This window comes from Maribacter sp. HTCC2170 (assembly GCF_000153165.2).
Classification (GTDB): domain Bacteria; phylum Bacteroidota; class Bacteroidia; order Flavobacteriales; family Flavobacteriaceae; genus Maribacter_A.
This window is the reverse complement of sequence record NC_014472.1, coordinates 422,843-480,513: the sequence shown is the minus strand read 5'-3', so window position 1 is coordinate 480,513 and position 57,671 is coordinate 422,843. Positions and strand designations below refer to the sequence as shown.

The following is a 57,671-nucleotide window of genomic DNA, read 5'->3' as shown; positions in this document are numbered from 1 at the left end:
GAAGTAGGGATATAAGCTTCCGGTTGGTAATAATCGTAGTAAGAAACAAAGTATTCGACGGCATTATTAGGAAAAAATTGCTTGAACTCGGAATACAATTGAGCGGCAAGAGTTTTGTTATGGGCAAGAACCAATGTTGGGCGCTGAACTTTCTCAATAACATTGGCAACACTGAACGTTTTTCCAGAACCTGTAACACCAAGCAGGGTTTGATAAGGTTCTTGGGAGTTTATTCCCTCTTCCAATTGTCTTATGGCTTCAGGTTGATCACCTGTAGGTTTAAATTCTGATACTACCTTGAATTTCATGCTTTAAAAATACGAAAGCAACAGCATTTTGTTAATATCTAGCGTACAAAATAACTCTAGCGTTTGAGAGTAAAATGACCTTTATGTTGACTTCCGTTTTCTAACTTGGCCTTAAACCAATAGTCTGAGGATGGTAGGAGTTTGCCATTCAAACTCCCGTCCCATTCAGGTTTTTCCCGATCTAAATACTTTATAAAAGTACCATAACGATCATAAATTTCAATGAAATCCACCTGGATGCCATGGTTTTCTGGATATGGTTCATACTTCCATAAATCATTAACATTATCTCCATTTGGTGTAAAGAACTTTGGGAAAACGGCATTTGTATCCACTGTACCTTCTTGACAAATGGCAGGGTCAATGATAATATCAAAATTACTTTCATCTGTACAATCTGCCTGAACAGCATAAATATAAATAGTCAGTGACACTGTTACTATTTCACCCTCTTTAAGCCTGCGACCAGTTCCATTAGTTCCAGTGTAGTAATTACTATGGAAATCAATAGGTGGCAAGGTGTAACTTTCACATTCGAAAATGTCTATTAAGGACTTTGCAACAGGGGGCGAAAGTAATGTTAGTTTAAAGGACGTTTCTTTATAACATCCATCAATATTCGTTACTCTTGCTATTATGGTTCTTTGATTTACGACAAATTGTGTTCCTGTAGAAAAATCTATTAAATCACCACCTGCATTATGATATGTTACTACCAAATCTGTTTGATTTCTAATCAGGTTTGATTTAAGTTCACTTAAATTTATATTAAACTCCTCAAAATGATCATTATCTCTATCACATTTATAGAAATCAGAAATCGGATAGACGTTGTGATTACAGTCCTGCAGATTTCCACTTCTTAAATAGGTTACCTGAAGAAAATTAAAGAACCCCAGAATTATAAACAAGTTAAGTTTAGAATAAACCCGGCCTTGTTTTCTTAACTCCGTTGGGAACATAATAGATTTACTATTTATATAGAATTAGTTAAAAAAGTAACTTACAAAAATATTTTGGGGATCATCGCTTTAAAGCAAAATGACCATTGAATATTCTTCCATCTCCTAGTTCAGCTTTAAACCAATAATCACCTGATGGTACAGGTTTTGTATTGAAATCTCCATTCCATCCTTCATTAGTGGCATACAAGACGGTTAGCAATCGTCCGTATCTGTCAAAAATACTAACGACTGAATTTGACTCAATTTCGGAGCTTAAGCCGATTAAATTCCATTTATCATTGATTGTGTCCCCGTTTGGGGTGAAAAATTTTGGATAGCCCATTACCGAAACTGTTTTCTCAACAATACCACATCCTTTCTTGTCCCTGATACTTACCGTTATAACCCCTGGGATAACATTTTGAAAAAAGTTGGAATCACTATACTCAACTCCATTTGTCGAGAATTCATAGTCTCCATCACCAGAGGCCTCCACAAGTAGTGAGTTATTATTTGAAAAGTCTTTTACAAAAATGTTTTCAATAACTGCGCGATTTGATGGAATCACTTCAAAATCATATGAATTAGTGCAGTTCTGTACTTGTCCGTTATTTTGATATGTATAGCCCACCTCTAGAGTGTAACCACCAACTTCGGTTATAGCAATCTCTTGTGTATTGGAAAGGATTTGTGGGCTAGCCCCATCAATTTTCATCCAATTGTAATAATCATATGATAAAGGAGCATATATGTTTAGAAAAGGGTCATCAGTACATAGTTCATATGTTTTATTCAAATCAACCAACGGCGTTGGGTTAACCACAAGCTCAATTTCAAGAACATCCTCACATTGGTTAGAGTTTTCAATTCTTGCATAAACCACTCTAGATTCAGACACTATATTACTTGGAAGCGGTTCTTGTTCCAAGGCAAGGTTTTCCAAAGAATCATAAAAACTAACAAGACTATTTGGATAAATTGGAGTTGTGACGCTTTCAAGGCTGAATGTAGCAGATAAAACTTGATCATTTAAATTTTCATCACATGCGAACAATGTATTTCGGTTTTCATCATCTAGATTCACAGTCCTGACCTGTAGTTCCAATTCACCAAAATTCTCACAACCGGCTGTATTCATCACCCTGTAATATATTATCTGGTTGAAAGGATTCGAGTTTCTATAATTTTGAATATTTTCTATTTGAATATCATTATCCCTATTAGCGATGTTCTCATAAAATGAATAGATAAACGCAGGGTTCTCATCTATCTGGTCAAGATTAAAACCGGTAAACCCATCTTCAGTATTGTCAATATCAACATCGCACTGTACTAATGTTAAATCTGTATTTTGGGGGAGTTCCAAAACTTCTATCAACGATTCTCCTAGAATATTACAATCTACTTGGCTTGGAAGAATAATCTCTAGACTATAGCGACCGGCATCAATGTTTTCTGCTTCGTCGATATGTAAAAGATGGTTATCGGGATTAATAATTGGATTTCCATCTTTTTCCCAATTGTAAACGGCACCTGGTATTTCTTCTGCCTGCAATGTAAATGGCTCGCCAATGCAAATGGTCGTCGAACCACTAGATGTTCCATCTGCATTGAAAATCAAGTCGGTTTTGTTAAAGAAAGATTGAATAAAAGGGGGTAATCCTTGCGTGCTATTATTGCCCAGGGCAATTGCATTATGTTGGTAATTAGCATTGTCACCTTTCTCATTGGGATTATTGATTACACCTAAAAAAGGGGTTCCATCATCATAACTATCGGCAATTGTACGATATATTTTTCCGTTGGCGCCCAATTGCAAGGCACCTCGGTAAATTCGCTTATAATCAATTGCAACTTGGGAATCTGTTATATTTGGAGCATCTAAATCAAACTGAATCAAGGATGAAGCATGCTTCGCTTCTCCTTCAACAAAATTTGAGGAATGGGTATACAAAAAACGACTATTGGGAGAAAATTCAACGCCATAAGGGTTATTGTTTGCACTGTTTATTACTAGCTCCTGAAAGTTGGAAACAACCCCGGTCAATGGGTCAAAATCAAACAGATGTAGCCCAAAACGCATATTGGCACTAGCCATTTTTTTTCCATCATTGGAAAATTTTAAATAACCTCTTGGGTCTTCAATGCTTAATTTGGAAAACGTACTTTTAACCACATTAGTTGATACCCCGGAGGCGCTTATTTCAAAAGCATGGTACGTATCAAAACCCCCACTGCCGAATTGGGAGCTAAGGGTTACAATCCAAATGGTCTTATCTGAACAATCCTTTAATACTGCGGCAATTTTTTCTGAGCAATCATTTAATAGACGAGTATTTTTTTGGGTTATAGCGCCATTACCGCTGTTCAATGTAATATCTACGATAGAATAGTTAAGCCCAAAATCAGGATCGTTGGTGGAAGTGGAGGTGTCCACGGTAAAAATGTAATATATATTAGGGTCCTCTGGTTTGGGAACGATTAATGCAGATTGTGTACTGGATGGGTCTCCAAAAAGACCGGTACCGTTCTGCATCACGTTATGATTACGGTCATATACGATGATGCCATCTGTATAAAAAAGCAAGTCACCTAAGTCATTTGAAATAGTAGTACAACCTTCGAAAGTTTCTAACCTACCATCATTTAGTGCGGTCACGGTACCATTGTTATTGAAATGAATACCAGCATTGTTTCCGAAATACCAATTGGAAGTCTCCCCTTGACCAAATACTAGGGCAGGAAAAACAATGCTAAAAATTAGCAATATGGCATTTTTCTTAATCATAGTGTTTACGTAAACACTACAATATACTATAAATCCCTCTTTTTCAACAAGGCATAGGATAAATAGATGAAAACAAACGTCCAGCCGGCAACGATCAAGATTTCATACCAATGTACGCCATAGTCCATTTCAAATTTTTCACCTATCTGGTCAGCAACCGATTGAACCGCCCCAAGTCTTGAAAATGGCTCATCAATTAATTTCCACATTGCATTCAGGGGAAAAAAGCCCATTACAACATCTGTGGTGTCACCATCAAAGAGTTTCCACCTGATCATACCTCGCACAAAACCTTCGAATACCTGCCACAAAATCAAAAAACCAAGGGCAAATGCAGATCTTTTAACCAGTATGCCAAGGAATAAGCAAAAAGAGAAGAAACCCATTAGTTTAATGAAGAAAGCCAAAAGGAATTCCAGGTCAGAAAAAATGATTGAAACTTCATTATAATCCGAATAGATAAGCCCTAAAATCATTGAAACAACAAATACAAATACGGTTGAGATCAATGAAAATGAAGTGACCGTGAGAAACTTTGAAAGGATAAACTCTTTCTTGGAAAGGCCGTCTATCAAGTTTTGCTTTATGGTCTTATTACTATATTCATTGGCCATCATGGAAACAATGACAATAGCAAGGAATAATTTAAAGAATGCGGTTATAAAAGTGTTGAAATGCCAAATGTATGGGAAATTGAAAATTCCTTGTTCTGCCAAATGAAACTTAATTGGCCCAATATCAAATTTAATTGCGGCCACTAGGGCTATAGAAGTGAGTAATACGAAATATGAAATAATCAATATTTTACTTACTCGGTTATTCCAAAGTTTAATAAATTCTATTTGTAGTAATCGTAGCATGTTTGTTTTTTTGGTTTAGTTGGCTTCGTTTTTGGTCAGCGCCAAGAATTGCTCTTCTAGGCTTTCTTTTCTTTTTACCAAATGGGAAAGAACTATGCCTTGATCCATAAGATTTCTGTTTAGAACTTCGGAGTTCATTTCTTCTGTAAGAAAGGCGGTAATTAATCCTCCATCGTCCTTTATTTTGCCAAAACTCTCATTGCTTGCCAAGAATGTCTTGAGTTTTGGATTATCGTTGGATTTTAATTCAAAAAATCCATGACTTGCCATCATATCATCAACCCTTCCAGAATACAATTTTTGCCCTTTTCTAAGGATAACGACATGACTACATACTTTTTCTACTTCGTCCAATAAATGAGATGCCAAAAGAATCGTAGTGCCTTGGGAGGCAACTTTCTTGATAATTTCTCTAATTTTGTGTATGCCTTGTGGGTCCAGACCGTTCGTAGGTTCATCAAGAATTAAAATCTCTGGATCATTCAATAAGGCCGAAGCGATGGCCAAACGTTGTTTCATACCCAGCGAATATGTTCTGAACTTACTGTTCTTGCGCTCCAGTAAACCTACCAATTCTAATTTTTCTTCAATCTTGGCGTTTGATACTTCTTTGATTTTACAAACAAGTTTTAGGTTTTGGGTGGCGGTCATGTACGGGTAAAAGTTAGGACGCTCAATTATTGCCCCCACTTTTTTCAACGCTTCATGGGTTGAGGTGTTGCCATCGAACCAAGAAAATTCACCATTGGTCCTATTTACTACATTTAGAACAACTCCGAGTGTTGTTGATTTACCACTTCCATTTGGCCCTAAAATGCCATAAACATTGCCTTTTTCTATAGTAAAAGACAAATCATCGACTGCAGTTAGGTACCCAAATTTCTTGGTGAGATTGTTTACGGTAAGTATCTTTTCCAAAATAGGAGATGTTTTTAGGTGGTTTATAGTAACTTGACGAAGAAACCCTAAATTTGTTACAGGCTTAGCCCTTAAATTTAATTCACTTAGCATGCAGGAAGAAAAATTAATGTCAAAGAAGAAACCTGCTTATCCCGTTTCGCAGGAGCTCGATGCTTATTTAGAACAGTATAATCGTAAAATAGAAATTCCAATTTTTTATGAAGATTTATTACGGTTTACTGGCTCCGTCGTGGTTTATGATGACAATGATGAGGATACACTTTGGATAAGAGTTTATTATAATGAATTTGATAGGGAGGAAATAGATACGAGTCTAAAAAAGATTTATTCTATTCTTCATTCTGATGGTAGTGATCATATTGACCAATATTTAAATGTTGATGCAGTAGATTACTGCACCTTTGGGAACTCCAAACCTTTTCGAATAAAGATTAGGAATATTCTGAATGACAACTTCACATATTTCTATGTAAAAAAGACTGATGCTTCACGAGTGTATGGCCTTGAACTGGAGCACATGCTTTCACCATATAACCTGAATTTTCTTGTTTACAAAGACACCTTGATAGAGGAGCATATCGCAGGTATTCCTGGTGACTTTTTCATCAAGGAAATGTTGCCTAAATGTACTGAATCTGAAAAAGCCCAGCTGGCAAAGGAATTTGTTAAGTTCAATGAACGTTGCATGATTCGCTTGTTGGGAGATATGCGATCATATAATTATGTCATTGTGATGACCCATGATTTTGACCATGTGGTATATAAAATACGAGCAATCGATTTTGACCAACAAAGTTTTGAAGGGAAATTAAAAGTTTATCGCCCGCAGTTTTTCAAGGAGAATTTTCTAATGGTTGAACTGGTTAGAAGTAAGTTGCTTAATCATTCGGTGGATCAATATAAATTAGAAGAGCGTTCAATTAGTGCGAAACGAATACTTAGTTCAGGTGATCGTATAAAATGGCTTGTCGAAATTTGTAAAAAAGACGATATATCTATAAACGAGAATATAGAAATGCTAAGAACCCAGATTTATGAACTAACAAATGATTCTAAATTTAAAAAGTGTAAGACTATGGGTGAGATTTTAGATTTAGCCCTAGACTTTGTAAAACGCAATTACCAAGGCGTTAGCATGAAACAGATCATTGAACATAAAATAAAAATTTAGTAGACCTACTAACTCTTCTGTTCTTTATTAAAATATACTAGGTAATAGTACATTTGTTTTTCTTCATCCCAGCCTTTTTCAACGAATTTTTCAGCTGATTCTGGATTTATGAAATCCATTTTTATCTGAATATTGGTGTCAAGACTAATTACGTTTTTAATCTTTTTTCGTGCGTCAGAAACGGCTTTATTTGCAATATCAAAATTAGAAACATCCTCAATACTATATTTTGGGCCTTTCTCCACTTTATAATGCTTAAACTCAGGAATAAGTTCAGGGTTCTCCATAACCTCGTTAAGGAAATTACTTTCTTCAAAGGCATCATTCTTTGCAAAATGGTTAACTGCCTTGTTCATAAACAGAACTTCTTGTTGCTTATCTTCAGCTGGTAGAACCACATCCTTGGCAAAATTTTGACAAAATTTAAGATAGTTCTTCGTATAAAAATTTTCATCGGCCAAAGCATCAACACCTAAGAAATTCTCTAACCAATACTTTGCATCATAGCGGTTGCTATCAACTGAAAGTACTTTATAACCTTCTTCTTTGTTTTTATTGAAAATTAGACAGCCTTTGTCCAGTTTATTAATGTTAATACCATGTTGCACAACTATATCGAGGTTATTTCCATTTTCTTCAAACTGAAGAAAATCATGTTTTAATTCGCTCTTGAAAATACCAAGTGCATCAACCTTTTCATTATCAAGCAATAACCCTGTTAAATAGGTAACATATACCTCACCACTCTTAATATGTGGGTGATTTGATTGCTCAAAGAGATGTTTTGCTATTTTTATTGAATTCTCATGTGCAGAAGAGGGGTTAGCAAAAACCTCAGAGGCTATTTTATATATTTCATTAAACTCAACATCAACCTCATTGGAAAGTTTAAAGTAGTTTTCTTCTTTTTCTCTAAACGGCCTAAAAAAATATTCCTTTAGTAACCCGGTTGTTTCATCATTTAGGTTAACAGGTTCTTCGGATAAAAAAACACCTTCGTTTTTGTTCTTGTTTCCAACGCGATGAAGCGAAATACTGTCTATATGGGTAGGGTAGAGGTTAATCATTGTCTTATTAAGGTTAAGGAGTTAGAGTGTTTGCTTGGTACAGGGTTGATTTAGAGAGGACTTAATATAAAATCAATTCCAGTTTTCATCAAAATCCAAATCATCATAATTATCAAAAGTGTCGTCGAAGTCCATTGTTGGTTCATCGGCTTCAAACTTTTTCTCAGGAGGAGCCTCAGGGAGTTCGCCAAAACTAAAAAGTATATTTGGATAAGATTTTCCTGGTTCTTCATCATCAATATCGGCCAACTCAACAAAGAATGTCCACATATTCAAAAAATCATAGACATAAATCATTTTCGGAGATTTCTCAGTAATAACATCTTCTAGAAATGTTTCATTCATCAATCGAACATCAGAACCATTCTCACTCATGTCAAAAAGTGCAATTTCCTCATCCTGCTTCCAATTCTCATCACAGGTGTAAAATGAGGCCATTTCATTTCCAAGAAAACCAAAAGACTGTGCAATGGCGTTATGAAACTCTTCCATTGAGTAGCTTGCTTCAATCTCCATATCCCTAAAGATATCCTCCTTGGCATCCAATATTATGCGGATTTTATAGATCATTCTAAAATTTTTGTGGGGCGGTAAAGTTACAATAATTAGTTTTATTTTGAGGATCTGTGTAAAGTGAAAGTAGTTGCTCCCAAAAGTAGAAAAGCAGTAACCTGGTGTGCTATTCCCAACCACAATGGCACCCTCAATAATAAGGTGAATACACCAAGGGTAAATTGTAATAATACCAATAATAGTAATGATTGAATACCAAGAGTTTGATGCTTGGTTGTATTAATATTTTTGCTCTTATACCATAAGTAGACTATTAGGGCAACCACGACATAGCCCAAATATCTGTGTACGAACTGAACACCACTTTTGCCTTCCACAAAGTTTTTTAACATGGGTTGTTGTTCTATATAAACGGTCTCATGAATAAATTTACCTTCACTCATAAAAGGCCAGTAATTATGTATTAAACCTGCATCCAACCCTGCAACAAAAGCCCCCCAGGTTATTTGTACTATCAAAGAAAACATAATTATCCAAAGTATTCTTCGTAACTCTGGTATTGACTGCTTTCTTTTTGGGTAGATAAGGTCAAGGGTAACCCAGAAACCGTACGCAAAAGTTAAGAATGCCGTAATTAGGTGGGCGGCTAGTCGATAGTGAGAAACATCAGGTCTATTAATCAAACCACTTTTTACCATATACCATCCTAAAAAGCCTTGAAAAGCACCTAAGGTAAGTAAAACAAGACATTTCTTTATTGTTGCCTTAGTGAGTTTTCCACGAACTAAAAAGTATATAAATGGTAGAATGAAAACGATGCCGATAAACCTTCCGATAAATCTATGGAGCCATTCCCAAAAAAAGATAGATTTAAAGTCAGATAGGGTAAAATGAGAATTTAATTTTTGGTATTCTGGGAATTGTTTGTATAAATCAAAGGCTTCTTGCCATTCTTCATGGTTTAAAGGAGGTATGGTTCCAGAAACAAGATTGTAATTGGAAATGGAAAGGCCAGAATGTGTTAATCTAGTTATACCACCAACTAAGACCATAATGAAAATCAACAAACATCCTGTCAAAATCCAATAGACTACTTTTTTACCATCTTTCACCATCTATCTTTTTTTTTCATTTATTATACTCAATCCCATATTTTTACCTAATTCGAGCATATATTCATAGGCTGATTGATACTCATTAGGGATTTCACCTTCTAAAATAGCTTCTTTAATCGCCGCTTTGATAATTCCAATTTCTTTTGAAGGTTTGAGGTTAAATGTTTTTATGATTTCTTCGCCTGAGACCGGTGGTTGAAAGTTACGTATATGATCACGTTCTTCGACTTCCACGATTTTCGCGCGAACAAGTTTGAAGTTGTTTTTGTATTTTTTTTGTTTTCGAGGGTTTTTTGTAGTGATATCCGCTTCACATAAAGTAATTAGGTCTTCGACATAATCTCCTGCATCGAACACCAATCTGCGCACCGCGGAATCAGTGGCAAAGTCTTCTGCAAGTACAATTGGTCGTGAACTCATCAAGACCATTTTTTGTACGAATTTCATTTTATCGTTCAAGGGCATACGTAGTCTTTTGAATAACTTGTAAACCATTTTTGAACCAACAAATTCGTGCCCATGGAAAGTCCACCCTACTTTTTTGCTGAACTTTTTGGTGGGAGCTTTGCCAATATCATGTAGTAGTGCTGCCCAACGTAGCCAAAGATCATCTGTAGTTTGGGCAATATTATCGACCACCTCTAAGGTATGCCAAAAATTGTCTTTATGGCGTTGACCTTCAACTTCTTCAATACCCTCCAACGCTGTCAACTCAGGGAGAATATAATCAAGAAGTCCGGTGTTGTGCAGCAATGAGAAACCAATAGACGGCTTTTCACAGGCCATTATTTTATGCAATTCATCAACGGTTCGCTCAGCAGAAATTATTTTTATACGTTCTTTGTTTTCAGTAATCGCCTGAAGCGATCTAAGCTCTATCTCAAAATTCAATTGTGTGGCAAAACGTATAGCGCGCATCATACGTAAGGGGTCGTCTGAGTAGGTAACACATGGTTCAAGTGGAGTTCTGATGATTTTTTTATCAAGATCTAAGACCCCTTCAAAAGGGTCCAATAAATCCCCGAAATTTTCTTTGTTCAGTGATAATGCCAGTGCATTAATAGTAAAGTCTCGGCGTTCTTGGTCTTCTTTTAAAGTACCATCCTCTACAATTGGTTTTCTGCTATCACGTTGATAACTTTCTTTACGCGCACCAACAAATTCCAACTCCATATCATGATGCCTGAGCATGGCCGTCCCGAAGTTTTTGAAAATTGATATTTTGGGGTTTCCTGGTAGCATTGAAGCCACTTTTTCTGCCAATGCAATACCGCTACCAATAGAAACGATATCTATGTCTTTATGTGTTCCCCTATCTAAAATGTAATCACGAACAAAACCACCAATTACGTAACTTTCGAGTGCCAGCCCGGAGGCTGCATCAGAAAGAATTTTGAATATAGGGTCTTGGAGTGCTTTTTTGTGGTTTTGTTGCATCGTTATTGACGAATCACTTTGACCGTACCATCATTACTTAATTTAATAATGGAAGAGGCTGATTCATTTTTTTTATCATGCTCCAAATTTACAATATAGTCAACACCTTTTAAAATAGGTTCGCTTATTTCAGAAAAGCTTTTAGGAGTTGATTGACCAGTAACATTTGCCGAGGTGGAAATAATGGGTTTTCTAAACTTGTTGATTAAATATTGACAGAATTTATCAGATGCCACTCTAATTGCCATGGTGTTATCTTGGGCAATTACATTTGGCGCCAAACCTTTGGGATTATCGTAGATGATGGTTGTTGGTTTGGTTGCAAGATCCAATATCTCGTAAGCTACTTCTGGTACTTGCTCAACATGCCTTTCAAGCATGGCATCATTCGCCACTAAACTTATTAGTGCTTTTGAATCTTCACGTTGTTTTAGGGCATATACCTTTTGTACTGCTTCTTCTTTCGTCGCATCGCAACCAATGCCCCAAACCGTATCGGTAGGGTAGAGGATGAGTCCACCCTCTGACAATACCTTAATACAACTATTTATTTCTGCAGTAAAATCACTCATCAACTCGATAACTTTCCTTGTTTTCTTAATCTCTTTAATTCTTTATATCTAGAATAAACCCCCAAAGCGTTCAGATAGCAAATTATGATGCCTTTTTTTCCATCAAGAATACCTAATCTAATAATATAGTGGTTTAAAAATTTATATACCGGTCTAAGCACAAAATGATGAGGATAACTATTTTTATTCTTTTTAAATTCCTCGGCGGCCTTCATTTGCCCATATTTGATCATTTTCGCTTTGTAATCCTCATAATCACTATATGAATAATGAATTAGCTTATTTTTCATTACTCCCGATTCACCATTCACAATCAAGGATTCATGAACTATAAGGTCATTATCAAATTTGACCTTGGTTTTACGGAACAAGCGGTAATTCTTATCGCTCTGCCATCCGCTAAAGCGCAATATTTTATTCTTGAACATGAATGTTCTTGAAAACATAAACGCTACAATAGTATTTGATTTTGAGTTAATGGTTTTTAGGATTTCATTTTTAAGACCGTCAGTCAAACGTTCATCGGCATCCATGAACAAGACCCAATCATTAGAGGCCTGCTCCATAGCGAAAGATTTTTGGTCTGTATAGTTCTTAAATGCCCTTTGAATCAATTTCACTTTTGGGTATTCCTTGATTTTATCCACGGTGCCATCAGAACTGAAAGAGTCCACAACAATGATTTCATTGGCAAAGCTTACGTTTTCCAGTACTTCTTCAATGTTATTGATCTCATTGAAAGTAATCAATAGTGCCGTTATTTTTTCTGTTTTTTCACCCGTCCAAGGTTCTAAGACTGGTTGTCCAAAAATCTTATGAATCTTAAGTTGACGGGCAAAAGATAGATTTCTTTTTTCCGGTACTCCGTTCTTGGAAATATACTTTTCAACAGCCGAAATCATACGCTCTGCCGATTGACCGTCATTGTAAGGATGGTATGCTGCATAGATTGATTGTCGTTCTTTTTTAAACGGGTCATTGTTCAGGTTGTTCTCAACCCTTTGAGTCAGATTAGAATAGGATTGGGAGTCGTCCCATTGAATATTCCCAGATATATTTTTGAACGATACTACTGGTTTGTCCAATAAAAGAAACTCGTAGATAACGGATGAAGTATCGCTAATCAATATATCTGCCTGAAGTAAGAACTTGATGATATTTTTTTCTTTTTGAAAAATGATATTGGGTATTCGGTGGCTTAATTCTGCGTAGGCAGTAATCCACTCAGCACTCATCAGATCATGGAACTTGATATAAATAAGATAACCGGTGTTTACCGCTAATTCCTCCATTTCGTTCAATAGAAAAGGAGCAGATGTTAGACTTGGTGAAAAAGTGGGGGCATAAAGTACCATTGTAGTTGTATTGTACCGATCCAATACTACCTTCTTTTCCGAATCAAATGAGTTTTTATGTTTGCCGTAAACGTCCAACTTTGGCCAACCAGTCTCAATAACATCAAAATCTTGATGTTTTTCCTTTAGTTCATTGAATTTGGAAGTAAAAAATGGTCCTTGGGTCAAATACAGATCAAAGTAATGCCTTATTCTAAAGTGTCCTTTCTTTTCTCCTGCCAAGCCATGAAAAACTTGGACTTTCAACCCTTTTAAATAATATGGCACCTCATTACCAGGAATAAAAATCGCATCACTATCAAAAAATTGTAAGTCTAAAATGCTTGAAGTGTAATTCTCGGTTTTGAATGGAAAAGCCTGAAGTATTTTTTTAGATACAAACCAAATATAATCATGGGAAGAAGACGTTAATAAGTCGCGAATGGGCGCCAAAATCCCAAATGCATAAGCATTCTGACAAAACAATATAACCTTCATCAACGAAAGAGGTTATTGGCATTTTCCAAATCTTCTTTAAAATCAACCTCCATACAATCAAAAGCAGAGATGTCAACAGCAGTGATTTGAATATTGTCTTTTTCAATAGCGAGTTCTAGGCCACGTTCAAAATAGTCATTATCATCGCACTCTTCTAAGCAATCAATGAAGCTCTGTATGTCTTTTGATGCAATGAAATTTATCCCCACGGCCTCACCCAAGCCGTTCTTGACTGTCTTGGAAAGTTCATGGATATAGTTATCTTTTAAGGTGTATTTTACCTCTTCTTCAGCCACCTTACTGGTGTTTACCGCCACAAACGATTGGTCATTATTTAAGTAAGGTTTTAGTTCATCCAATAATTTGGAATCAAAAACAACATCTCCATTCAACCATAGAACAGATTTGTCCTTGTTCTTTTTTAAGGCCTGCAGTAGACTTTTTGAAGTATTTGTACGATCAAAGAAAGGATTGTAAATATAAGTAACTTCGGGAAAGCGCTCCATGATTAAATCTTTCTTGAAACCAACTACTATACTAATATCATCTACATTAAAATGTGTAGTGAGATTACTTATTTGCATCCCCATTATACTCTTGCCATTGTTCAAAGGGGTAAGTGGTTTTGGAAAAGGATTGCCCAGTCTAGAACCTATTCCTGCAGCAAGGATAACTATTTTCATAAGTTGTGATTAATACTAGGTTGTCTTTGTGAAGAAGAACCTTGGTAGCAGCAAAGTTACTTGTTTTATTTAAATTCTTAATTCATAAAAACCGCCCTAACAGTATTGGAGGGATTCAAATAAATTCAAGTTGTTTTTGATTTTGTAGTTTTGCCAACAATTTACGAAATGGTATATGGTAGATTTAGATTTGAATAAATTAAATAGCAAGTACAAAAACTGGAGAATTGCTGAGCATTCAGTCAAAGGTATAGTGCTAGTATCCAAAACATTGAATAATGAGAATGAGATTCCACAAATCATTGACTATTTATATACAAATGTTTCTGGTAAGAAATGGGAAATAGCGATTGATGGGTTTAAAATTGTTGCAAAGCCAAATCATAGATCAAAGTATAATAGAATGTACACTTCAGGTGCATTTGATATTTTTCATTTTGGTCATTTGAATATATTGATCAAATCCAAAGAGCTTTGTGATTATTTGATTGTGGGAGTTTCTACCGATGAATTAATTGAAAGGGAAAAAGGTAAAAAGCCTGTCATCCCATTTCATGAAAGAATAAAAGTAGTACAGTCAATTGGACTGGTTGATGAGGTAATTCCACAAGAAGATAAGAACAAGCAAAAAATAGTTGATTCCTATAAAATAGATGCAATTTCTGTCGGTGATGATTGGAGAGGGAGGTACCCAAAAGTAAGTTGTGCGATGGAGTATTTTACGTATACCGCAAATGTGAGTAGTACTATTTTAAAAGAGGCTTTAAAATTAAATATTAAAAAGGATTAGTTCAAGGCCTTATCATCCTTTGATGTATCCCAGTCTTTTACTGGAGTTTGCCAAACACCATAACGATAGGTTAGATAGTCATCAGTCAATTCTGGAATGATGTAAAACTTTCCTTTGAACTTAATTGTTTTGAAAGAAGTATAAAACTTTGAGGGAACATTTTTGGTTTTATTGTCTATTTCCCAGTACGTTTTTTGATCATGGGTGTATTTGATAAAAACATCTAGGCAAACATTGCCTTTTAACAATCCGAAAAAACGCTTTGTACGAATCTTGATCATTCTAAGGTCACCTTTTTTAAAAACATCTGAGTCTTGTTGAAATACTCGTGTGCGTACTCTAAACCCTTTTTCTTTTAATGTTTTTAAAAGGGGAGCTAACTTATTACCTTCTTTTTCATGAATTGAAATATCAAGGTCATTGTCCCATGGTAAAAGTCTCTCCTCCCGTCTAATTCCCAACAAAGTGCCGCCCTCTAACCAATATTCAATTTTGCAGGTTTCAAAAATCGAAATAACATCAATCAAGAGTTTTTCTGCCTGAACCAGGTTTTTCCCTTCAAGGGTAATATCATAGGCCATAATGAGAATTTGCTTTATATGGGGTCGTTAACCCGCTTTGCAAACCTACCATTTTATAGCACTAAAAAAAATTTGAAGTTTAAGTACTGAAGTTTTGTTAAGAAAAATGATGCTATGGCATGGTTTTGAACACCGTAGACCATTGTTCTTCTCTCTCTAACCGCTGAAGTTCACGATACCTTTCAAGATCGCATAATGCATCTAAATGGCAAATCGTAATTCCTTTGATGCCATCAAGAAAGCCAAGTCTAATTACATAACCATTGAAGAATTTCCACATAGGTTTAATTAATAAAAGCGCATAACTGAAGCGATTATCTTTGTTATGTGCTTCCTTTGCCTTTAACCTACCGTACATCAACATTTTGTTTTTGTACGTTTCATAATTCTTGTAACAGAAATGTGTAAGCTTATTTTTGAATTTTCCCGTTGTTCCGTCAATGTCCAAAGTTTCATGGACAATTCTTTTATCTGAAAAGTTCACCTTACTTTTTCTGAACAACCTGTAATTCTTATCGGTCTGCCAGCCACTAAAACGTAACCTTTCATTCTGGAACATGAATTTTCTATAAAACCAATATGCTACATGTTTAGGGCTGCTTTTGATTGTATTGCTTATTTCATTCTGAAGATTAGCGGGAACAATTTCATCAGCATCCAAAAATAAGACCCAGTCGTTATTTGCTTGTTTTAAAGTAAAGGATTTTTGAGCCGTAAAGTTTTTGAACGGATTTTGAATGACCCTAACCTTCGGGTGATTCAATAGGTACTCATATGTACCATCCGTACTATATGAATCAACCACTATTATTTCATCTGCAAATGAAACAGATTCAATACATTTTTCAATGTAACCCATTTCATTGTAGGTTATGATAAGCGCTGATAATTTTTCTTTTCCTTGGGGCATACGTATAAATTAATTGGCAGGTTAAACCAATTGTGTTTGTTATTAACAGAAAAAAAAGCAAAAAAGTATATAATTGATGTAAAATTCTTACAATGTTCTTTTTTTAATATATCTTGTAATAGCCATTCTATTAACTAACAAGATGATAAGCAAAAACCCTACTGTTAAATAGGGTTTTCATTTCTTATGGATAATATGTTTTGAAGTCTTATACAGCTACGTCATATTCACGCAGAGCGTCGTTCAATGAAGTTTTTTTATTCGTACTTTCTTTTCTTGTTCCTATTATCAACGCACAAGGAACTTGGTAGTCACCAGCAGGGAAACTTTTGGTATAACTACCAGGAATAACCACTGATCTAGATGGTACCAAACCTTTTCTTTCAACAGGAGTGTCTCCTGTAACATCTATGATCTTTGTTGATGCTGTAAGAACTACATTCGCTCCTAGTACCGCTTCTTTTTCAACCCTAACCCCTTCAACAACAATGCATCTTGAACCAACAAATACATTGTCTTCAATGATTACCGGGGCAGCTTGTAAAGGTTCTAACACTCCGCCAATACCAACACCACCGCTTAGGTGTACGTTTTTTCCAATTTGCGCGCAGCTACCAACGGTTGCCCAAGTATCGACCATAGTACCTTCATCAACATATGCTCCAATGTTTACATAACTGGGCATAAGGATAGTCCCTGAAGATATATATGCTCCATGTCTAGCCACGGCATGTGGAACAACCCTAATACCCTTTTCTTTATAACCTTTCTTAAGCGGAATTTTATCATGGTACTCAAAAATGCCTGCTTCCAAAGTTTCCATTTTTTGAATAGGAAAGTAGAGTACCACTCCTTTTTTAACCCATTCGTTTATTTGCCAACCTTTTTCACTAGGTTCAGCACAACGAAGTTCACCTGCGTCCAGTAAATCAATAACTTTTCGAATCGCATCTTGGGTTGTGGCATCTTTCAATAGTTCTCTATTATCCCATGCTTTTTCAATGGTCTGTCTAAGTTCAGTCATTTTATTTCTTAAAATTTTGACAAATATAGGGGCTTAAGACCTAATTGATCTTGTGTTTTTATAGTTATAACAATTTATGGTTTATTTTTGCCAAAAAATTAAAATTGGGTCGAATTGTCGCTTTAGACTATGGAAAAGTACGTACGGGGATTGCTGTAACAGATGAATTGCAGTTAATTGCCTCAGGACTTACCACTGTAAAGACAGTTGAACTCATAAGTTTTTTGAAAAAGTATGTTTCTGAGGAAAATGTAGAGAAATTTGTTGTAGGTGAACCCAGACAAATGGACTATACACCTTCCCAAGCGGAAGAATTGATAAAGCCTTTCTTAAAGCATTTAGGAAGAACATTCATTGAAATTCCCATTGAAAGGCAAGATGAGCGTTTTACCTCTAAAATGGCATTTCAATCAATGATTGATGGCGGTATCAAAAAAAAGCAACGCAAGAATAAAGCGCTTGTAGATGAAATAAGTGCAACCCTGATTTTACAGGCGTATTTAAATAAAAAATAGATGGTTTTACCAATTGTCGCTTATGGCGATCCAGTACTGCGAAAGGTAGGAAAGGAAATTGAAAAGAATTTACCTAAACTTGACGAGCTCATAGAGAATATGTGGGAGACCATGTATAATGCGAGTGGCGTTGGTTTGGCTGCACCACAAATTGGCCTACCTGTTAGATTGTTTTTGGTAGATGCCACTCCTTTTGCCGAAGATGATGAGCTGTCTGAGAAAGAAAGAAAGGATCTTGATGGATTTAAAAAAGTGTTCATTAATGCGAAAATGCAAGAAGAAACCGGTGAGGATTGGGTTTTTAATGAAGGGTGTTTAAGCATCCCTGAGATTCGTGAGGATGTTACGCGTAAAGATACAATCACGATTACGTATTTTGATGAAAATTTCAAAAAACAAACTGAGAATTTCGATGGTATTTTAGCTCGAATTATTCAGCACGAATATGATCATATTGAAGGTATTCTATTTACGGATAAGCTATCATCGCTTAAGAAACGATTATTAAAAGGAAGATTGGCCAATATATCCAAAGGCAAAATAAATGCTGATTATCGCATGCGCTTTCCCAATATGAAAAAAGCCCGGTAAATAAGCCCGATTATTTAGGCAAATGTAGCATCTTTGCGGTTGAAAATTTTATAGTATGAGTTTAGAGAAAATTATGTCGATTGGTGGTAAGCCCGGCCTTTATCAATTGCTGACCCAAACCCGTTCAGGTTTTGTGGCGGAGTCTTTGTTAGATAAGAAAAGAATCACCATTAGTGCACAAAGTAATGTGAGCGTTCTTTCTGAAATAGCAATATATACTTTGGAAGAGGAAATTCCTTTAGGAGAGGTTTTTCAAAAAATCCAAGTAAAAGAAAAGGGAGGTAAAACTTCAATTGGACATAAAGATGATAAGCTTAAATTGGAAGAATACTTTTTTGAGGTATTACCTAATTATGATGAGGATCGTGTTTATGCGAGTGATATAAAGAAGGTTATCCAATGGTACAACCTCTTACATGATCAGGGAATTACTGAATTTGTTAAAGATTCTGAAGATTCCCAAGAAGAAGAATAAGCCTATAGTTGAAAAAAGCAAAACCCATAACGAAAGTTATGGGTTTTTTGATTTATAGGTAGTGAATCATTTAGAAGTGGTCTTAATAAAATCAGCTACATCTTTCTTGAATTTAACCAATGAGGGTTGATGTGTATACATCATATGCCCAGCTTCATAATATTCCATAATGATATTATCTTTTATTTCTTTGGTCAAGCCCATATGGTTGATGCTATGTTCAACACCATAAAATACCGTGGCAATGTCATAAATACCATTAAGAATCAATACTTTCATATTTGGATCTCTTGACATGGCTTGGGCCATATCAATACTGGTATTTATGGCCGCTTGGGTTCCCCATCGATTATTTCCTTCATGCGACCAATCCCATTTAAAACCTTTTCTGCGACCTGCTGTAATTGAATAAGTTAGCTTTTTACTTACTTTGAGGTTTCTGTGCAAATAGTCCAAAAAGCCAGTGATGTACGCCGGTGAAATTGCCGAGCTTTGAGGATCATGGCTACCTTCTTGAGATATGAGGTCTTGGTTTATTCCAGTAAACCTTGAATCCAAGCGACCTACGATTTCACCTTTATCCCTTAAGAATTCCGCAAAAAATTCGCTTGCGGTCACTCTTAAATCTGCCTTTAGCCAATACGATGAGGATGTTCCGGTGTAAGCTGCTAGTTTCGATGCTATTTCATTTTTTTCTGTTTCCGAGATTTGATCACCTTTGAATAAAGCAGGTGTATATTCATTTTGGGTAAATGCCCTTATCTCGTCCAAAAAAGTATAAACATCTTCTGGTTTATTTTCAACCATATTATGGTACCAGGCAGTAGCAGCGTAGGTTGGGAAATGCACAATGTAAGGCAAGTCATCATTTGGAGGAAACAACAAAGTTCTTAAATCAAAAACTGCTGAAACCATAATTACCCCATTCATCGCAATACCTTGATTCAGAAGTTTGTTCATTACCCCTGCATTCCTAAAAGTACCATAACTCTCCCCTAAAAGATATTTAGGGCTATTCATTCTGTTATGTTCAATTAAAAATTGGGTAATGAATAATGAAAGACTTCTTATGTCTTGGTCAACGCCCCAAAAATCCTTGAATTTGGATTTACCTACGGGTACACTTAATCCGGTCCCAACAGGATCGATCATAACCAAGTCGGCAACATCCAAAATCGAATAATTGTTATTGCTTATTTTATAAGGTGCAGCTGGTGTCGTTATAGGATCGTTGACAACAATGCGTTTTGGCCCCAAAACTCCCATATGTAACCAGAATGAAGAAGAACCAGGCCCTCCATTATAGGCAAATACTATAGGTCTTGACCTATTACTTGATCCCTTTTTATCACTTCCTTTTGAATAGTACGTATGGCCCATTAGAGCAATAGGCTTGTTATTCTCATCACGAACTTCGAATGTACCCGCTTGTGCAGTTAGATAAATGGTTCTGCCATTAATATTCACACTTTGCATGGTGGTTGATATTTCTGCCTTGGGAATGGTATCCTGAGCATAGAAAACCGTTCCGAACAATAGCAGAAATACTAAAACTATATTTTTCATTTTCATGGTTTTATAATCCCAATTATGGTGTTCAGTCATAAGAGCGATTGGTTATTTAATCCTTTATAATTTCTTTATAAGTGTATTTACTTTTTTTCCAATCAATAAGAGGGGAAGCATAATACTTTACGTTCATATAATCTAAAAATGGCGCTTGATCGGCTAATTTTTCTCTATACTTTTCCCAATCTCTATTTTCTTTTATTGACCAGCTTAATTCTGAATACCCAATGACCCGTGGGAAAGCCAGCTGCTCAAGCTCATCAATATTACTTATGGTTTCGGACCAAAGAGGTGCTTCAACTCCTAAAATGTTTTCCATGGGAATTCCTTCATATTCCTCAGGTGTCCAAACATATGCTGAGTCAACCGGAATGTAAGCTGCCCATGTTAGACCGAGTTTGGTAAGAGAATCATATTTCATGTCCAAATAGGCTTTTTTGGCTGGTGATAAGATTACTTTCATGCCTCTGTCAACTGCCTTTTGTGCATTTTTTCCATTGGACCAATATTGTGAAATAGACGAGGAATCTATATTTGCGGAAGCAACTTCATCCCATCCAATCATTTGTTTTCCATGTTTCTGCACTATTTTTTCAACTTTTTCAACAAAATGAATGTAATCGCTCTTTTTGGTCACATGACTTTCGTCTCCTCCAATATGAAAATAAGGTCCAGGCGTAATTTCAGATATTTCACGTACAACATCGTCAATAAAGGCATAGACCGTATCTTTTCGAGCATCGAAAGTGCTAAACCCAACATGGGTTCCTTCGTATAACTTAGGCGTTTTCCCATTACCGTTTAAAAATGGATATGAGACCGATGCGGCGTTGGTATGGCCTGGCATATCTACTTCAGGAATTATGGTCATATAATGTTTGGCCGCGTATGAAACGATTTCCTTATAATCTTCCTGGGTGAAGAATCCGCCGGCCTCACCACCGACTTCTGTGCTACCACCAACTTCGGTCAATTTTGGCCAAGATTTAATTTCTATACGCCAGCCTTGGTCATCTGTCAAATGTAAATGCAGTACATTTATTTTGTAATAGGACAATAGGTCAATATATTTTTTAACATCGTCCACACTAAAGAAGTGCCGAGCAACATCAAGCATAGATCCCCTAAACCCAAAAGTTGGATTATCAGTTATTTTACCCGTTGGTATAGGCCAAATGCGCTGTTCGGCCAAGGTGTCATTACTCTCAAAAGGAATAATCTGCCGCAACGTTTGAACGCCTCTAAAAGCGCCTTCCGCAGTATTGGAATTCAATATTACCGAATCTTGAGTAATGTAAAGTTGATACGCTTCGGGGGAATCCAATTCAAGACTATCGGATTGATTGATGTAGATAATGCGTTCTACTGGTTCATCACTATTTGAGTTAACGGGAAGATCCAAATCTAATCTTGCCTTAATTTTTTCAGCTAAAAATGCTCCTACTTCAGAAAATCCTTGTTCATCTTTTGAAGTATATATTGCCGTGTAACGATCTAGTCCAAATGCATTATTCGTAGGGATTACTTTTAAGGGTTGTGGAATTAGACTTTGCTTTGCTAAATCGGTAGGAGGAAAGTTGATTCTTTTCTTTTTCTCTTCTTGACAAGCAAAAACAATAGCGGCAATAAATAAAAAGGCAAAGATTCTGGTACTGATTGTTTTGATCATATTGTAATTCAATTTTTATAGATTAATTTAAAACAAATGGCTTAATCAATGGATACCAGATTTCATATCCTCTGGCATTCATATGTAAACCGTCTTCAAGAAATAATTCTTGATTTATTTTTTTGCCCTCCAACATGGGACTCCAAACATCAACAAATTGTATCAGTTCTTCTTTTTTTGCCAACCTTTTGAATTTACGGTTTAGCCGTTTGTATTTTCTTTTTAATGACCACCTTGTAATACTTGGTTTGGCAGAAATCAATATAATTTGCGTCTTGTTATTGTTCATCCAGATATTGGAGACAATTTCTTTGGTTGTTGTCAATATTTCTTTTGGTTTTCTTTTTGATGCCAAATCATTGTCGCCTTCATATATAAAGACTCTATACGGATTGAAGTTTATGACCAATTCTTTACAATAGTGCAGTAAGTCTGTGCTCAATGATGCTCCAAAACCTGTATTCACTATTTGATGATCTGGGAATAGATCATTCAATTCTTTCCATAACCTAATACTTGAACTACCCGTAAATACGATAGTTTCTTTAGAGGGGTTCCAAAGTGTATCATACTTTTTTTGAATTGCTTCAACTTCACCTTGAAACCGATTTTGCTTTTGTGCCTGTCCATAGAAACAAGTTATAAAAAGAAAAAGTATGGAGTAATATGCACCTGTTAACTTCATGACTTACTCTGCAGTTGTAAAACCTTCTACTAGTGCCCACTCATAGAATCGGGAAATCCAATTGTCCGAAGGGAGATTTTGGGTCCGCATTCCAAAACCATGTCCTCCTTGTGAATACATATGCAATCCGGTTTTCTTTTTGTTTTTAAGCCAATCGGAATAAAGATTTATACTGCCCTCGGCCAAATCTAAGGGGTCATTAGTGGCACAAATAACCAACATTGGTGGAGCATCTGTAGGAACTTCATTTTTTTTCATAACTGTTGTCCAAGGATAAACAGGAACTATAAAATCAGGTCTATTCTTTTCAGAATAATTATAAGTAACTCCCATCGTTACTGCTCCGCCTGCAGAAAAACCCATAAAACCTATTTTACCGCTTTCTACATTATATTTATTTGCATTTTTTATGACATGTTCAAGGGCAGCGAGTCCGTCATTTACTGAATGAGGCATAATTTTATCTACCTTCTTATAAACATCTTCTCTATCATCATTAAAATCCTTAATTCCATCTTCACCTGTCGGTACCAATCTATATTTTAAAACAAAAGCCGTAATTCCTTTTGTGTTCAACCACTTGGCTACATCATTACCCTCACTATTTATACTATGGGCGTATAACGCTCCACCAGGTGCTATAATCACTGCCGTTCCGTTTGGATTTTGTGGTCTAAAAACTTCCATTGAAGGGACGGAAACATTTGTCACTACCTGGGTTTGCCACAATTCTGAAAAATATTCTTTTTCACCACCTTCCCAGGTGACACCATCGCAGGGAGAAAAAGGTAATTCTATAATTTCTTGACCACAGGACACCATGCTTGTAAAGATCATTAAAATCAATGTTGCATATTTCCTCATAAACTAGAAGTTTAAATCCCTATTAAACAATATACAAACGCAGCCAAGGCACCACCAGTCAACGGGCCAAGAATGGGCACCCATGCATATCCCCAATCATTGGTTCCTTTATTCTTTATGGGTAGCAATGCGTGCATTAATCGAGGTCCAAAATCACGCGCTGGGTTAATGGCATAACCCGTAGCTCCACCTAGTCCAAATCCTATCCCTATTACCAATAATGCTACTGGCAAGGCATCTAAAGAGCCTAATGAGATAGCTTCTTCACCTACACTACCGCTTGCTATAAAAAAGATGCCAAATACTAACGTAAAAGTGCCGATTACCTCCGACATAAAATTCCAAAAAGGATTTCTGATTGCAGGAGAGGTAGAGAAGGTGGCTAAAATAGACCCTTGGTCTTCAGTAGAATCGTATTGTTTTTTATACGTAAGCCAAATCAAGAAGTTACCCATCATTGCACCCAATACCTGTGAAAGAATATAACCGGGAACCAATTCCCAACCGAATTTTCCGGCCGTGGCAAGGCCAACTGTGACAGCGGGGTTCAAATGGGCGCCAGACGCATCTGCACTAACAAATACGCCGCAAAAAACAGCTATTCCCCATGCAATTGAAATACCCACCCATCCTAAGTCGGATCCCTTGGTATTTTTTAATACTAGATTGGCCACGACCCCATTGCCAATGAGTATTAACATGGCTGTGCCAATAAATTCAAATAAAAATGCATTCATAATATTGGTTGTTTAGTTGGCAAAAGATAATGAAATTCAAATATTATTGGTAAAAACTTTGCTAATCAACTATTGTTTGGTACACGAACTGCCTCATTTTCTCACTATAGTAGTTACTATAAGGCTGTAATTGTGTCATTAAAATAGAGATCAATTTTTCATTTGGATCAATAAAGAAATAAGTAGAATAAGCACCACCCCAATAATATTGACCAACGGAACCAAGACTTTTGGAATCCGCAAGGTCTACTGTTACTCCAAATCCGAAACCAAAACCTTGGCCAGGGGCATGTTGCAAATCACCGGTTTGATTTAGGGTCATAATGTCTACCGTTTTAGAGCTGAGAAATTGCTGACCATTATAATTCCCCTTATTGAGCATCATCTGACAAAATCTAAGATAATCTGAAGCTGTAGAAAACAAGCCGTGTGTGCCACCAAAAACTGCATTCCCTTCTATGGGCAGTTGCTGTTCAGAGTTAACCAGTGTACCTTCTTTATTAATATTGTGTACTGGCACCCAACGTGCATGATTCTTTTTGGAGATATTATAACCTGTATCATTCATTCCAAGAGGTTTAAAGATACGTTCGTCAAGAAATTTGTCCAATGACTGCCCCGAAATTTTCTCTATCATCAAAGCTAGAACGTCTGGTGAAGCACTATAATACCATTGTTCTCCAGGATGACCTACTAAAGGAAGACTGGCAAGGGTATTGACTCTACTTTCAATATTTTCCTGAGGTTCATAGTAAAGGGCTTTTGCGATATCATTATCCAATTCCGTACCACCAAGACCATGCGAGAACCCTGCCGTATGTGACAACAAATGAGCAATCGTTATTTCTTTATGGGCAGATTCTGTGGGGCCATCTTTTCCTTTTGAAGAATCAGAGCTAACTTCCATGTCTTTAAACTGCGGTAAATATTTTGATACTGGATCAGTCAGAAAAAAATGACCCTCCTCATATAGCATCATAAAAGCTGCTGTTACAATAGGTTTCGTCATCGACATAAGATGGAAGATACCGTCATCATTCATTTGCGAACCAGCGGTTTTGCTTTGCAGCCCAAAACTCTCTTTATGCACAATTTTTCCATTTCTGGAAATGAGGGAAACTGCGCCGGCAATTCTACCTTCATCAATCTCATTTTTTAAAAAAGAATCATAACGGGCAATTCTTTCTTTGGATAAGCCTTCAATTGTTTTATTACCTCCCGAATTTTGAGCATTGGAGGAAAATGGGATAAACAAATACAAAAGAACTAAAGTGGTTAGTGTTTTAAGATGGTTTTTGGTCATTTTTATCAGGTTTTATAGTAAAATATAATGTTGTAAGAATCAACTCATAAGGTCGTGTGTAAAAAATGGTCAATCCCTCTCGAATATACTGTTTTTCAGGAACACCACGTATTTAAATTTAAATATTTGCAATAAATTGTTCTCAATTTGCAACTTTTTTATTGCAGAAATCTTTAACTTACTTAGATTATCAAAATTCAAATCATTTTTTAACCTTAAAAAACAATTATCATGAGTGATTTAGCGGAAAAATTGGCTAAACTAAAAGAAACGGCAGAGGGTCAATTAAAGGAGTGTGGAGTATCCAATGTAGATCAAGAGCTCTTGGAGTCTTTGGTGAACAGATTGCGTACAATGGTTGACAATAAAGACGCGACCTTGGTTTCGGGCAAGGATGCCTCTGAGTTAGAGACAGTGCGTCGTAATTTTGCTGAAAAAAAATTGGGTGTTACTGACAAAGACAAGGCGATGGCTGCGATAAATAAGGTTGCAGAAAAAATGTCTGGTATCCGAATGAAAAGTAGACCCGCATTCTATTACTTGGTACAACAAGAATTAAGCTAATTATATAGTTATTGCAATCAAATATTCTTAAATTTAAGGGTAACATTTATGTTACCCTTTTTTATTAGTGACCAACCCAACCAGAATGAAAATACCAAGTTTAATGATTATGGGTTGCCTTTTGGCAATACCTTATTTCGCAATTTCACAAAGTACCACAACCAATCTTAAAGAACGACCAAATGCCCAAGCGGTTTCGATTATTGCTGAACCAAATATAGATGGGGATGTTTTAGGTGATGATGTTTGGAAAACGATTCAACCTTTTGGTGCATTTAGCCAAATGCAACCTAATTATGGGCAAGCAGCAAGTGAAAAGACCGATATACGTATCGCCTATACTTCATCTACTTTTTATGTTTCCGTGGTTTGTTTTGATGCTGAGCCCGATAAATTGGTTGTTTCTGATGCTAGGAGGGATGCCGATTTGGAAAACACTGATGCCTTTCTTTTTATTTTAGATACCTATAAGGACAATCAGAACGGGTTTGTCTTCGGAACCAATTCAATTGGAGTGGAATATGATGCCCAGGTAGATAATGAAGGCCAGGGTAATTTTAATGCAAACCGTCAACAAGGAGGTACCATTGGTGGTTTTAATATAAATTGGGATGGTTCTTGGGAAGTAAAAACTAAAGTTGGCGATTTTGGTTGGAGCGCAGAATTCGCTATTCCATTACGAACACTTCGTTTTCAGGCAGGAAAAGATTGGGGTATTAACTTTCGTAGGAACATTCGAAAAAGCAATGAAATTGTATATTGGGCAGAATTGCCAGTGGGTTTCGATATTTACAGGCTTTCTTTAGCAGGAACATTGGAAGGTTTGGATTTAAGAAACCCAGGGAATTTAAAGGTGGTCCCCTATGCTCTAGGGCGTTCATCCAAAGACTTTACTTTAACAGATTCAGAATATGAATTTGATGCTGAGGTGGGTGGTGATATAAAATATAGTATTACCCCGAGCTTAACTCTGGATCTTACCTATAATACGGATTTTGCACAGGTTGAAGTTGATCAGCAACAGGTAAACCTGGATCGTTTTAATTTATTCTTTCCTGAAAAACGACCTTTCTTTCTTGAAAATGCGGGTTTATTTAGTGTGGGAAGCCCAGGCGAAGTAGATCTTTTCTTCAGTAGAAGAATAGGTATTGGTGAAGAAGGCAATGTCGTACCAATAATTGGGGGAGCACGCCTTTCAGGTAAAGTGAACAGAACAAATGTTGGCTTATTGACAATGTTCACGGAAGATGTAGAGGGCGCCAATATAGAAAAGAATAATTTCACCGTTGCTCGAGTTAATCACGAATTTAAAGGAAGGTCTGCCCTAGGCGCGGTGGTGATAAATAGAGAAGGGCTAGAGACCAGTGGCGATTTTAACCGTACGATGGCAATTGATGGAAAATTGGGCTTAGGGAAAAAGGCCAGATTATCGGGGTTTGCTGCGAAAACTTCAGGGACTGTTGATGCGGAAGATGAACATGCCTTTAAACTACAAACAGATTATAAATGGAATAATTGGGAAATTCGGGGCGCCTATACCGAAGTTGGAGAAGGGTTTAACCCAGAGGTAGGTTTTTTGTTACGTTCTTCTTTCAAGAAACCTGAGGGGTTAGTGCTATACCATTTGAGGCCAAAAAATGAAGATTCGAAAATATTGGAACATAGGCCACATATATCTTATCGAGGATATTGGAACTTTAATGGTTTTCAAGAAACGGGTTTTTTACACGTAGATAACCATTGGGAATACAAAAGTGGATTTGAAATACATACAGGTGTGAATTTTACGACCGAGGGGGTTGTTGATCCTTTTGAAATTTCAGAAAATGTATTTGTGCAACCGGGAATTTATAAGCATGCCGAGTCCCAATTCATTTTAATGACCAATAAAAGTAAACCAGTAGCTTTTAATCTTCGTTCTGTTATAGGTGGTTCTTTTGGTGGTACACGTTACTTGAATAGTGGTACACTTTCTTTACGACAAGGAGATAAATTCAATGCTGCTTTTACCTATATGTATAATAAGGTGAACTTACCTGTAGGGGATTTTAATGCCAATGTTTTCATTAGTCAATTGTCGTATTCTTTTAAACCAAACATTTATATACAAGGATTGGTTCAGAATAACACCGTAAACAAACTTTGGGCGGCCAACCTTCGATTTGGCTGGTTGCAACAGGCGAATACGGGACTGTTCGTTGTATATAATCATAACATACAGGATGGCAGTCCCTTTAACAACAGTTTTATCATTAAGTACACCCGAATGTTCGATTTGGTGAAATAAACGATGAATTTGAATTATTAATTGCAAATAACTAGAAGCAATATGTATATGAAAGGTTTTTTAAACTATTTGGTAAGTGCAATGGCCTTGCTAGTTATGACTTCCTGTTTTTTTAATAATGCCAAGCCAGCTGAATTATTCAAAAAAAACAGCAAAGAGTGTTTTATCTCTGGTGATGCTACTTGGAATTTTATTGATAATGAAATTGTGGGTATTGCTAAAGGCGCCTCGGGATTCATCATGACTAAAAAATCATACAAAAATTTTATTTTGGAATTGGAGTTTAAACCTGACAGTACAGTCAACTCAGGAATTTTCATTCGATGCAAAAACAAAGAGTTATCAATGGTGGATTGTTATGAAAACAATATTTGGGATTTGCACCCTAATCAGGAAAATAGAACAGGTGCTGTGGTAAACCGCTCCAAACCTTTGATTTATGTCAATACCCTTGATAAATGGAACACCTATAAAATAAAAATCGAAAAGAACCATCTACAGACTTGGGTCAATGGGGAATTGATCACTGACTTACATGATAATGATCTTTCAGAAGGTATGATTGCTCTCCAGGCTGCTGAAACAGGTGAGATTAGGTTTAGGAATATAAAATTTCAGAATTTATACTCTGGTACCAATTAAAGGTTTATACACCAAATTGATTTAAGTGATGATCTAAGTGTTTTGAAAAAAGATTATTCCATTCCTTTGCCGTCAATGCGCCAAATGCATGTGATTCTTTTCCCTCAAAATGTGTATGACCTAATTTTTGGGTTTTTTCTAAATACTCAATTAGACGTTTCTTTTCTATTTCAAATTCTCGTTGATCACTTATGATGAAAACCGGTGCGGTCCTACTATTCTTTTTATAAGGTTTGGGCCCTACCACAACGTTCTTTGCCAAAAGTTTAATCATGAATTTTTTAAATCCCTTGGGCTTCGGAAATTTATCAGTATAGGTAAGGTCATAGGCTACATTGCAATGAGCCAACATTTGGGCAATACTCATCTTTCCCCATTGATTTTGGGTTTCGTTATTAAGACTATTAATTCGGTCTAAGGTTTCTTGAAGGCCTTTTTCGTCGAATAGATTTTTCCAGCTCATGATTTTCGTTTTTAGATTGATTAAAATTACAAATTAAACAATTTCCGAAAAATCGATTTTAACTTATTGAATGTGAAGTATATTTTCGAACAAAACGCTTCAAAATTTCCTTGGGAACAGGGGTGTTTGTTCTGCTAACTTTGGTAATTAAATCTTGGGCTTCTTCTGGAGCAAAATACCCATGGTTGTTATAGGTTTTTATACGCAGAATAAATTCATTGGCATCGGCCTCAGGATGGAATTGAGTGGCGTAGATATTCTTTTTCAAGCGAAACATTTGAACAGGACAAGGTTTGGAAGTCCCCAATAGTACAGCTCCCTCTGGAATATCTTCGCAAGCTTCTTTATGACCAACAAGTGCCGAAAATCTTAGTGGTAATCCTTTTAACAAGGGGTCTTTGGAACCTTCATTGGTTACAGATATTTCAACACTCCCAATGGGCTCAGGGTATTTTGTGGAAATTTTGACCCCACAATACTGACCTAATAAACCGTTTCCAGAACAACAACCTAGAAAAGGAAAATCTATAGGAACTATACGATTAAATAGGTTGTGGAAAAATGTTTCAATATCTAATTGAATTTGGCCCTTTTTTTCTTTTTGCATGCTCACATCAAACGGACTTCCACCCGCAATTATCGCCATATAATCGTTTAGATTGATAGTTGGAATATTTTGTTCCAAACGAATGCGGTGAACGCTATTACTATTGATTTCCCCGACGCGCAATATAGCCTCGAACTCGCTATTAGCTGCTTCATCTTCAGGCCGCATTTGTAAAATGAGTATTTTTTTCACCTCCCCATAAATTTATTTACTGCCAATTTTTGAAAGGGACTTCAACAACTTTTTTCTTGTGCTTCGGTAGGTAGTAAGATTTAGATTATAGTCTGTATAACTTCTAAAGAGATTTTTAATTAACCTTTGTTGTTTTTGTTTTTTGTTAAGCCCTAAGGTCTGCAGTAACTCATAATCTTCACAACCGATTCTATGTGCTTCAAAACGAATGGAGGAAAGAGGCCCATCACTACCAGGATATACAATATGTGTATCACCAGCCGGAAGGTAATTATTGGCACTTGCAGCCGGTGAGGGGTGTTTTACAACACTATTTTCAAACGGGTCTTCTTTGTATTGGTTAAGGCCCCAATGAAGATAACCACCAGTATTGTAATACGATGCTCCCCAACCAAAATATACTTGACGTATTTTTTCCATATCCAAAGTTCGGTTCAACCATTTTCCTCCTGGAATAAGGCATGTGTACACCAATACTTTCTCTCCTTTATTTTGCCGTTCCCTGAAGAATAGTTCATTTTCTTGAAAATCATTTATCAATGGACACCAAATATCAATGGCACCTAAGATACCCTCTTTATCATTTGTGGCTTCCATAATCTTTACTTGCGGAAATATTTCTTTGACTTGTTTAACGATGTCTTTATAACAGGCGGAATTTACACTAGTAGGTTCATCAGAAATATGTTGTAGCCAATTTTCCGTGAGATTATTTTTAACACAAAACTGTTTTATTGATTGCATCAATTTAGCGATATCGTCCTTACCGTTTTCCTTGTAGTATCTTCTACCGGTCAACGTAACTTTCAATTCGGGGTCACCCCAATCGTCATTTTCCCCACGGAACATTAAATGTGGAGCTTCATAATATTTAAATCCATATTTCCTAAAGATATCAATGAAAGCCAACATTTTTTCTTGATCAAGGATAACAGAATCATTTTCGAAACGAATAAGCTCTCCTGGGATGGTTACTGAATTTTGCCTACCGTGGGCCATAAGACGAGCGTATTTGTTCATCATTTTAAACCAAGGTTTTGACCACCTTTCAAGTCCGTGGTACTTTTCTATGTTGGTCAAACTGAACCAATTAGTGTAAAAGAAATTGCTTTGGGCAAGTTCAGGAAGTTTCACAGGGTGTACATTGATTTTGAAAATTCCATCAGCTTTAAAGCCATCACTTCGTATTTCAATTTTTATTTTGTGTTGTCCCGGTTGATTGATTAATTCTGGAGGTATGGCAAGTCTAAATGCAGAAAATTTGGTTTTACTAACAATAGCATTGTCCTTAAGAGGTTGTAATACCTCAAAGATTCTAAAAGGTGCTCTCCGCACTACATGCGGATTTTTTTTATTCATAAATTGTTCCGTTCTACTATCGAGTCCGGTGTTTTGTTCCACAGGTACGTCAATAAGTTGACTCCAAACTTCGATATTCAGCGGTGTTCCATTTTTACTCGTGATTATTTTGAAAGTAGACTCTTTAGGAATTTTAACCAGAACATGCACATCAGCATCCGTTCCCAATGGAAAATCCGCTTCCCAAATATTATTGAAATGTTTTAGATGATTATGGTCTGGATATATTGCTTCTAAAGGATCAACAAGCCATAGCTGCCCGTATACAGTTTGAAGTAAAAAGAATTGAAAAATCAATATGGTGTAATATTTCATAAAAAAGGACTTGTTTTATCGTATTCATTATCTGACCCCTTTTACATTCATATCCAATACATAGACAGAACTCATTGCTGTGATGAATAGTTTCTTTTGATTCTTACCACCAAAGGTAACGTTTGCAGTCCATTTTTGGTCAATGGGGATGTGTTGGATTTTCACACCTTTCTTATTGAAAACGGTTACTCCATCACCAGTGATATACACATTGTCTTTATTATCCAAGGTCATCCCGTCAGAACCCATTTCAACAAACAGTTTTCTATTTGTGAGAGTTCCATCCTTTTCAATATTATAAGAATAAGTCTTTTTATCCCCAATATCAGCAATATAGAGGATGTTTCCGTCAGGAGTGCCGATAATACCATTAGGTCGAACAAAGCCCTCTGCAGCTATACAAAGTTCATTTTGACCTGGAGCTAAATAGTAAACACGCTGTGCTTTGAGTTGAGGCTCTTCATGGTCCCACCATGGTCTTTTGTAAAAAGGATCAGTAATATAAATTCCTCCTTTGTTGTCAACCCAAAGGTCATTGGGGCCGTTGAGTTTTTTACCATTAAATGCATCAACCAAAACGGAAACATTTTTGTACTTATCAATTCGCCATAATTCGTTCTTTTCATCGGCACAGGAAAGAAGATTTCCGTCATTATCAAAATAAAGTCCGTTTGATCGTCCTGAGGGCTTCATAAAAACGGAGACTTTGTTATCTTCTTCCGACCATTTAAGAATCTGGTCGTTGGGTTGATCAGTAAAAAAGACATTGCCCCATTCATCGACTGCAGGCCCCTCGGTAAAATCATAGTGCGATGATATTAAAACGGGTTCAGCTCCAGAAGCAATAATTAAATCTTTCTGGGGTCTACAACAAGATAGTAACCCAATTAAAAGTATGAACAATGAAAACCGAAGTATAATAAGTCTATTCATGACTTACATTGGGTATAACTTACAAATGCAATTCTACCACTGTCTGGCGACCAGGATGGTACATTAATAGTTCCCTGTCCTCCAAATATTTTTGCCAGAACGGTAACTTCTCTGGTTTCTATATTCATAAGCCGCAACATAACATCCTTATTGGGCGGGTGATCGCCGGCAGGCACATCAGTATTAAAGGTGACATATGCCAACCATTTACCATCTGGAGAAGGGTGTGCAAACCAATCATTATACTTATCTGTGGTAATTTGTTCTTGTTCAGAACCATCAGTTTTCATTCGCCAAATTTGCATTGTTCCTGTTCTGGTGGAATTAAAATAAATATATTTTCCGTCAGGGGAATAATCAGGACCATCATCCAGTCCTTCTGTTGAGGTAAGTCGAGTCTCTTCCCCACCTTTAATAGGAATGGTGTAAATGTCATAATTATCGTTGCGCTCAGCGCAGTAGGCGAGCGTTTTTCCATCAGGTGACCAACCGTGCCAATACGATGATGCAAGAGGTGTTATTTTTTTAGGGACTCCACCTTCTATTGGTATGGAATAAATCATTGATTGACCTGTCTCGGTTTGGTCACTAATGACCATTTGGGTTCCATCAGGTGAAATACCATGGTCATTGTTGATTTTGTTCGCAAAATCAGTAGGAATCATTTCTGGTACACCACCTTCAACATAAATTTTATAGAGTAATCCTTGGCTGTTATAAATCAAGGTTTTACCATCGGGCGTCCAATTAGGCGCTTCTATATGCTCTTTTGGTTGGTGAACAACCTTTCTGTTTAAGGTGGCAATATCAATTATTTCCAAAGTACTTTCAATTTTCATAAGCGGGTTTATTTTTTCTGTTATTTCATCGATTGACACTTTAGAGAATTTAATTGTCTCAATGACATCACTATTGTGCGAACAAACGCCAAGGCCAACATAAAATGGTTCAGTAAATTTTAATCGCAAAGAACCACCTGCATTACTTAATTCTTCTTTGTCCGAGGCTGCATAGATAGAAAAGTAACCATCATTTTTTTTCAGTTGTACACTACGAGGGGCAGTAAAATTCGATATTATATCATGTGTCATCCCTCCTTTCGTTTTCCTGTACTGCATTGATGTGAGTCCGTCCCCGTGTATTGCAATATCAACATAAGGTGCATCGGGTTCAAGATTTTGACGAATCATCAAACAAGCTTTTCTGTGGAGGTCAACGCCCTCTCCAAGCATCTCAATACTTGCGGCCAGTGAAACATCACCTGACATTTTTTTCCAAACGAAATGAAATTCATCAGTATCGAACCACATATTGGTGCCGCTGCCAGAAATTGTATATGTGCTGTCTGATATATTGAATTCCAATGAGCCTTTATGTTTTACATTTCCGATGTCAGAATTCTTTTCAAAAATGCCAATGCTTTTTTGGGCGTTGCTCACACCTAAACATAGTATGAAAATCACCATATATGCGATAGAAATACGTAGCGTTTTATTTCTTTTCATTGAATTGAAATTTAATCATTTAAGGTAGCTAAAAATGTTGGTATTTCCCATTGCATTAATCTATTTGTATTTACTTTTGGGCAAAATATAAATTATGAATTCTAGAGCATCGCAACTAAAGGCATTTGATCGTTTATTGACTATAATGGATGAACTTCGGGAGCAATGTCCGTGGGATAAAAAGCAGACCATGCAGACCTTGCGGCACCTGACAATTGAAGAGACCTATGAGCTTGGAGATGCTATTTTGAAAAATGACTTGGAGGAGGTCAAAAATGAGTTGGGAGACCTTTTGTTGCACATTGTGTTCTATTCGAAGATTGGTTCGGAAACTAATGATTTTGACGTAGCTGATGTATGCAACAGTATATGCGAAAAACTCATCAACAGGCACCCACATATTTATGGCGATGTAGAAGTGGCAAATGAGGATGAGGTTAAACAGAATTGGGAAAGCATAAAACTAAAAGAGGGTAAAAAAAGTGTTTTAGAGGGAGTTCCAAATGGGTTGCCAGCCCTAGTTAAGGCTAATCGCATTCAGGACAAAGTAGCAGGGGTTGGTTTTGATTGGGAAAAGCCCGAACAAGTATTCGAAAAGGTGCAAGAAGAACTATCAGAACTTCAAACTGAAATTAAATCCGGTAATCCTGATAAAGTTGAAGCAGAGTTTGGCGACGTACTTTTTTCCATGATCAACTATGCACGTTTTTTGAACGTAAATCCAGACAATGCCTTGGAGCGCACCAATAAGAAATTCATAAGTAGGTTTCAATATTTGGAAACAAAAGCAAAAGAAACAGGTAAGAGTTTAAAAGATATGACCCTGGCCGAAATGGATATCTACTGGGAAGAAGCTAAATCTATTTAACTATTTACAAAATCAATAATTCATTAGTGTTTTTACAACGGTAAATAATTAGGAAGGAACTATATTTGCCTTCGCAAAATAGTTCGAATTTGTTCAAGCAATACACCAAAGAATTTAAATATAACATCAAGTTATCTGTTCCCGTAATAATGGGGATGCTAGGACATACTTTTGTTGCCTTTGCTGATAACATTATGGTTGGGCAATTGGGTACTGCGGAACTTGCTGCTGTATCTCTGGGAAATAGTTTTGTCTTTATCGCCATGTCATTGGGAATTGGATTTTCAACTGCAATAACACCCTTGGTGGCCGAAGCTGATGGCGCAGGGAACAAGGTGAACGCAAAAAGCGCCTTAAAACACGGATTGGTATTATGCACAACTTTAGGTCTTGCCCTATTTGGTCTTATTTTGCTGTTGAAACCCCTGATGCATTTAATGAAACAGCCACCTGAGGTGGTTGAATTGGCAATGCCTTACCTTGATTTGGTTGCTTTTTCGTTAGTGCCATTGATAATTTTCCAGGCTTTTAAACAGTTTTCTGAAGGTCTTTCACAGACAAAATACCCAATGTATGCGACCATAATTGCCAATATTGTAAACATTGTGCTAAACTATTTATTGATTTTTGGTTCATTTGGATTTCCAAAATTGGGGATTGTTGGTGCCGCCATAGGAACACTTACTTCCCGTTTTATAATGGTTTTCTATATCTGGTTCTTGTTAAGAGGGAAAAAGAAATTCCATGATTATGTAACAGGCTTCAATTTTAGGAAAATAGAGAATAGGGTAATGAATAAAATTGTGGGTCTTGGTTTTCCTTCTGCACTGCAGATGTTTTTTGAAGTTGCCATTTTTACCGGAGCTATTTGGTTAAGTGGTGTATTAGGTAAAAATGCCCAGGCAGCCAACCAAATTGCTTTGAACTTAAGTAGTATGACCTTTATGTTCGGTATGGGACTTGGTGTTGCTGCAATGATAAGGGTTGGTAATCAAAAAGGGTTGCAAAACTTTAAAGAATTAAGAAGGTTGGCAATATCAATTTTCTTTTTAACCTTTTTGGTTGAGATCGTTTTTGCGCTTTTGTTCTTATTGGGAAGAAATTGGTTCCCGACCATTTATTTAGATGTGAACGATGTCAAGAATATGGCAGATAATACCGAAGTGATAATTTTGGCAAGTCAGTTGTTGTTTGTGGCTGCTTTTTTCCAAATCTCGGATGGTATTCAGGTTGTTGTTCTTGGTGCACTCAGAGGTTTACAGGATGTCAAAATTCCGACGGCAATAACATTTGTTGCATATTGGTTGATAGGTTTTCCTATTTCATACTACCTGGGATTACATACCGATTTAAAAAGTACAGGAATCTGGATTGGTCTATTGACTGGCTTAACGGCATCGGCGATTATGTTGTATATTCGATTTAATTATTTGACAAAAAAATTGATTGGCTAATTTCCTTTTTAGTTGACCCAAGTTTGTTGAAGGGTGTAATTATAATATCTGATTTTAAATATTTTATATGGAGCTTCCAAAATTTATTCTAGGAGATAACACAGATTTACCAAATGCGATTTTTGTGATACACACGGAGTATCCAAGGTTCATTATTAACCTTGAGAATGATGAGGTAGAATGGTTTGAGGAGTTTTCTAAGGAAGATGAAAAAGAATTGGAGGCAGAAACTGAATATGCCATAGAACAAGCCACAGCTTTCTACGATAGAGAGGTGTCCCGTTACGAAGACTAAACAATATGTTGGAAGAGCTCATTCAACTTGATAAAGAGGTATTCTTATTTCTTAATAATTTAGGTAACCCCATCTGGGATGGCTTTTGGATGTTCGTTACCAATAAGTTGAGTTCAATTCCTGTATATCTTCTTTTGTTGACTCTAATCTATAAGCACCTAGGGCTAAGAAAAACCTTCATTGTACTTCTTACAATAGGGTTATTGATTCTCGTTACGGATCAATTGGCCAATTTTTTTAAATATGGGGTTGAGCGCTTAAGACCTTGTTATGATCAAGATGTTAATGAAATTATGCGTTTGGTGAAGAACTCTTGTGGTGGTAGGTTTGGTTATTTTTCGGCCCATGCGGCGAATTCTTTTGCAGTAGCTTCTTTCTTCACCTTTTTATTAAAATCCAAATATAGGTTTATTGGTACTTTACTTTTCTTATGGGCACTTATGGTAGCCTATAGCAGAATTTATATAGGAGTACATTTTCCGCTGGACGTATTAACAGGAATCTGTATTGGATTAGGGCTTAGTTGGCTCTTTTCCAAGTTGTATATATTTGCACTTCACAAATACCAACTATGATTTCGAACACCAGGTATTGGTTTTTAATGGCAATGATTGTTCTAGTTTATATCGCTGGAATGTTCGTCACACTCTTCGAAAATGATTCTGCCCAATTTGCGGTCATGGCAATGCGCATGGTTCAAGAGAATGATTTTCTTAGCCTGTTTAAAGGACCCGGGGAGTATTTGGATAAGCCACATATGCATTATTGGTTGGCTGCACTTTCGTTCAAGATATTTGGGTTGTTTGAATGGGCATATCGCATTCCTGCTATTCTAGCAACCTTGTTAGGAGCATATAGTTGTTTTGGGTTGGGTAAGTTACTTTACAATCAAAATGTTGGCAAACTTGCGGCTTTGATTTTCATGACATCACAAACCATTGTTTTGGGAGTAATCGACGTTCGTACCGATGCCGTACTTACTGGATTTGCTGTTTTTTCTATATGGCATTTGGCTGTTTATATAGAAAAGAATTCACTCAAGCATATGATATTGGGTACTATTGGTGCCGGTATAGCTTTTTCAACAAAAGGACAGATTGCACTTTTGGTCATTGGACTACCTATTCTATGCCATTTGGGATATACCCGGCAGTGGAAGATGTTCCTCAATTGGCGAGTGTTAGTAGGGCTGATTGTTTTCGCTCTAGTGATTACCCCGATGCTTTATGCCTATTACCATCAATTTGATCTGCACCCCGAGAAGATCATACGTGGAAAAGGGAATCGGAGCGGGATATTCTTTATTTTTTGGGAACAGAGTTTTGAGCGCCTAAGTGGAGAAGGGGTAGGGAAGAATAGTAGTGATTACTTCTTCTTTTTTCATACTTTTTTATGGGTCTTTTTACCATGGACTGTAGTGGGGTTACTTGCCTACTGGAATAAGGTAAAAAACATGATTAGAACTAAGTTCAGGTTCAACTCTGAAAACGAGGTCCTGACTTTAGGGGGAATTACTTTGATTTTCATCATCATTAGTTTTGCCCAATTTAAATTACCACATTACCTAAATATTGTCATGCCATTGTTTGCAGTGCTATCTGCGTCCTACCTATATAAACTCTATAAAGAAGGTGACCAGCCATTAAAAAAGGTACTTTTGGGATTTCAATATCTTGTGCTTGCAGTTATTTTTATTGCCACTGTCTTTATCTGCTTCTTCGTATTTAAAGCAGATTCCTATTATAACTTTATTTGGAAAGGAGTACTAGCCGTTTTGATTGTTTATTATTGCCTTAAACGAGAAGATTATTACTTTAGAATCATAACTGTTGGAGTGATGAGTTCAGTTTTGTTAAACGGAGTTTTAAATACGCATTTTTATCCAACTTTATTGGAATATCAGGCTGGTTCAACTATGTCTAAAACTATTAAAGAGCAAAACATTCCTGTTGATAATATTTACAAGATATCAGGGAACCATACTTGGGGTTTGGATTTTTACAATCAACATCCTGTAAAGATTACCAGTATAGAAGATTTGAAACAACAACAAGGTTTATGGGTATATGCCAATGATAAGGAATTGATCTCTATGAAAAAAGAGGGTTTGGATTGGGATAAACAACTATCTGAAAAACAATTTAGGATTACAAGATTACAGGCTAAGTTTTTAGATCCCTCTACACGTAAAAAAGTGCTTAATAAAATGCACTTGATTCATATTCGTTAATCAGTGGTTTTTAGCAGTACCTTTTTAAAATGGTAAATGAGACCAAAGAATGATACTAATGCCGTTATCAAAAAGAACACCATACTTATGCTGATTGAAGTGTTCTCATCTAGGGCCAATAGTGTTGCCCCATAGAAAAAAGTTACTTCTCTACTTCCAATCCCACCAATGGTAAGCGGCAATACAGAAACAATTGAGGACAATAGGAATATGAAGAGATATGCAATCGTATCAAGTTGAATTGACAAGGATTGAAGTATAAAATAAACACAAATCAACTGCGCCAATTGTACCAAGGCTGAAAGTAAAAAAGACCTCCAAAAAACTGGCAAGACATAGTTAAAAAACCGTTTGATCAAGAACCAAAAAACTACTACGGACAATATGCCTAAAACCCAAATGACCAATTCATATTTAGCCAACAGGGTATTGTCTAATAAAATTGCTAGAATACAGGCATATATAAATAGCAGGAGCAATCCACTTAAGCGGTCTAAAATAAGAACCGAAACGACTTTTTTGGTGTCAACCTCAAAGTTTTTCTTGATTAAATAGCCTTTGTAAGCATCGCCTCCAATTCCTCCAGGTAGAAAAAGGTTATAGAACATTCCGAGTAAATAGAGTTTTAAATTGCTCAGTTGTGACAAGCAAACATTGAGTTCATGAAAATAGAGATTCAATCTAATTGATGCGAGTACTTTGGATGCAATGAACAGCAAAATCGCTAGTATTAAATATAGCGGGTTAGTCTTTTTTAAGGTGCCGACAACTTGTTCAAAATCAACTTTGGTAAATATAAAATAGATAAGAATTGCACTAATGGCAATTTTGACTACTGTAATCAGTTTTTTACGCGACGCCGTCCCCAATGGTCACTTTTTTAATTCGGTATGGTCTCTTCTTTTGCGATTCGTAATAGGTTCTAATAAGTAGTTCCATAACAATTCCAATAGTGAATAACTGAATCCCTGCCAATATGAACATTAACCCGAAAATCAATAGCGGTCTTGTGCCAATATCCTCTCCGAATCCTAGTTTTATGATCAAGAGGTACACATTGATCAATAAGCCCAACATAATCATTAGAAACCCTACGATACCAAATAAATGAATTGGCCGCTGAAAGTATTTACGAATGAACAATAAGAGCATCATATCTGCCACTACTTTGAAAACGCGTTCCAATCCGTATTTGGAAACGCCGGCATTTCTTGCATGGTGTTTAACCGGAACCTGTTTTATCTGTGCGCCTTCAAGGTGTGCCAAAAGAGTTATGAATCGATGCATTTCTCCATAAAGATTCAATTCTTTGGCTATATCCCTGGTGAAGACTTTTAAAGCACAACCATTGTCTTTTATATTCAATTTGGTTACTCTGCGAACCAAAAAGTTGGCAATTTTCGAAGGTATCTTTTTTACTAAAGAATCTTTTCTTTTTTGACGAATACCGGTCACAACATCAAACTCATCATTTACAGCATATTCCAACATTTGTGGTATGTCACTTGGGTCGTTCTGCAAATCGCCATCCATGGTAATAATGAATTCCCCTTCAGCATAGTCAATACCTGCTGCAAGGGCCAAACTCTGCCCGTAATTTTTCTTTAGCTCTATCAGATGCACTTTGTCATCATCCATGTTTTTGACCACTTTACGGGTGTTATCTGTAGAGAAGTCGTCAACATAAATGATCTGATAATTATATCCTACGAGACTTTCATGAATTTTTTGGGTTAGTAATTCTGCGTTATCCTCCTCGTTGTAAAAAGGGACGACTATTGAAAGTAAGGCATCTGTAATAGGTTGCATTCAGCTTTTTTAGGTTCGGCAAAGGTATATTTTTTATTGATATACTTGCCTCATTGGAAAAGGCATCCATTTAATAAATCCAACACAAATAATTTTATTTAGTTATAGGGATTTTTATACTGGTTTGATCCCAAGAAAGTGTAAGGTGTAACTGCTCTCCATCTTCAAAATCAATCGTTAATCGTTCTTGGGTATTTGAATTTATATTCGAAGGCACTTTAATATTTACTACATCAGTATCCGGGTTTCTGGTGGTCTCTTTGCCGCCGCTCAAAATGGTTACTCCCCAATCATCAATTTCTGAGTTGAACATTACTTCCCAGCTTTCCTTGCCCGGTTTTGTCCAAAAAGAATAAGTTCCTGCAGGAAGAGATTTATCTATGATTTTTATGTTGGTGGCCGTAGTGAAAGTTGTTGGTTCATTTGCCCCTGTTCGCCAAACTACGTCATAAGGCACCAAATCACCGAAAATAACTCTATCCTTCTTTGAAGGACTTGAATAATTGATAGAAAGATCCAAACCGTTTTTATTGTAGGTATTTGTTACTTGTGGGCTATGTTTTTTGGTTTGCTCTTTCATATAGGGCCAACCCACGAACATAATCAAAGCGATTATAGCAATCAATACGAGCAAAATCCATTTTAATTTTTTCATTATAAGAGTTGTTTAGGTTGTTCGCCCTAAGTTACTAAATCAAATTTAAAGATAGATGCATTCCGGTAGGTCTCCTTAGGTCTAAGCACACAACTGGGAAAATGTTTATGGTTAGGGGCATCAGGAAAATTCTGTGTTTCGAAACATATTGCGGGAAAACCAAGAGGGGTATAAACTACCATCCCTCTTTGGTTGGTGCTTACTTCCATTGAAATTCCTGATTTTTTTGAAGAAACCATGGCCGCAAAACTACTGTGGTTATCCGTGGCAAAAGGTGTATCCAAACGCGTAAGTCCTATTTGTTGTTCAGAGAGGAAGTCATATTTGGTGCCTGTCACAGGTGTTAATTTCCCCGTTGGTAAAAGGTTTTTCTTGGTTTCAACAATTTCAGGACAATTTAATTTTAGATAATAATGGTCAATTATATTTTCTTCATCCAATTTAAAATAAGAATGGTTGGTCAGATTAACAACAGTGGTCAAATCGGTGATTGCCTCATGAATTATATGAAGCTCATTGTTACTGATTTTATAGGTGACAGTAGCTTTAAGATTTCCTGGGTAGCCTTCTTCCAAGTGTTTGCTATAATAGGAGAGTCGAACAAAAGGTTCATCCCCATGGTTTACTTCTTCTATGGTCCAATATTTTTTTCCAAAGCCTTCTTTTCCACCATGCAAATGAATACCGCCATCGGTGTGTAATGAATAATTGGTTCTGTCCAAAGTAAAACCACCATTAGAAATACGACCAGCATACCGTCCTACACATGCACCTAAACTTGCCGTATCTGAAGGATATTCACTTGGGTAATCGTAACCAACGACAACATTGGTATACCTACCTTCATTGTCTTTCACTAATAATTTTTGGATAATCGCCCCATAATCCAATACAATCAATGTAATGAATGGGTTGCTTATTGTAACTTGTTTCAAGGATATTGAATTAATTCTGCATAAAATTAGTCGTTTTTTGCAACATTGACATATTAATATCGTCCTTAGAAAAACAAAACAACTAAAACCAACACCGAAACTGACTAATGTTTCAAATTAATGTCGTAGAACAATGCAAGGCCAATGACCGTATGGCCCAAATGCAGCTTTACAAGCAGTACTGTGAGGGTATGTTCTATGTTGCTATGCGATATGTTCAAAATTCCAATGATGCTGAAGATGTGGTTCAAGAATCGTTCATAAAGGCATTTCAGAGAATACATCAGTTTAAAGGGGAAGTTACTTTTGGAGCTTGGTTAAAAAGAATAGTAATAAATAAAAGTATCGACTTTTTGAAGGCAAGAAAACAAAGGTTGGTAGAATTAGATGAAAACTATTTGCAGTTGACAGATGATGAAGATTGGACTGTGGAAAACGATATATCAATAGATCAGGTAAAATTGGCTATAGGTCAGTTACCTGATAAGTACAAATATGTGGTAATGATGTTTTTGATTGAAGGTTTTGACCATAGAGAAATATCAGAAGTGTTGGGATTGACCGAAACCACAAGTAGAACTAGGTTGTTAAGAGGAAAAAGTTATTTAAAAGAATTGTTAAAAGAGAAAGCATATGGCACGGGATCTTAGAAAATTATTTGAAGAAGATCAAAAAAGCGAGCACTTCGTTATGAACGAAGGTCATGAAAAACGCTTCATGGATCTCTTGGACAAAGAATTGCCAGAAAAAAAGAAGTCAACTTTCTTCATGTTGAAGATAGCAGCTGCAGTTCTAGTTTTATTCAGTATCGGTGCAGCTTTTTATATGAATAGGGAAGAAGCAGGAATAAAGACCACTATTGTTGACAAAGACCCGGGAATTGAATCAAAAACAGGTATCTCTCTAGGGGATCTTTCGCCAGATTTAAGAAAAGTTGAGAATTATTATGTGGCTAATATCAATCTAGAACTATCAAAATTGAATGTTTCCGGAGAGAATAAGGAAATGGTGGATAGTTATATGGAGCGTTTGACCGAGCTGGATATTGAATACAGAAAGTTGAATGAAGAACTCAATCAGGTTGGGCCTAATGATCAGACCATATCTGCCCTAATAAAGAACTTGCAATTGCGGTTGCAGTTATTACAGAAATTAAAAGAGAAGTTAAACGAAGTACAATCATCAAAAAACGAGCAGTATGAAACTAATGCGGTTTAAATTAATCACTATGATCGTAACCCTAATTACAGTAGGGGTTTATGGTCAAAAACAAAGTAAAACCTTTAATGAAGTATTTAATGTAAATGCAGAAACGGTTTTGGACATCAACACCAGTAACGCGGACATTGAATTTGAAACTTGGGATAAAAATCAAATTGCCATTGAGGCAATCATTGAACTTGAGGGAGCCAGTGCTGAAGAAGCTGCAGATTATTTTAAAAATGGCGGAATTGAGATTATTGGTAACAGTAAGAAGATTAAAATAATTACTGGGACTGAAAATTCTTGGCTTTTTAATCACTCAACCGAGGGGCTACATAATTTGAATATTGATATACCAAATTTTCATTTTGAAATGCCAGAGTTACCAGAGATGCCAGAAATGGCGGAAATGCCCGAATTTCATATGGAGGATTTTCATATAGATTTATCCGATATGCCTATGCCACCTGTACCGGCGGTAGAGTTTGATTATGAGGCATATAAAAAGGATGGGGAGAAGTATTTAAGAAAGTGGCAGAAGAAATTTGACAAGGGTTTTGATAAGGAATATCAAAAGAAAATGGAGGCATGGAGTGCTAAAATGGATATTAAGAGGAAAGTCATGGAAGAGCGAAGGGAAGAACTCGAGCAAAAGCATGAGAAACGTATGCAAAAGAGATTGGAGGCGCAAGAAAGAAGAATGGAGGAACAGGCCGAAGCGATGGAAAAAAGAGCTGAGGCGATGGAGAAACGAGCTGTGGAAATGGAGAAGAAAAGAGAGAAATTGTTTGAAGAACGTAGAAACAATGAAACTGATTCCAATATCTTTTATTATTCATCAGAAGGCGAAAACAAAAAATACGAGGTTAAAAAAACTATTAAAATAAAGATGCCGAAAGGCACGAAAATCAAGATGAATGTGAGGCATGGTGAGGTTAAATTGGCAGGAAACACCAAAAATATAAACGCAAGGTTATCATATTCCACTTTATTGGCGGCGACTATAGATGGTGATGAAACCATTATAAAAACATCATATTCACCTGTAAGTGTCCAAAAATGGAATTACGGCTTGTTACAAGCAGATTATTCAGAAAATGTTGATTTAAATGAGGTGCTCAACTTACGGTTGAGCACCACATCTTCGGATGTTACCATAAACAGGCTTTTAGAAAGTGTGATTATTAATAATAAAATGGGACCGCTCACTATTAATTCAATTTCAAGTAGCTTTAAAGAGATGGATGTGTCCCTTCAAAATGCAGAGATGACTTGCCCTTTGCCTAAAACAGATTTTGTGATTGAGGTAAATGGCACGCTGTCCAAATTGACCGCACCGGCGAGTTTAAAGCTTGATAGAACCAAACACAACAATACCACAATACATACTGGCTATAATAAAAACAGTAAAAGTGATAAGTCAGTCGTGATCAACTCAAAATATAGCGAGGTGGTTTTGAAAGAGTAGTAGTTGATTATTTAAAAGTTTCAAGTCCTTCCCCTTACCTACGATTATCTTTCCTTAGTATATTCAATTCCTAGCATCATTCATCTTTTACAATATTTTTACACATTTGGAATTGTTTTCCAATGTATTATTTCGTCATTGTACATTGCGTCCAAGCCCATTTGAACGCAAATTGCGGTTTTTGCTCCAGTTGTAATATTTGAAATTGGTTGAGTATTGTTCACAATACTGTCTCTAAAGTCTGTTAATGCCTGTTTACTAGGGTTTTCATGGTCAATATTCAAAGGATAACCTTTGCCTTCATCCCACTTTACTGTAGCTCCGGCAACTCCATCTACCTCACCCATTTGCTTGTTTTTCTTTCCTTCAGGGTAGAACCATGCATTAGATGCATCAAGTATAACACTTCCCTTATCACCCATGACCTTAATCTTATACCCCTCCATTGCATTACTGGTAAGGCTTGTGAATTTGGCTTTTACACCATTTGGGTAACTATACAATAAGTGAACATTGTCAAATGTCTCTCTTCCGTCTTTCCAATAATCAACTCCTCCAAAACCAGCAACCTTCTCAGGAGTTGAGTCGGTGACCCAATTCACAAAATCAAGTTGGTGTGAACATAATTCTGCAACGAGACCACCTGAAAACTCCCGATACATACGCCAATTAATTGCTCGTTCCAATTCTGGACTAGGAACAGGTCTACGCCAGTTTCCATTTCGGTTCCAATAACACTCAAAAGCACTTATTTTACCAACAGTGCCTCCTTTTATCATTTTGACCAAATGTGAATACAGCCTTGAGCTGTGATATTGATGTCCTGTTTGGAATATTTTATTGGAGGCTTTTACTTTGCCAGCAAGATGTTGAATACCATCATAACCCTTAGCCATAGTTTTTTCACAATACACATGTTTGCCAGCATCCAAAGCATCCATCGCTATTTTAGAGTGGGTGTTCAACGGGGTTGAAATCAATACAGCATCAATATCTGGGTTATCAAGAAGCTTTCGGTAATCTTTATATCCTTGCGCTTTTCCTTTAACCTTGCTCAATCCGTTTTGTAAACGAAATGGCAAAGTGTCACAACATGCGACTACCTTGAATTTATCCAATTGGTTAATAAAAGGCGTGAGACCCGATCCCCGGTCCCCAGTTCCTATAACGCCAATATTTACTGTGTCATTGGCGCCTTTGAAAGTATTGATATTTCCTAAAACCGATGTTGAGGTTGCAACCGCAGCGGTCGCTAAACTACTTTTTACAACAAAATCTCTACGTTTCATTTACTATAATTTTGGTTCCCAACCTTTTTGGTATTCTCTTTTCCAACTTTTCATTGCCTTTTCGTTGTTCAATACTTTTCCAGTGGTCGAGTCTATTTTTAAAGTTTCACCGGCATCTTGAGCCATATTCCCTAAATGACAGAGCATGGTCGAAATACTCGCATCATTTATGTCTGATTGTAATGATGTGCCTTTGCGGATGGCATCGAAGAGATTTCCGACGTGGTTTACATCTAAACCTCCTTCTCCTCTGGTATTGGTAGTTGCGCTTTTATTTTGTTCGTATTCCAACTTGATTGGTTTACCATCCAAACCATATAATTTATAGAAATTTCTGCTCAGTTCAATAGAACCTTTGCTTCCATAAATGGTTATACCTCTACCTGGTCTTTCTGGTTTCATGATTCCTCTACTATGTCCAGTCCATGTTATGAATTTATTATCTTTAAATTGATAGGTTACCTGCTGATTATCCACAAATTCCCAGTCATCCTGATAAGTATATTTACCACCAAAAGAAGTTACACTTTCTGGTAAATCAACCCCAAGCGCCCAACGACAAATATCAATTTCATGTGTTCCGTTATTGTGAATTTCCCCTGTTCCCCAATTTCTGAACCAATGCCAATTATAGGGATGAATATTGTCTTTGTAATCTGTTTTGGGAGCAGGTCCCTGCCATAAATTCCAATCTAAGGTTTTTGGTACCTCAGTCTTTTTTCCAATTCCAATCGAACCACGATTGTTTGAGTAGTATGCCTCTCCCTTATATACTTCACCTATGACCCCAGCATTTATCTCTTCAATTGCTCTTATTGAGGTCTGGGCTGAACGTTGTTGATTGCCCATTTGTACTTTTTTCCCATACTTATTTTGTGCGGCCACTAAAAGAATGTTTTCATATGGGTTATGGCTACAAGGCTTTTCAACATAAACATGCTTACCAGCCTGTAAGGCCATAATGGCCATTGGCGCATGCCAATGTTCAGGGGTTGCAATGAATACTACATCAACTTCCTTATCATCCAGAATCTTTCTAAAATCTTTCTCAACCTTTGGAACGTAACCAATATTTGCTTGGCACCATGCATTATGCTCTTCAAGAATTACGTCATCAACATCGCAACTATATAGCACTTTGGCATTGCGGTCAGCATGAATAGCTTTTACATGTGCTTTTCCTCTACTACGTATACCAATAACGGCACAGTTTAAATGGTCATTGGCGCCTAATACATTGCCATAGCTCATATTGGGCAAAACCAGTCCGCCTAAGGTTACCGCCGCAGACCCTGCAGTGGTTTTCTTGATAAAATCTCTTCGTGTGGTCATTGGTTATTTTTTAATGATTGGTTTTATTTTGATATTCTTGAAACTTACTCGATCCCCATGGTCTTGCAATAAAATGTGTCCTTTTTCAACTTCTCCAAAATTGGGCCATTTCACATACTTACTTTCAGACACCAATTTTTTATAGGAATCGCTTTTACGTTCATATTTTAAAACTGTCATTCCGTTAAGCCTGTGTTCGACTTGGTTGTCTTTCGAAATAATATGGGCAGTATTCCATTCCCCAATAGGATTGACAGGTTTATCTGTTGCGGCCTGTATTAAATCATAAAGAGATGCTACTGTACGACTACCCTCATGATTTCCCTTTTTAGCATCTGGGTGACGAGCATCATCCAAAATTTGATATTCTAATCCGATTGAAGAACCTGGTCCCTTGTTCAAATCAGTATCTACATAATACTTTATTCCGCTATTGGCGCCCTCAGTGATTTTAAAATCCACCTTGAGTTCAAAATCACCATAAACTTCTTTAGTTACAATATCTCCTCCTGCTGCAGATTCTTCTCCTCCAGAAGGAAGAACGGTCAATATGCCATTGGTTATTTCCCAACCGTTCTCTGGAAACTCATCTAGGCGAGCACCCCTCCATCCATTTGTGGTTTTTCCATCCCAAAGCATTTGCCATCCGTTTTTTATTTCGTCAACAGCAACTTTGTTTGTTGTTATTATCGGTTCTAATGGTGTTGTTTTGGAGTATTTTGACAAGCTATCTGTAAGTATTTTGATGTTTTTCCAGATAATTTCGGTTCCTTCTTTTTTATCTTTTCCAATGCTGTGAACTTGTAATCCAATAAAGCCGCTTGCTGTTTTATCGTCTATCAAATGAGCTGCGGGAATCCCGTTGATCCACGTTTTTAGAGTATCACCAATAGCTTCGATACGATAATGGTTCCAATCATTTTGCTTGAAACCTTTTTGCGCATCAGGATTATCAATAAGGTTGTTCAACCAACCTCTTCTTCCCTCATCATAGATGCCTGCACTCCAGGCGCGGTCTGATGGGTCTATTTCTATTTGATAGCCGTGCACCCTGCCATGCATATAGTGAGGGTAGCTGTTGCTACGTATTTGAATGCCTGAATTCATAGTGGAATCAACCAAATACTCCAGTTCCAAAATAAAATCGCCATACATTTTGTCAGAGGTCATAAATGAGTTGGGTGTATCATGAATGGTACTTCCAACAATAGATCCCTCTCGAACGGTGTAATTGGCCTCTCCACCTTTTTGGGTCCACCCATTTAATGTTTCTCCATCAAAGATTTCTACCCAAGGCGTGTTGTCTTTTTTGGTTTGTGAGCAACTGAAAAGTAAAAATCCGATTAATAGGTAAAGAAGATTAAAGCGATAGATTTTTGGTAGTTTCATTTTTAAGTGATGGATTAAGCTATTAAAGATAAAGGCTTAAGTCCATAAATAAAAAAAAGCGACCAAATAATGTCGCTTTTGAAGATTTTGTTATAAAGTCAGGGGCATCTAATGTCCTGATTTTTTCATTAACTCAGGGTATTTTGCCTGAAACCTTTTATATCTGGGAATAGAAATATTAATTATATACGGATTGTTTGGATTCAGTCTTTCATAATCTTGATGATAATCTTCCGCATCATAGAACTTTACGAATTTTTCGACTTGCGTTACTATTGGACTGCTGTATACCTCCTCATTCTTTAATTGAGCTATATATTCTTCAATGATTTTTTTCTCAGATTCATTGGAATAAAAAGCAATAGAGCGGTATTGCGGTCCGTGGTCAGGACCTTGACGATTTAAGGTTGTAGGGTCGTGAGAGCCAAAGAACACTTTAACCAAAGTTTTGAAATCGATCTCTTTTGGGTTGTAAAATACTTTGACTGCTTCTGCATGACTCGTTAATCCACGACCAACTTGCTCATATGTGGGATTGGACTCAGTACCTCCAGAATAGCCAGAGATAACTTCTTTCACACCAATTACGTCTTCATAAATTGCTTCAACACACCAAAAACATCCACTCGCAAAATAAGCGACTTCATATTCTTGTAAATCGTTTAATGAAAGTTTTACAGGTTTTTCAACATTGCTTTTAGCGGTATCTTTAATGCTGTTTTTTACTTTGGATTCACAACTAATCGAAAACAAAATGGCAAAAGCCAAAAGGGTGATTTTATACATACTTGATTTAAGTTTTAAGCTTTGTTGATGATTCTTGAATTTACTTACTGCCATTTTCGTTAAAATGTGTTAATATTTTTTTAGGTTAATTTTTAAAAATCTCATTAAAAAAATACTTCATTGCATTCCATGAGCGTTTATTGGATTTTGGCTCAAAAAACAATCCTTTTTCTGGGAATTTTGCTTTGGGATTGGTAAAAGCATGTCCCGTATGACCATATACATGAATATTCCAGTCAGCTTGGTATTTGTTTAATTCATGAGAAAGTTTAACCATGTCATCTGGCAATGCCATTGGGTCTTCCCAACCATGTAAAACGAGTACGGAGCTTTTTATTTTCTTTTCTGGATGGGAGGGAGGTGGGTCTAGAAGTCCATGAAAGCTAACAACACCGGAAACGTCCGTTCCCGATCTGGCAAGATCTAACACACATTTGCCACCAAAGCAAAAACCTATAGCTCCAATTCGAGAAGCGTCCACGGCTTTATGGTTTTTCAGAGTATCTACCGCCATTAACATTCTTTCCTGTATTATGGGCCTTTTACCATCTAATTCATCCATCAGTTTTTGAGCTTCTTCAGGGCCATTGGCTCTTCGTCCTTTTCCGTAATTATCGATGGCAAATCCTACATATCCCAATTTGGCCAATTCCACTGCTTTTTCAATTTCAAAGTCAGTTTGCCCACTCCACATATGCGAAATCAAAATACCAGGTCTGACATTTTTATTTGAATCATCCCAAACTATGACCCCCTCAAATTCATTATAAGAGGCGTCCTTGTAAAATATTTTTTCTTTAATAACCATAAGCGTTTTTAATAAACGGAAATTCAGTCAAGAAGTTATAGAAATGTTTTGCAGTTGTACTAAATCAAAGCTGAATTTCTACTTAATAGGTTTCATTTATGTTATAACTATCTTAAAATTAGCATAAATAGGGCGTTTGTTCATGAAAACTTAATAACTAATTCAGAAATTGTTATGTTTTATATAGGTTTTACTGTATGTTTCACATATATTTTTACGACTACTGAGATGTGGCGTGATAATTGATGAAAAAGAAAACACAATCATTAACATAGATTATAATTATTATTATGGGTAGACCCGCAACAAAACCGACTGAATTAAGAGACGGATTTTATATAGAAATTAGAAATAGAGGTTCCAAGGCTGGTGTTAAAATACGAAGAGACACTAAGGAACAAATGCTTATGGCCATTAAAGAATATGAAGCATCTAAAGATGTTGTCGTTATTGGCGAAATAAGTAAAGGAAAAATTTTGGATAAGGTTAAAAAATGAACCTTAATCAGGTAACTGTACCCTCTTTAGACTTGGAAAAATCAATTCCTTTCTATAAGAAATTAGGGTTAAAGTTAATTGTTGAGGCCTTACCACATTATGCACGATTTGAATGCCCAGACGGGGATTCGACCTTTTCTATTCATTTAGTTAAAGAATTACCAAAAGGTGATGGCGTTTACATTTATTTTGAATGTAATGATTTAGATGCTCAGGTGGATGAATTACGTGTAAATGGAATCGAATTTAAGGAAATGCCCTCAGACAGAAGGTGGCTTTGGCGAGAAGCTCGTTTAAAGGACTTGGATGGCAATAACCTGATTCTTTTTTATGGTGGGGAGAATAGGAAAAATCCTCCTTGGCGGTTGTCATAAAGCGTTAATTGATTGAGTTGGTTCTTAATCTTCAGATAAGCTAGCGTATTCTGGATTCAATTGTTCGGGTATTGGTGCTGAAGTCTCTTTCCACCAAGCTTTTAACTGTTGTAGCAGTACTTTGGCTTTTTTGGGATGCGTGTTTATTAGATTATTGCGTTCACCAACATCGTACGTCAGGTTATACAGTTCCATTTCATTATTTTCAAAATAATAGTGCAATTTCCAATCGCCTTCCCGTATGACAGATCCAGGACGTGTTCTAAATAGCGAATCCCGATTTTCATTGTCATTTTGGTTGTAGGCCTCCAAATAAATAGGAAAATGCCAAAATAATGGTCGTTTTAGTTTAGTGGATTCTTGTTTTAGTATGGGTAGTAGACTATTCCCATCTAAAGACGTCTCATTATAACTTATCCCTGCGGCTTCAACAATGCTTGGAAAAAGATCTAAATGTGAAATAGGTACATTGCTTTTAGTGTTAGATTTGATTTTGTCATTCCACATGAAGAAAAAAGGCTCTCGAATGCCACCTTCATAATAACTTCCTTTTCCTGCTCTAAGCGGTTGCTGTTTGGTGATGCCATATAATCCTCCGTTATCTGACGTGAAAATAATCAAGGTGTTTTTATAGTGCCCATTATCTTTCAATGCAGCTATAAGAAGACCGATATTGCGATCAAGGTTCTCAACCATGGTGGCATATTTGGCATTGTTTTGACCTTTCCAAGCTGTTTTTCTATTGTATTTTGATAGTATACTATCTACAGGTTGAATCGGCGTATGTACGGCATAAGGTGCATAATTTAGAAAAAAGGGTTCAATCGTTTTGTTCAACACTTCAATTGTTTGTCGTGCAATCAAATCCGTGAGGTATTCCTTATTTGGGCTTCTTAGTTTTACATTACCATAGGGTGGGTAGTAGCTTTTTGGATGCCCGTTGTGTCCGCCTCCAATATTTATATCAAAGCCATAGTCTAGAGGAGATTCACTCAAGTGCCACTTACCGGCATGAATCGTTTTATAGTTGTTTAATTGTAAAACCTCTGGAAGGACCATGCTTTCTTTTGATAAGGTGCTGGTATTGGTGCTGGGAATAATTTTTCGGTCTTTTGATTTTCCCCGTTCAGATGAATTCACTGTATATATCCCATGTCTTGGTGTCCATTTACCCGTCATTAATGATGCCCTGCTCGGTGCGCAGTTTGATGCGGCTGCATAACCATTGGTAAAAATCATTCCAGCCTTTGCAAGGATATCAATATTTGGAGTTTCATAATACTCACTACCCATAAAACCCACATCTTTATACCCTAGGTCATCAATATTTATAAGAACAATATTCGGCTTTCGAATTCTTTTATCACCACAGGACCAAAGAAAAACAATGGATAAAACAAGTAAGAATAAATGTGTTGGGCTAAATCTCATCTTGGCTGATTTGTCTTCCGCTAAAAATAAGAATTTTAAAGACTGATTTCTCCACAATTGGTATTATAGAATTCTATAATCTCTTTGTAATCTTCTTTTTTAAATTCATTTCGATCTATTCGGTTGACAAGGTCTAAACAATCTTTAAAGTATAGAAAGGAAACTTTTTTAAAATTCGTCTTAGGAATATAACCAAAAGCCACATATAACGTGGCGGTTTGCTCATTGCCTTTTTTAAGATAATAGGTCGAGGTGTCTTTATAGTTGCCAATACCGTCATTCATACTAAAGCTAGCATTGTTTTGCTTGTATAGTTTTACGGTACCGCTCACGATAACTTGTAAGATCTGTGGTTTTCCCTGTTTCTTTATGGGAACATATTCAAATGAAAAAGAAGCCCTTTTACGATTACTGTAATTAAATGAGTGCACTTTTTCGAAATTGAAAACCTTTTTAGGATCACTTTTGGAAGTGCGAAATAATACTTTGTTCCCTTTTATTTGGATAAGGCCACTTAGGCAACGACCATCTTTAAAACATATTTTACCTGAATTCTTTTGCGCTTGCAATAAACTAAGGCCTAAAAATAATAGGAATACAGTTATTGTAGGTTTCATTGGTCAACAATTTGGGATTGGTAAATGCAAAACTCAAAAAAGCATTACTCTCATTAAAATTTTTTGGTTAAAGAACGATTATTTAGGTTGATGGTTGTAGGAAAATTGAACCTTAATAGGTAGAAAAAACCATTTATTGGTTTTTGATTCTACATTTAAAACCGATGAAAGGATTAAAAACATCGATAAAGTGTGTTAATAAAAAGTGGATTTCTTCGATTAAAACATGTATTTCGTCGATAAAATAGCACTTTATCGTAAAAATAGAACCTTTTATCGAAATAAAAGATAGGTGAAGTAGAAGTTGTAAGTTATCACTATGAATCAAACCAACTATTAACTATGCGAACCCTTTTCTTTGTACCCCTATTTTTATGTATGGTCCTTGTGACCCATGCCCACAACAATCGTCCAGCGGGTAAAATAAGTACAACAGAAAAGGGTTTCGCATTAGCTAATGTAACTATTACTGCACAACAAGATTTTTTGCCCCATAGATTTAGGCAGCCAAGAGATAAAATGGCAAGTATTTATAAATACCGGAATACCAAAATCAAAAGAGCCCTTTCTTTTACTACAAGAAGGGATAGACCAAAATTGGCTTAATTTTATTGTAATTATTTTTAAAACTTTTGGAGTAATCAAAAGCACTGTTTAAAATACATGCTCCTCTCTACATTTATCTCTATTTTTTTCGGTACAAATTATGGTTAAGAATAATACTATTTCAAAACTGTGCAATATTGTTTTGTAACCGTGCAGTTACGTACATTATATAACCACAACACTGTAAAAATACACTTACAAATACCGATTAACTACATATAGTCTCGGCAAGTGGTTTTGGAAGTTCAAAACGTTTGTCGAGCTTTTTCTGCACTTAATCCAAATTTTTCCCGATAACCGAAAAATAGGGGCTTTTCACCGTTTTACGAGCTCTCCAAAGCATCGATTGGCGTTAAATTTATGTAACCCAAATCGATGTAATGAAAGCTATTTTCACTTTAATCTTTATTCTTTTTTTCGGCCTAACGGCATTCGCACAAAACACTGAAACAAATGATACATTGGAGCCTATTAAAATGGATGTTGTTTTGGATAGTGGGGTTATCACTATTAACAATACTAAAGAAATTAAGATTGGTTCTGAAAAAAGTGTTGCACGTTTATACAAATTCAAAAACTCGCGTGTAAAGAAAGCTTTGGCGTTCACTACAAAAAAAGACAGACCAAAATTGACATAAAAAAATTAATCATTGCCTATTAATAGGCGCTCCCTAAAACCTACTTATTATGATACTTTTTATTTTATTGATTCCTATAGCTTTATTTATTGTGAATGGTATTGTTTTTCCAAAAACAAAAGGTTTTTTACAGCCAATAAAAGTTCCATCACAGAGATAAGTTTTTATAATAACTAAAACACCCTTTCACAAATTTGTGAAAGGGTGTTGATTTTTTCAATTGTCCTTTGATACTCTACTCCTTGATACCTGGTTGTAAAATCTTATAGTGTTTATTTTTCTTTTCGGTATCGACCATTTCTTTAACTTCTTTTAACAAAGCCTTGGCATCATAAACTATACCGTCCTTAATAGTGTATTTAACACCACCTACACGTACTACTTCGTTATCTTCAGTCAGTTTAACTGCGCCTGTTCCATATAACACTTTTAAGTTCTTTAGCGGGTTCTCTTCAACCACAACAAAATCTGCAAACTTACCAACTGTAACACTTCCTATTTTATCTCCCATACCCAAAGCTTCTGCACCATTAAGTGTTGCTGAACGAATAATCTCCAAGGGATGGAAACCTGCCTCACGTAATAGTTCCAATTCGCGCACATAGGCAAAGCCATACAGTTGAAAAATAAATCCAGAATCAGATCCTGCAGTTACACGACCACCGCGATTTTTATACTCATTTACAAAGGTCATCCACAATCTATAGTTCTCTTTCCAAGCCACTTCTTGCTCTGTACCCCAATCGTGCCAGTAAGATCCGTGTGAAATTTTACTTGGTTGATAAAACTCCCAGAGCGATGGCAGGGTATACTCTTCATGCCATTCAGCCCTTCTAGCACGTTGTAGATCGCGACTGGCCTCATAAATATTAAAGGTAGGGTCTAAGGTGAAATCTAAGGCCAAAAGCTCATCCATAACAGCATTCCAATGCTCGGAATATGGTTTAGCAGCCTGTTTCCATAAACGACCGGCTTCTTCAAATCTGTGCTGCTCATTGTTATAATTATAGTCCAACGGATAGTTCTGAATGGTCCTATCTTCAAATAAAGCCTCTGGCAAACCGTACCAGTGCTCCATACTAGTTAATCCTGCTCTTGCAGAATGTAAAACATTCCAACGGGCAACATTCAGTTGTGCATGGTGACAAGCAGAACGGAGTCCTAACTTTTTATTTTCTCGCAGAGCCGCATCCATAATTTCTGGTTCAGCCCCAAAAAACTTTATACCATCTGCGCCTTTTTTTGCATTATCACGTACCCATTCGCGTGCCATCTCAGCAGTTGTAATTGGACCGCCGTTTCCTTGACCAAATCCTGTATAAGCCAATATGCGTGGCGCTACAATTTCGTTCTTAGCACTTTTTCGCTTTAAATCCAATGTGTAATCAACTCCACGGCCGCTAGGCTCACGAACAGTGGTAATACCATGACTCATCCATAATCTAAATACGTACTCAGAATCAGCGCCTTGTGAGGTTCCGCCAATGTGCCCGTGCATATCAACAAATCCAGGCAATAAATACATGCCAGTACAATCAAGTTCTTTTCCACCGGCTTTCAATTTTGGCCTGCTAGAATCCTTAATGGCCACGCCAGGATAACCCACGACCTGAATTTTTTTTATTATGTTATTCTCGACCACAATGTCTATGGGTCCCTGTGGCGGTGCACCATTTCCATTAATAAGCATTACTCCTCTAATAATCAGTTGGGTGTGAGGACCATCTCCTGCAGCGCTTTGTGCAGTAATGTTCATACACCACAAAAATATTACAGCTAATATAAATCTTACATTTTTCATTTGTATTGGTTGTATTTAGTATTAGAAATGGTTTGATTAATCTCTTGACGGAATTCTTATTTTATCACCTAGAAACAAAGCATTTAAGAATAGTCGATTTGTGCCATACCACGACCCTCTAAAATTAGGATTGTCCGCAAATAAAACAACTCTACCACCCCCAACTTTGCTCACCACCAATGAGGCGGATGGTTTTAGGTTTTCTTCCATGTTTTTCTTCGTGACAAACCCGTCTATATGAGGATTACTCGAATATTTACCAATAGTGGCATATTCATTTTTGCTAGGCGCCAACCATACTGTATTATTCTTATAAACAGGAATAGAAGAGTCATGATATCCGAAGGCCAGGGGATGGGTGGTGTCTATATCCACTTTGAGAATAATACCCCCAA

Annotated in this window: 59 protein-coding genes (2 of these 59 running past the window's edge); 20 read left to right on the top strand and 39 right to left on the bottom strand. The window is 36.5% G+C overall.

The genetic code is table 11. From position 1 onward, the window contains the following. The 5 genes from uvrB to FB2170_RS02240 form a co-directional block, all read right to left on the bottom strand. Window positions 1–308, bottom strand: the beginning of a protein-coding gene (uvrB, locus tag FB2170_RS02260; protein ID WP_013304877.1) for an excinuclease ABC subunit UvrB. 1,684 nt of this gene lie to the left of the window's left edge; only the first 308 of its 1,992 coding nucleotides appear in the window; it begins with the start codon at window positions 306–308; its stop codon lies off the left edge, out of view. Between the two features lie 56 nt (window positions 309–364). Next, window positions 365–1,270, bottom strand: coding sequence for a T9SS type B sorting domain-containing protein (locus tag FB2170_RS02255; RefSeq protein WP_013304876.1), 906 nt, complete (start codon window positions 1,268–1,270; stop codon window positions 365–367). Window positions 1,271–1,331: 61 nt separating this feature from the next. Next, entirely contained in the window at window positions 1,332–4,040 is a 2,709-nt protein-coding gene (locus FB2170_RS02250; RefSeq protein WP_013304875.1) for a T9SS type B sorting domain-containing protein, read from the bottom strand. Between the two features lie 26 nt (window positions 4,041–4,066). Beyond that, window positions 4,067–4,900 (bottom strand): ABC transporter permease, encoded by an 834-nt coding sequence (locus tag FB2170_RS02245; RefSeq protein WP_013304874.1) that lies wholly within the window; start codon window positions 4,898–4,900, stop codon window positions 4,067–4,069. A 15-nt stretch (window positions 4,901–4,915) separates the two neighbouring features. Next, window positions 4,916–5,818 carry an ABC transporter ATP-binding protein gene (locus tag FB2170_RS02240; protein WP_041632988.1) on the bottom strand — a complete coding sequence of 301 codons (903 nt, stop codon included), beginning with the start codon at window positions 5,816–5,818 and terminating at the stop codon, window positions 4,916–4,918. A 91-nt stretch (window positions 5,819–5,909) separates the two neighbouring features. Between FB2170_RS02240 and FB2170_RS02235 the strand changes: the two genes are divergently transcribed. Further along, window positions 5,910–6,992, top strand: a complete 1,083-nt coding sequence (locus tag FB2170_RS02235) for a hypothetical protein (RefSeq protein ID WP_013304872.1) — start codon at window positions 5,910–5,912, stop codon at window positions 6,990–6,992. 8 nt (window positions 6,993–7,000) lie between these two features. Here FB2170_RS02235 and FB2170_RS02230 read toward each other — a convergent pair whose 3' ends face one another. The 7 genes from FB2170_RS02230 to FB2170_RS02200 all read right to left on the bottom strand — a co-directional run bounded on the left by FB2170_RS02230 (window position 7,001) and on the right by FB2170_RS02200 (window position 14,211). Next, on the bottom strand, window positions 7,001–8,059 hold the full coding sequence (locus tag FB2170_RS02230) for a nucleoid-associated protein (RefSeq protein ID WP_013304871.1): 1,059 nt from the start codon (window positions 8,057–8,059) through the stop codon (window positions 7,001–7,003). Between the two features lie 72 nt (window positions 8,060–8,131). Further along, window positions 8,132–8,629, bottom strand: coding sequence for an IS1096 element passenger TnpR family protein (locus FB2170_RS02225; protein WP_013304870.1), 498 nt, complete (start codon window positions 8,627–8,629; stop codon window positions 8,132–8,134). A 41-nt stretch (window positions 8,630–8,670) separates the two neighbouring features. Beyond that, window positions 8,671–9,687 (bottom strand): COX15/CtaA family protein, encoded by a 1,017-nt coding sequence (locus tag FB2170_RS02220; RefSeq protein WP_013304869.1) that lies wholly within the window; start codon window positions 9,685–9,687, stop codon window positions 8,671–8,673. Continuing rightward, window positions 9,688–11,124, bottom strand: coding sequence for a CCA tRNA nucleotidyltransferase (locus FB2170_RS02215; RefSeq protein WP_013304868.1), 1,437 nt, complete (start codon window positions 11,122–11,124; stop codon window positions 9,688–9,690). A gap of 2 nt (window positions 11,125–11,126) precedes the next feature. Then, window positions 11,127–11,696 (bottom strand): L-threonylcarbamoyladenylate synthase, encoded by a 570-nt coding sequence (locus tag FB2170_RS02210; RefSeq protein ID WP_013304867.1) that lies wholly within the window; start codon window positions 11,694–11,696, stop codon window positions 11,127–11,129. Continuing rightward, window positions 11,696–13,528: a CDP-glycerol glycerophosphotransferase family protein gene (locus tag FB2170_RS17635; protein ID WP_013304866.1), complete on the bottom strand. Its 1,833-nt coding sequence runs from the start codon at window positions 13,526–13,528 to the stop codon at window positions 11,696–11,698. The genes FB2170_RS02210 and FB2170_RS17635 overlap by 1 nt, the downstream gene beginning before the upstream one ends. Beyond that, the gene (locus FB2170_RS02200; protein WP_013304865.1) at window positions 13,528–14,211 is read right to left on the bottom strand and encodes an NTP transferase domain-containing protein; all 684 of its coding nucleotides are present in this window, start codon (window positions 14,209–14,211) and stop codon (window positions 13,528–13,530) included. The genes FB2170_RS17635 and FB2170_RS02200 overlap by 1 nt, the downstream gene beginning before the upstream one ends. A gap of 175 nt (window positions 14,212–14,386) precedes the next feature. Between FB2170_RS02200 and FB2170_RS17450 the strand changes: the two genes are divergently transcribed. Then, window positions 14,387–15,001, top strand: a complete 615-nt coding sequence (locus FB2170_RS17450; RefSeq protein WP_013304864.1) for an adenylyltransferase/cytidyltransferase family protein — start codon at window positions 14,387–14,389, stop codon at window positions 14,999–15,001. On the opposite strand, the gene FB2170_RS02190 is transcribed toward FB2170_RS17450, so the two are convergent. The 3 genes from FB2170_RS02190 to FB2170_RS02180 all read right to left on the bottom strand — a co-directional run bounded on the left by FB2170_RS02190 (window position 14,998) and on the right by FB2170_RS02180 (window position 17,516). Beyond that, on the bottom strand, window positions 14,998–15,582 hold the full coding sequence (locus FB2170_RS02190) for a LicD family protein (protein ID WP_013304863.1): 585 nt from the start codon (window positions 15,580–15,582) through the stop codon (window positions 14,998–15,000). The genes FB2170_RS17450 and FB2170_RS02190 overlap by 4 nt on opposite strands. 112 nt (window positions 15,583–15,694) lie before the next feature. Further along, a complete protein-coding gene (locus FB2170_RS02185; RefSeq protein ID WP_013304862.1) occupies window positions 15,695–16,492 on the bottom strand; it encodes a glycosyltransferase family 2 protein in 798 nt (265 codons plus the stop codon). Window positions 16,493–16,700: 208 nt separating this feature from the next. Continuing rightward, entirely contained in the window at window positions 16,701–17,516 is an 816-nt protein-coding gene (locus tag FB2170_RS02180; RefSeq protein ID WP_013304861.1) for a 2,3,4,5-tetrahydropyridine-2,6-dicarboxylate N-succinyltransferase, read from the bottom strand. 104 nt (window positions 17,517–17,620) lie between these two features. On the opposite strand from FB2170_RS02180, the gene ruvX reads away from it, so the two are divergent. Genes ruvX through FB2170_RS02165 form a run of 3 tightly spaced genes read left to right on the top strand, consistent with a single transcriptional unit; the run spans window position 17,621 to window position 19,097 of the window. After that, on the top strand, window positions 17,621–18,031 hold the full coding sequence (gene ruvX, locus FB2170_RS02175) for a Holliday junction resolvase RuvX (RefSeq protein ID WP_041632986.1): 411 nt from the start codon (window positions 17,621–17,623) through the stop codon (window positions 18,029–18,031). Further along, entirely contained in the window at window positions 18,032–18,622 is a 591-nt protein-coding gene (gene def, locus FB2170_RS02170; protein ID WP_013304859.1) for a peptide deformylase, read from the top strand. Window positions 18,623–18,677: 55 nt separating this feature from the next. Further along, window positions 18,678–19,097: a DUF5606 domain-containing protein gene (locus FB2170_RS02165; protein WP_013304858.1), complete on the top strand. Its 420-nt coding sequence runs from the start codon at window positions 18,678–18,680 to the stop codon at window positions 19,095–19,097. A gap of 66 nt (window positions 19,098–19,163) precedes the next feature. Here FB2170_RS02165 and FB2170_RS02160 read toward each other — a convergent pair whose 3' ends face one another. The 6 genes from FB2170_RS02160 to FB2170_RS02135 form a co-directional block, all read right to left on the bottom strand. Next, window positions 19,164–20,663 (bottom strand): S10 family peptidase, encoded by a 1,500-nt coding sequence (locus FB2170_RS02160; protein ID WP_041632985.1) that lies wholly within the window; start codon window positions 20,661–20,663, stop codon window positions 19,164–19,166. A gap of 55 nt (window positions 20,664–20,718) precedes the next feature. Continuing rightward, window positions 20,719–22,335 carry a family 20 glycosylhydrolase gene (locus FB2170_RS02155; RefSeq protein WP_013304856.1) on the bottom strand — a complete coding sequence of 539 codons (1,617 nt, stop codon included), beginning with the start codon at window positions 22,333–22,335 and terminating at the stop codon, window positions 20,719–20,721. A gap of 22 nt (window positions 22,336–22,357) precedes the next feature. After that, window positions 22,358–23,020, bottom strand: coding sequence for an SGNH/GDSL hydrolase family protein (locus tag FB2170_RS02150; protein ID WP_013304855.1), 663 nt, complete (start codon window positions 23,018–23,020; stop codon window positions 22,358–22,360). Window positions 23,021–23,023: 3 nt separating this feature from the next. Beyond that, entirely contained in the window at window positions 23,024–23,884 is an 861-nt protein-coding gene (locus FB2170_RS02145; RefSeq protein WP_013304854.1) for an alpha/beta hydrolase, read from the bottom strand. Window positions 23,885–23,895: 11 nt separating this feature from the next. Continuing rightward, complete coding sequence (locus tag FB2170_RS02140; RefSeq protein ID WP_013304853.1) at window positions 23,896–24,621, bottom strand: MIP/aquaporin family protein; 726 nt, start codon at window positions 24,619–24,621, stop codon at window positions 23,896–23,898. 61 nt (window positions 24,622–24,682) lie between these two features. Further along, on the bottom strand, window positions 24,683–25,924 hold the full coding sequence (locus FB2170_RS02135) for a serine hydrolase domain-containing protein (protein WP_013304852.1): 1,242 nt from the start codon (window positions 25,922–25,924) through the stop codon (window positions 24,683–24,685). 231 nt (window positions 25,925–26,155) lie between these two features. On the opposite strand from FB2170_RS02135, the gene FB2170_RS02130 reads away from it, so the two are divergent. The 3 genes from FB2170_RS02130 (at window position 26,156) to FB2170_RS02120 (ending at window position 29,417) form a co-directional block, all read left to right on the top strand. Further along, the gene (locus FB2170_RS02130) at window positions 26,156–26,488 is read left to right on the top strand and encodes a DUF2853 family protein (RefSeq protein ID WP_013304851.1); all 333 of its coding nucleotides are present in this window, start codon (window positions 26,156–26,158) and stop codon (window positions 26,486–26,488) included. An 85-nt stretch (window positions 26,489–26,573) separates the two neighbouring features. Continuing rightward, the gene (locus FB2170_RS02125) at window positions 26,574–28,775 is read left to right on the top strand and encodes a carbohydrate binding family 9 domain-containing protein (RefSeq protein WP_013304850.1); all 2,202 of its coding nucleotides are present in this window, start codon (window positions 26,574–26,576) and stop codon (window positions 28,773–28,775) included. Window positions 28,776–28,823: 48 nt separating this feature from the next. Then, window positions 28,824–29,417 carry a DUF1080 domain-containing protein gene (locus tag FB2170_RS02120; protein WP_237701153.1) on the top strand — a complete coding sequence of 198 codons (594 nt, stop codon included), beginning with the start codon at window positions 28,824–28,826 and terminating at the stop codon, window positions 29,415–29,417. A 4-nt stretch (window positions 29,418–29,421) separates the two neighbouring features. On the opposite strand, the gene FB2170_RS02115 is transcribed toward FB2170_RS02120, so the two are convergent. The 5 genes from FB2170_RS02115 to FB2170_RS02095 are packed head-to-tail and all read right to left on the bottom strand — an operon-like array spanning window position 29,422 to window position 34,791. Further along, window positions 29,422–29,880 carry a DUF1569 domain-containing protein gene (locus tag FB2170_RS02115; protein WP_013304848.1) on the bottom strand — a complete coding sequence of 153 codons (459 nt, stop codon included), beginning with the start codon at window positions 29,878–29,880 and terminating at the stop codon, window positions 29,422–29,424. Window positions 29,881–29,938: 58 nt separating this feature from the next. Then, window positions 29,939–30,679, bottom strand: coding sequence for a glutamine amidotransferase (locus FB2170_RS02110; RefSeq protein ID WP_237701152.1), 741 nt, complete (start codon window positions 30,677–30,679; stop codon window positions 29,939–29,941). Window positions 30,680–30,691: 12 nt separating this feature from the next. Continuing rightward, window positions 30,692–32,353 (bottom strand): DUF4091 domain-containing protein, encoded by a 1,662-nt coding sequence (locus FB2170_RS02105; protein ID WP_013304846.1) that lies wholly within the window; start codon window positions 32,351–32,353, stop codon window positions 30,692–30,694. A gap of 27 nt (window positions 32,354–32,380) precedes the next feature. Then, the gene (locus FB2170_RS02100; RefSeq protein WP_013304845.1) at window positions 32,381–33,286 is read right to left on the bottom strand and encodes an SMP-30/gluconolactonase/LRE family protein; all 906 of its coding nucleotides are present in this window, start codon (window positions 33,284–33,286) and stop codon (window positions 32,381–32,383) included. Continuing rightward, entirely contained in the window at window positions 33,283–34,791 is a 1,509-nt protein-coding gene (locus tag FB2170_RS02095; protein WP_013304844.1) for a TolB family protein, read from the bottom strand. The genes FB2170_RS02100 and FB2170_RS02095 overlap by 4 nt, the downstream gene beginning before the upstream one ends. A 94-nt stretch (window positions 34,792–34,885) precedes the next feature. Here FB2170_RS02095 and mazG point away from each other — a divergent pair, with 94 nt between their 5' ends. From mazG to FB2170_RS02070, 5 genes are all read left to right on the top strand, one after another. Beyond that, on the top strand, window positions 34,886–35,659 hold the full coding sequence (gene mazG, locus FB2170_RS02090) for a nucleoside triphosphate pyrophosphohydrolase (RefSeq protein ID WP_013304843.1): 774 nt from the start codon (window positions 34,886–34,888) through the stop codon (window positions 35,657–35,659). Window positions 35,660–35,748: 89 nt separating this feature from the next. Beyond that, the gene (locus tag FB2170_RS02085) at window positions 35,749–37,113 is read left to right on the top strand and encodes an MATE family efflux transporter (protein WP_041632984.1); all 1,365 of its coding nucleotides are present in this window, start codon (window positions 35,749–35,751) and stop codon (window positions 37,111–37,113) included. Window positions 37,114–37,180: 67 nt separating this feature from the next. Further along, window positions 37,181–37,408, top strand: coding sequence for a hypothetical protein (locus FB2170_RS02080; protein WP_013304841.1), 228 nt, complete (start codon window positions 37,181–37,183; stop codon window positions 37,406–37,408). Window positions 37,409–37,413: 5 nt separating this feature from the next. After that, the gene (locus FB2170_RS02075; protein WP_013304840.1) at window positions 37,414–37,983 is read left to right on the top strand and encodes a phosphatase PAP2 family protein; all 570 of its coding nucleotides are present in this window, start codon (window positions 37,414–37,416) and stop codon (window positions 37,981–37,983) included. After that, a complete protein-coding gene (locus tag FB2170_RS02070; RefSeq protein ID WP_013304839.1) occupies window positions 37,980–39,638 on the top strand; it encodes an ArnT family glycosyltransferase in 1,659 nt (552 codons plus the stop codon). The genes FB2170_RS02075 and FB2170_RS02070 overlap by 4 nt, the downstream gene beginning before the upstream one ends. Here the strand turns inward: FB2170_RS02070 and FB2170_RS02065 are convergent. The 4 genes from FB2170_RS02065 to FB2170_RS02050 all read right to left on the bottom strand — a co-directional run bounded on the left by FB2170_RS02065 (window position 39,635) and on the right by FB2170_RS02050 (window position 43,037). Next, entirely contained in the window at window positions 39,635–40,507 is an 873-nt protein-coding gene (locus tag FB2170_RS02065; protein WP_041632641.1) for a lysylphosphatidylglycerol synthase transmembrane domain-containing protein, read from the bottom strand. The genes FB2170_RS02070 and FB2170_RS02065 overlap by 4 nt on opposite strands. Next, window positions 40,488–41,447, bottom strand: coding sequence for a glycosyltransferase family 2 protein (locus tag FB2170_RS02060; protein ID WP_013304837.1), 960 nt, complete (start codon window positions 41,445–41,447; stop codon window positions 40,488–40,490). Before FB2170_RS02060 ends, FB2170_RS02065 begins: the two co-directional genes overlap by 20 nt. Before the next feature lie 94 nt (window positions 41,448–41,541). Continuing rightward, window positions 41,542–42,102, bottom strand: a complete 561-nt coding sequence (locus FB2170_RS02055) for a DUF2911 domain-containing protein (RefSeq protein WP_013304836.1) — start codon at window positions 42,100–42,102, stop codon at window positions 41,542–41,544. A gap of 26 nt (window positions 42,103–42,128) precedes the next feature. Then, window positions 42,129–43,037, bottom strand: a complete 909-nt coding sequence (locus FB2170_RS02050) for an aldose epimerase family protein (protein WP_013304835.1) — start codon at window positions 43,035–43,037, stop codon at window positions 42,129–42,131. 107 nt (window positions 43,038–43,144) lie between these two features. Between FB2170_RS02050 and FB2170_RS02045 the strand changes: the two genes are divergently transcribed. The 3 genes from FB2170_RS02045 to FB2170_RS02035 are packed head-to-tail and all read left to right on the top strand — an operon-like array spanning window position 43,145 to window position 45,708. Further along, entirely contained in the window at window positions 43,145–43,687 is a 543-nt protein-coding gene (locus FB2170_RS02045; protein ID WP_013304834.1) for an RNA polymerase sigma factor, read from the top strand. Next, window positions 43,671–44,255: a hypothetical protein gene (locus tag FB2170_RS02040; protein WP_013304833.1), complete on the top strand. Its 585-nt coding sequence runs from the start codon at window positions 43,671–43,673 to the stop codon at window positions 44,253–44,255. The genes FB2170_RS02045 and FB2170_RS02040 overlap by 17 nt, the downstream gene beginning before the upstream one ends. Window positions 44,256–44,265: 10 nt before the next feature. Next, window positions 44,266–45,708: a hypothetical protein gene (locus FB2170_RS02035; RefSeq protein WP_041632639.1), complete on the top strand. Its 1,443-nt coding sequence runs from the start codon at window positions 44,266–44,268 to the stop codon at window positions 45,706–45,708. Window positions 45,709–45,806: 98 nt separating this feature from the next. Here the strand turns inward: FB2170_RS02035 and FB2170_RS02030 are convergent, their stop codons facing one another. From FB2170_RS02030 to FB2170_RS02010, 5 genes are all read right to left on the bottom strand, one after another. Next, complete coding sequence (locus tag FB2170_RS02030; protein ID WP_013304831.1) at window positions 45,807–46,997, bottom strand: Gfo/Idh/MocA family protein; 1,191 nt, start codon at window positions 46,995–46,997, stop codon at window positions 45,807–45,809. A 3-nt stretch (window positions 46,998–47,000) separates the two neighbouring features. Further along, entirely contained in the window at window positions 47,001–48,329 is a 1,329-nt protein-coding gene (locus FB2170_RS02025) for a Gfo/Idh/MocA family oxidoreductase (protein WP_013304830.1), read from the bottom strand. A 3-nt stretch (window positions 48,330–48,332) separates the two neighbouring features. Continuing rightward, entirely contained in the window at window positions 48,333–49,718 is a 1,386-nt protein-coding gene (locus tag FB2170_RS02020) for a DUF1080 domain-containing protein (protein WP_013304829.1), read from the bottom strand. Between the two features lie 108 nt (window positions 49,719–49,826). Then, complete coding sequence (msrA, locus tag FB2170_RS02015; protein WP_041632983.1) at window positions 49,827–50,504, bottom strand: peptide-methionine (S)-S-oxide reductase MsrA; 678 nt, start codon at window positions 50,502–50,504, stop codon at window positions 49,827–49,829. 85 nt (window positions 50,505–50,589) lie between these two features. Beyond that, complete coding sequence (locus tag FB2170_RS02010) at window positions 50,590–51,312, bottom strand: dienelactone hydrolase family protein (protein WP_013304827.1); 723 nt, start codon at window positions 51,310–51,312, stop codon at window positions 50,590–50,592. Window positions 51,313–51,602: 290 nt separating this feature from the next. Between FB2170_RS02010 and FB2170_RS02005 the strand changes: the two genes are divergently transcribed. Then, window positions 51,603–51,809, top strand: a complete 207-nt coding sequence (locus FB2170_RS02005; protein WP_013304826.1) for a hypothetical protein — start codon at window positions 51,603–51,605, stop codon at window positions 51,807–51,809. Continuing rightward, window positions 51,806–52,183, top strand: a complete 378-nt coding sequence (locus FB2170_RS02000) for a VOC family protein (RefSeq protein WP_013304825.1) — start codon at window positions 51,806–51,808, stop codon at window positions 52,181–52,183. Before FB2170_RS02005 ends, FB2170_RS02000 begins: the two co-directional genes overlap by 4 nt. Before the next feature lie 24 nt (window positions 52,184–52,207). On the opposite strand, the gene FB2170_RS01995 is transcribed toward FB2170_RS02000, so the two are convergent. After that, complete coding sequence (locus tag FB2170_RS01995) at window positions 52,208–53,614, bottom strand: sulfatase (RefSeq protein ID WP_148232042.1); 1,407 nt, start codon at window positions 53,612–53,614, stop codon at window positions 52,208–52,210. Between the two features lie 35 nt (window positions 53,615–53,649). Then, the gene (locus FB2170_RS01990) at window positions 53,650–54,231 is read right to left on the bottom strand and encodes a hypothetical protein (protein WP_013304823.1); all 582 of its coding nucleotides are present in this window, start codon (window positions 54,229–54,231) and stop codon (window positions 53,650–53,652) included. A gap of 342 nt (window positions 54,232–54,573) precedes the next feature. Between FB2170_RS01990 and FB2170_RS01985 the strand changes: the two genes are divergently transcribed. Together FB2170_RS01985 and FB2170_RS01980 are read left to right on the top strand one after the other, a co-directional pair. After that, complete coding sequence (locus FB2170_RS01985; protein ID WP_148232041.1) at window positions 54,574–54,837, top strand: hypothetical protein; 264 nt, start codon at window positions 54,574–54,576, stop codon at window positions 54,835–54,837. Between the two features lie 380 nt (window positions 54,838–55,217). After that, window positions 55,218–55,475 carry a hypothetical protein gene (locus tag FB2170_RS01980; protein ID WP_013304821.1) on the top strand — a complete coding sequence of 86 codons (258 nt, stop codon included), beginning with the start codon at window positions 55,218–55,220 and terminating at the stop codon, window positions 55,473–55,475. 235 nt (window positions 55,476–55,710) lie between these two features. Here FB2170_RS01980 and FB2170_RS01975 read toward each other — a convergent pair whose 3' ends face one another. Together FB2170_RS01975 and FB2170_RS01970 are read right to left on the bottom strand one after the other, a co-directional pair. Continuing rightward, complete coding sequence (locus FB2170_RS01975; RefSeq protein WP_013304819.1) at window positions 55,711–57,231, bottom strand: amidohydrolase family protein; 1,521 nt, start codon at window positions 57,229–57,231, stop codon at window positions 55,711–55,713. An 81-nt stretch (window positions 57,232–57,312) separates the two neighbouring features. Further along, on the bottom strand, window positions 57,313–57,671 hold the 3' portion of the coding sequence (locus FB2170_RS01970; RefSeq protein ID WP_013304818.1) for a M14 family zinc carboxypeptidase. 2,161 nt of this gene lie beyond the right edge of the window; only the last 359 of its 2,520 coding nucleotides appear in the window; its start codon lies beyond the right edge, outside the window; its stop codon occupies window positions 57,313–57,315.

What these genes read in the sequence shown, in the direction of transcription:
- FB2170_RS02215 (WP_013304868.1), bottom strand. Translation starts at nt 11,124, where the DNA reads ATGCAACAAAACCACAAAAAAGCACTCCAAGACCCTATATTCAAAATT.
- FB2170_RS01985 (WP_148232041.1), top strand. Translation starts at nt 54,574, where the DNA reads ATGCGAACCCTTTTCTTTGTACCCCTATTTTTATGTATGGTCCTTGTG.
- FB2170_RS02055 (WP_013304836.1), bottom strand. Translation starts at nt 42,102, where the DNA reads ATGAAAAAATTAAAATGGATTTTGCTCGTATTGATTGCTATAATCGCT.
- FB2170_RS02160 (WP_041632985.1), bottom strand. Translation starts at nt 20,663, where the DNA reads ATGAAAAATATAGTTTTAGTATTTCTGCTATTGTTCGGAACGGTTTTC.
- FB2170_RS02080 (WP_013304841.1), top strand. Translation starts at nt 37,181, where the DNA reads ATGGAGCTTCCAAAATTTATTCTAGGAGATAACACAGATTTACCAAAT.
- FB2170_RS02125 (WP_013304850.1), top strand. Translation starts at nt 26,574, where the DNA reads ATGAAAATACCAAGTTTAATGATTATGGGTTGCCTTTTGGCAATACCT.
- FB2170_RS02130 (WP_013304851.1), top strand. Translation starts at nt 26,156, where the DNA reads ATGAGTGATTTAGCGGAAAAATTGGCTAAACTAAAAGAAACGGCAGAG.
- FB2170_RS02035 (WP_041632639.1), top strand. Translation starts at nt 44,266, where the DNA reads ATGATCGTAACCCTAATTACAGTAGGGGTTTATGGTCAAAAACAAAGT.
- FB2170_RS02180 (WP_013304861.1), bottom strand. Translation starts at nt 17,516, where the DNA reads ATGACTGAACTTAGACAGACCATTGAAAAAGCATGGGATAATAGAGAA.
- FB2170_RS02185 (WP_013304862.1), bottom strand. Translation starts at nt 16,492, where the DNA reads ATGCCCCAAGGAAAAGAAAAATTATCAGCGCTTATCATAACCTACAAT.
- FB2170_RS02210 (WP_013304867.1), bottom strand. Translation starts at nt 11,696, where the DNA reads ATGAGTGATTTTACTGCAGAAATAAATAGTTGTATTAAGGTATTGTCA.
- msrA (WP_041632983.1), bottom strand. Translation starts at nt 50,504, where the DNA reads ATGTATAAAATCACCCTTTTGGCTTTTGCCATTTTGTTTTCGATTAGT.
- FB2170_RS02025 (WP_013304830.1), bottom strand. Translation starts at nt 48,329, where the DNA reads ATGACCACACGAAGAGATTTTATCAAGAAAACCACTGCAGGGTCTGCG.
- FB2170_RS01975 (WP_013304819.1), bottom strand. Translation starts at nt 57,231, where the DNA reads ATGAACATTACTGCACAAAGCGCTGCAGGAGATGGTCCTCACACCCAA.
- FB2170_RS02005 (WP_013304826.1), top strand. Translation starts at nt 51,603, where the DNA reads ATGGGTAGACCCGCAACAAAACCGACTGAATTAAGAGACGGATTTTAT.
- FB2170_RS02255 (WP_013304876.1), bottom strand. Translation starts at nt 1,270, where the DNA reads ATGTTCCCAACGGAGTTAAGAAAACAAGGCCGGGTTTATTCTAAACTT.
- FB2170_RS01980 (WP_013304821.1), top strand. Translation starts at nt 55,218, where the DNA reads ATGAAAGCTATTTTCACTTTAATCTTTATTCTTTTTTTCGGCCTAACG.
- FB2170_RS02250 (WP_013304875.1), bottom strand. Translation starts at nt 4,040, where the DNA reads ATGATTAAGAAAAATGCCATATTGCTAATTTTTAGCATTGTTTTTCCT.
- FB2170_RS02225 (WP_013304870.1), bottom strand. Translation starts at nt 8,629, where the DNA reads ATGATCTATAAAATCCGCATAATATTGGATGCCAAGGAGGATATCTTT.
- FB2170_RS02030 (WP_013304831.1), bottom strand. Translation starts at nt 46,997, where the DNA reads ATGAAACGTAGAGATTTTGTTGTAAAAAGTAGTTTAGCGACCGCTGCG.
- mazG (WP_013304843.1), top strand. Translation starts at nt 34,886, where the DNA reads ATGAATTCTAGAGCATCGCAACTAAAGGCATTTGATCGTTTATTGACT.
- FB2170_RS02140 (WP_013304853.1), bottom strand. Translation starts at nt 24,621, where the DNA reads ATGAATGCATTTTTATTTGAATTTATTGGCACAGCCATGTTAATACTC.
- FB2170_RS02120 (WP_237701153.1), top strand. Translation starts at nt 28,824, where the DNA reads ATGAAAGGTTTTTTAAACTATTTGGTAAGTGCAATGGCCTTGCTAGTT.
- FB2170_RS02060 (WP_013304837.1), bottom strand. Translation starts at nt 41,447, where the DNA reads ATGCAACCTATTACAGATGCCTTACTTTCAATAGTCGTCCCTTTTTAC.
- FB2170_RS02200 (WP_013304865.1), bottom strand. Translation starts at nt 14,211, where the DNA reads ATGAAAATAGTTATCCTTGCTGCAGGAATAGGTTCTAGACTGGGCAAT.
- FB2170_RS02095 (WP_013304844.1), bottom strand. Translation starts at nt 34,791, where the DNA reads ATGAAAAGAAATAAAACGCTACGTATTTCTATCGCATATATGGTGATT.
- FB2170_RS17450 (WP_013304864.1), top strand. Translation starts at nt 14,387, where the DNA reads ATGGTAGATTTAGATTTGAATAAATTAAATAGCAAGTACAAAAACTGG.
- FB2170_RS02020 (WP_013304829.1), bottom strand. Translation starts at nt 49,718, where the DNA reads ATGAAACTACCAAAAATCTATCGCTTTAATCTTCTTTACCTATTAATC.
- FB2170_RS02230 (WP_013304871.1), bottom strand. Translation starts at nt 8,059, where the DNA reads ATGATTAACCTCTACCCTACCCATATAGACAGTATTTCGCTTCATCGC.
- FB2170_RS02100 (WP_013304845.1), bottom strand. Translation starts at nt 33,286, where the DNA reads ATGAATAGACTTATTATACTTCGGTTTTCATTGTTCATACTTTTAATT.
- FB2170_RS02040 (WP_013304833.1), top strand. Translation starts at nt 43,671, where the DNA reads ATGGCACGGGATCTTAGAAAATTATTTGAAGAAGATCAAAAAAGCGAG.
- FB2170_RS01990 (WP_013304823.1), bottom strand. Translation starts at nt 54,231, where the DNA reads ATGAAACCTACAATAACTGTATTCCTATTATTTTTAGGCCTTAGTTTA.
- FB2170_RS02235 (WP_013304872.1), top strand. Translation starts at nt 5,910, where the DNA reads ATGCAGGAAGAAAAATTAATGTCAAAGAAGAAACCTGCTTATCCCGTT.
- FB2170_RS02220 (WP_013304869.1), bottom strand. Translation starts at nt 9,687, where the DNA reads ATGGTGAAAGATGGTAAAAAAGTAGTCTATTGGATTTTGACAGGATGT.
- FB2170_RS02155 (WP_013304856.1), bottom strand. Translation starts at nt 22,335, where the DNA reads ATGATCAAAACAATCAGTACCAGAATCTTTGCCTTTTTATTTATTGCC.
- FB2170_RS02165 (WP_013304858.1), top strand. Translation starts at nt 18,678, where the DNA reads ATGAGTTTAGAGAAAATTATGTCGATTGGTGGTAAGCCCGGCCTTTAT.
- def (WP_013304859.1), top strand. Translation starts at nt 18,032, where the DNA reads ATGGTTTTACCAATTGTCGCTTATGGCGATCCAGTACTGCGAAAGGTA.
- FB2170_RS02245 (WP_013304874.1), bottom strand. Translation starts at nt 4,900, where the DNA reads ATGCTACGATTACTACAAATAGAATTTATTAAACTTTGGAATAACCGA.
- FB2170_RS17635 (WP_013304866.1), bottom strand. Translation starts at nt 13,528, where the DNA reads ATGAAGGTTATATTGTTTTGTCAGAATGCTTATGCATTTGGGATTTTG.
- FB2170_RS02150 (WP_013304855.1), bottom strand. Translation starts at nt 23,020, where the DNA reads ATGAAGTTAACAGGTGCATATTACTCCATACTTTTTCTTTTTATAACT.
- FB2170_RS02105 (WP_013304846.1), bottom strand. Translation starts at nt 32,353, where the DNA reads ATGAAATATTACACCATATTGATTTTTCAATTCTTTTTACTTCAAACT.
- FB2170_RS01995 (WP_148232042.1), bottom strand. Translation starts at nt 53,614, where the DNA reads ATGAGATTTAGCCCAACACATTTATTCTTACTTGTTTTATCCATTGTT.
- FB2170_RS02045 (WP_013304834.1), top strand. Translation starts at nt 43,145, where the DNA reads ATGTTTCAAATTAATGTCGTAGAACAATGCAAGGCCAATGACCGTATG.
- FB2170_RS02010 (WP_013304827.1), bottom strand. Translation starts at nt 51,312, where the DNA reads ATGGTTATTAAAGAAAAAATATTTTACAAGGACGCCTCTTATAATGAA.
- FB2170_RS02190 (WP_013304863.1), bottom strand. Translation starts at nt 15,582, where the DNA reads ATGGCCTATGATATTACCCTTGAAGGGAAAAACCTGGTTCAGGCAGAA.
- FB2170_RS02000 (WP_013304825.1), top strand. Translation starts at nt 51,806, where the DNA reads ATGAACCTTAATCAGGTAACTGTACCCTCTTTAGACTTGGAAAAATCA.
- FB2170_RS02135 (WP_013304852.1), bottom strand. Translation starts at nt 25,924, where the DNA reads ATGACCAAAAACCATCTTAAAACACTAACCACTTTAGTTCTTTTGTAT.
- FB2170_RS02115 (WP_013304848.1), bottom strand. Translation starts at nt 29,880, where the DNA reads ATGAGCTGGAAAAATCTATTCGACGAAAAAGGCCTTCAAGAAACCTTA.
- FB2170_RS02075 (WP_013304840.1), top strand. Translation starts at nt 37,414, where the DNA reads ATGTTGGAAGAGCTCATTCAACTTGATAAAGAGGTATTCTTATTTCTT.
- FB2170_RS02145 (WP_013304854.1), bottom strand. Translation starts at nt 23,884, where the DNA reads ATGAGGAAATATGCAACATTGATTTTAATGATCTTTACAAGCATGGTG.
- FB2170_RS02070 (WP_013304839.1), top strand. Translation starts at nt 37,980, where the DNA reads ATGATTTCGAACACCAGGTATTGGTTTTTAATGGCAATGATTGTTCTA.